The sequence below is a fragment of the Halocynthiibacter namhaensis genome (assembly GCF_000812685.1).
Lineage (GTDB): Bacteria > Pseudomonadota > Alphaproteobacteria > Rhodobacterales > Rhodobacteraceae > Halocynthiibacter > Halocynthiibacter namhaensis.
In genome coordinates, this window is record NZ_JWIF01000058.1 from 1 (window position 1) to 57,671 (window position 57,671).

A 57,671-nucleotide genomic window follows, 5' to 3' on the forward strand; every position below is an offset into this window, starting at 1 on the left:
CCGGTGCACTGCTTGATCGGTTGACACACCACGTCTCCATCCTGGAAATGAATGGCGAAAGCTATCGCCTCGGACAGAGCCGAAAAACTACCCAAAAACACTGACCAGAAATTGCCCCAATAGGGGCAATACGCCCGGGAACACGCTTGCTTTATGACGAGCCGCTGGTTCCCGGGCGCACGCCTCAAACCAACCGTCACTCAACGCCTCAACTGGCCTACTTTTACGCCGCCTCACTGGCCCATTTTTGCTCCGCCCTTGACAGGAGCACGAGTTTTGGTGCAAAACTCATAAGTGCGCCCTACCTATACCTTTACCTTTCTGGATGCTATCGTAGGTGCAGTGTTTAGGCATCAATCAGGACCCCAAAACCATGGCCATTTTCAGCGTCAGACATTCCTCCGTAGGACGCACCACACATGCCCCCGGAACAGCAGGAGCACACGTCAGCTACATCACCCGTTCCGGTGCCTGTAGCGCCGTTATGGCCGAACACATGCCAAAGCCCAAACCCGGTTCAAAAGGCGGTCCCGCCCGGCGCTGGCTTGATGAGCAAGAACAAGCAGACCGCAAGAACGCCCGTGTCATTGATAAAATCATGATCGCCCTTCCCCTGGAGTTGGACCAAACTAGGCAACTTGAACTGATCAATAGCTTCATGCAGACCCTCTCAGGCTCTGCACAGGGCAGAGACGCGCCAGAACACCGCGACAGAGATCCTCAATGGCCAGCGCGACCTCATGACGGGTCAAAGGATCAAACAAACGAAACACTCATTCCGCCTGTCGCAAATAACTGAACCGAAACTCACCGATGAAGACGTAGCGCATCAGGAATACCTGGCTGTCTGGTGCGATGCCGACGGTGACGAACGCGATCCCTCCCCCAAACCACAACGATTGGATTACAATCGGGAGGTCTCAGGCTACCATGAGTTCCAACGACACGTTGCCGATTGGGAACCCTCAACCAAATTCAGGTGTCGTGCGACCACATTGGCAGAGACCAGGCGCGCTGCTGCCCAAATCTTCAGACCGGCGTGCAACAACGGCATCACCATGAACCAGTGTTCGAGCTTGGGACCACACAGGGCCCGCAGGACACTGGCTAAGCCATGGGTGTTGCACGATACAATCGTTGCGAAAGGCTGGTTTGCCACATGAGCAGGATCAATGCCTGCCATAGGGTAATAGTAAAGACTGGTGCCAAGCAAGACCATGAGGGCGGGCGTGTTCATCGGGAAGAGAGGCAAGCAATCAAAAGAAACTGCGCAGCCCCATAATTGAGCGATTGCTTGGTATCTACAATGGCAGCTTGCCTGAGTTGGTTACTTATTAAGACGGACTATCTACAAATTTACATCGCAAGGGGTAAGTTGCCCCCTGTGATGTAAGGCTTACTATTGGCCAGCGTAAATGGGATTATTGTATCTTGCGCCTTCTTTATAGTCATCCCGAAGTGCAATACGGCCGGACTGATAGAGCTTCCGGCAATCGCTTGCATCGTGGTAGGCGTCTTCAGCTAACAATATGCTGTGCGCCATTTCTCCATCAAACCTGGGATCATCACAATCTCCATCATTTGCCCATTTACTTGTGTCGTTACCCCACGCGAAGCCAACAGGAAGTTGAGAAACTGTTGCGCACCCCATGAGTAAACAGAGGCAAGTGCTACCAATGATTTTTGTTGATTTTGACATATGAGTACCTTCTTTCGTCTGTAGGAATTAATTTAACATGATCTGGTTGTATTTATCACCGCTCACCATAAAGACTTCCGTTTATCCCAGCTGCCGGGATGATCTTGCGCGTTCTCAAGCAATAGAACACTCGGCGGTCTCCCATCAACGAAACATTTCTTAGCCAAGCGGGCTCAGACAGCCTTGATGTTGTGCCTTTTGATAGCAGTAAATCAGAGTTGCATATTTTTGGATATGGACGCTTGGCAACACTGCACCCTTCTCCGGTCGAGGTGAAGCTTGAGGGGGATGAGTACATTACCCCTACGATGTACTTCTGGAAAGACGCCCAAGGCAATTGGCATCCGAGGGATTAAGCCTATGAAGCCCATCGCCCGCAAAACTGACCTGCACTCAGGGGCCGCGCAATCGGAGCCCCCCTAAACGTGGCCCGACGGAACATGATCCTCAATCGCGAAGTCCTAAAACAGAGAGTTCTGCGCTTCTTGCCTTGGTCCCAACATCGCCGAAATCTCCTATATCAATAGGGAAATTGAATCAGTTAGACGTTCCGAAATCAACAAGCGTTTTTCAACAGAATAGGTCCAAAGCGGTCCTTTCGGTTCGGGTTTTGCACCCTGCTCTTAATACCGCGTGCCATAGTTTCAGGCCTTACTTTTCCGAAAATCTCGGGCTGTAATACCGGTCGCGCGTTTAAACACTCGACTGAAATGTGACGATTCTTGAAACCCGTATCGCTGCGCAATCACAGTCAGCGTTGATTTATCAAGCTGATTGGCCAGATCCCGCTTCACGCTTTCAATACGCTGGTGCTGAACATACCCGGAAAAGGTCAGCGCCTGATCTGAAAACAGGGAATGCAAGTAGCGTTGTGAAATGCCCTGCGCCCTTGCCACAGTCTCAACAGACAACGAATAATCTTCAAGATTGTTGTGAATGTAGTTTTGAACACGTTGCAAGAGAAGCTTTCTGGGTGCTTCAACGCGATAATCCGCCTGACTTGCGCAGAATACCGTTTTAACCAAGGAGGTGATAACATCTTGCGCGACATGATTTTCTGAAGGTGACATCAACCCACTGTTGAGAAACGACGAACGAACGACTTGAAACAAGACCGCAGCCACACCCTTATTAATATTCGCTTTGCGTTGGGAAGGCTCAACCCCACCTCTTTGACCAGAAAAGACGAATTTGGGAATGCGTATTGAATAGCTATCAATCTGATTGATTGTCTGAAACGAGAATTCGTCTTCACTATCCCAAAGATAAGCATCGCCTGGCGACAGAACGTCTCGATGTTCATTGCTAGAAACATTTTCGTGCCCATCGATCATAAACTGAACAGAGTAATACGCATCTTCAGAACGCTGGATTTCGCGTTTACTGCGATATCCTTCGCAAGAGGAAAACTGACTATTTGTCATCCCAATCGAACCAATCGCAGCAGAACTAAAATCCATGGAAAAGCTGTCGGACGACGGACGATCCAGTTGCCACGGAACAGCAGATTCCGTCATTTGAGAATGCCAAGCGTCATAGGCTTGGCCTGTTGGTTGATCCACAGTACTCCAGCGATACATTTTCACCCCTTCATAGATCACTATTGTGAAGAAATAGGAAAGACAGGACAACCTAGCGTTTTGTATAGGCAGAAGAAATCTGCTCTGTATGCCTTAGTTTTGACAACTTCAGAAAAAGAGAGCAGAGAAAAACGTGACGTGCCACGCATGTCATCCCGATCACCGGGCAGACATCACGGAAACTGCACTATTCAAGACATACGCAGAGTTGTGGTGAACGGCTTTTTCTGCCCATCAATGACCTCGATAGTGTTAAAAGCATGGATGCATCCGTTGCCGTGACTGCGCGCGGGATCATTCAGGTAGAGCAGTCTATGAATTCAAACCTGTCAAAATCAGCCGAATTCGCCCGAGCGAAAACTTAGTAACGATTAACATCCCTGACGCCACCCCAGAGCTTATTCGCGCATACAAGGGGACGAGATCAAAGTTGTGGAAGAGCGCCATTATAGACTTGTTCCAGCCAAAGATCTGGACCGAGGTGCGATGCAAAACTATCGCGATTGGATTATTAGGTTTGAACGTTTGCAATTGTGATCTAGTGTTTTGTCATGTGACTACAAATGCATTCACGCGCCTCACGGGCGCATGTTATCGGTGCCACCTCCTAAGCAATCACGTTGATACCACCAACCGCAGCAGGCTTTGCACAAAATCCGTTGGTTGAAAAATGGAGGCTCATATAGAGCCCCCAACAGATTCAATCAGCCAAACACTTGATCAAGCGCCGCTTCGAGACGCCCAACGGAAGCATCCACATCATACAGCTTATCAAGGCCAAACAGGCCAAGGCGGAAGCTTTTGTAATCCGGGCCTTCTTCGACCATCAGGGGCACACCGGCCGCGATTTGTATGCCCAAAGCGGCAAAGGCTTTGCCCATCTGCACATCGGCATCATCCGTGTAGCTGACAACAACGCCAGGCGCACCAAACCCATCCGCTGCAACAGATTTGATGCCGCGATTGGCAAGGGCCTCGCGCACACGCGTGCCTTGTTCCCACTGCGCCGCCTCCAGCTTTTCAAATCCGTATTCGCGGGTTTCAAGCATCGTGTCGCGAAAGTCTTTCAACGCATCGGTCGGCATGGTCGCGTGATAGGCATGGCCGCCGGCCTCATAGGCTTCCATGATCGTCAGCCATTTGCCCAGATCCACGGCAAAGCTTGTGGATTGCGTGGCTTTCACCACGTCACGTGCGCGGTCGTTCATCATCACAAGACCCGCGGATGGGGACGCGGACCAACCCTTTTGCGGGGCGGAAATCAGCACATCCACGCCGCAGTCTTTCATATCAACCCAGGCACAGCCCGATGCGATACAATCCAACACAAACAAACCGCCGTGTTCATGCATCGCGCCCGCCACGGCCTTTAGGTAATCTTTTGGCAGGATCATGCCCGACGCGGTTTCCACATGGGGGGCGAACAGCACGTCTGGCTTTTCTTCGCGAATTTTCGCGACGACTTCATCCACCGGGCATGGGGCGAATGGGGCGTCTACCGCATTGCCGGACCGGCGCGCCATCATCACGGTTTCTGAAGACGGGATCGCGCCCATCTCAAAGATTTGGCTCCAGCGGAAACTAAAAAACCCGTTACGAATAACCATCGTGGATTTTCCAGTCGCCAGCTGCCGCGCCACGGCTTCCATCGCGTAGGTCCCACCACCAGGCACCAAAGCCACGTGATCGGCCTTATACACATCCTTAAGAATGGATGAGATATCGCGCATAACCCCCTGAAAGCTTGCGGACATATGGTTAAGCGAGCGATCCGTGAAAACCACAGAATATTCCAGAAGACCATCAGGGTCGATATCGTTGAGAAGTGCGGGCATCAGGGCCTCCTGTCATGTGTTTTGCAATTGATGACCTGAAAACTGCCCCTTGGGAAGCCTGTTGTTGGACAAAGAGTTTTCGCAAAATCAGGAAACTGTTTCAGTCTGCTGCAACGGTCCGGGCAGCTGTTCTTCTGACAAAAGCACATTGGCCTCGATATTGCCCACCCCAGGCAGGTTCATCATGCGGCGGCGCAAAACGCGTTCAAAATCCGCTATGTCACGCGCAACAACCCGCACGCGGTAATCATAAAGGCCCAGCACATGTTGCACGGATTGCACCTCAGGAATCGCTGTGATGGCGCGTTCAAAATCGTCCAGGCTGACCCGCCCTTTGGTGGCCAGCTTGATGCCCAGAAACACGGTCACACCAAAGCCAAGCGCCTCTGCATTCAAGGCCACCCGCCGCCCTGAGATGATCCCTTCTTTCTCTAGGCGCCGTATGCGCCGCCAGGTCGCGGGTTGGGACAGATCAAGCCGCCGCCCCAACGCCCCCGCACTTAAGGTCGCATCCTTGGACAAAGCCCGCAGGATCGCGAAATCAATGTCATCAGGTTCAAAGCTCATAATGGCAGCCCCCGGCTTGATTTGATCTCGGCCACCTGCATCAGGGCTTCGATATCGGCGATATGCGGCAGGGTCAGGATTTTACTGCGATACAGCTGTTGGTAATGTTTCATATCCTGCGCGAGCACCGACAGGCGTACATCGACCTGCCCCAAAAATGTCTGCAGCTCCACGACCTCGGGGATCTGACGCGCCGCATCCATAAATTCGTCAAAAGCACGTGGCACGGTCTTGTCCAAAGTCACCCGCAAAGACACCTCAGCCTCATAGCCAAGGGCCGCCCAGTTGATGACAGCACGTTGACCCTGATAGATCCCAGCTTCGCGCATCCGTTCCAAGCGGCGCGCACAGGTGGCCGTGTTGGTCCCCGCTCGTTCCGCAAGCTCTGCATTGTTCAGACTCGGTTCTGCTTGCAGTTGCCGCAGGATACGTCGGTCGCCATCAGTAATTTGCATGAAATTTACTCTATTTTTGATTTTCGCGCATAAATTTCTCAATACCAGATAAAAAATATCCAGTCCAACAATTCATATCCCGCATAAAACCCTGTATCTAATCCCCAGAAACCAACAGAAGGACCGCCGATATGCGCGTTTACTATGATCGCGATTGCGATGTTAACCTGATCAAAGAAGCCAAAGTTGCAATCCTCGGCTATGGCTCCCAGGGCCACGCCCACGCGCTGAACCTGCGTGATTCCGGTGCGAAAAACCTTGTTGTTGCGCTGCGCGAAGGTTCTGCCTCTGCTGCGAAAGCCGAAGCTGAAGGCCTGAAAGTTATGGGCATCGCAGAAGCTGCAGCTTGGTGTGACGTGATCATGTTCACAATGCCCGACGAGCTTCAGGCAGAAACATATAAGAAATACGTGCACGACAACATCAAACCAGGTGCAGCCATCGCATTCGCACACGGCCTGAACGTACACTTCGGCCTGATCGAGCCTAAAGAAGGCGTTGACGTGATCATGATGGCGCCAAAAGGCCCAGGTCACACAGTGCGCGGCGAATACACCAAAGGCGGCGGCGTACCTTGCCTCGTGGCAGTAAACAACAACGCATCCGGCAAAGCGCTGGAAGTTGGCCTGTCATATTGTTCCGCAATCGGTGGCGGTCGTTCCGGCATCATCGAGACCAACTTCCGCGAAGAATGCGAAACTGACCTGTTTGGTGAGCAAGCTGTTCTCTGTGGTGGCATCGTTGAGCTGATCCGCATGGGCTTTGAAACCCTTGTAGAAGCTGGCTATGCCCCTGAAATGGCTTACTTTGAGTGTCTGCACGAGACCAAGCTGATCGTAGACCTGATCTATGAAGGCGGCATCGCGAACATGGATTATTCCATCTCGAACACTGCGGAATATGGCCAATACGTCACCGGCCCACGTATCCTGCCTTATGAGGCAACCAAGAAAGCCATGAAAGAATCCCTGCAGGACATCCAGTCCGGTAAATTCGTGCGTGACTTCATGCTGGAAAACGCTGTTGGTCAACCAACCATCAAAGCATCCCGTCGTTCAAATGACGAACACCAGATCGAAGTTGTTGGCAAGAAATTGCGCGACATGATGCCTTGGATCTCTGCTGGCAAAATGGTCGACAAAGCGAAGAACTAAGATTCTTTAACTAATAATTTGAAGCCCCCGCAGTGTCGGGGGCTTTTTTGTGCCTAATCTTGCGCTCATCCCTACAGATCTTGCGCAACTCCCCCGCCCCCTGTTCTCAGATCGCATCTGCGCCCATACTTTCCGTGCCAGCGAAACAGCCAGCACGGAGCAAACAATGCAACATCAGATCCTTCCCCGCGAAGCTTATACAAGCCAGACGTGGTTCCAGCACGAACAGGAAACCCTGTTTAACGGGCATTGGCAGCTTGCCGGATTTGACAGCGATTTCACGGAAGCTGGTGACTACATCACCCTGCGTGCGGGTCTTACGCCGCTCTGTGTGGTGCAAGGGGCGGATGACGAAGTGCGGGCGTTCAAGAACATCTGCCGCCACCGCGGCACCGAACTTCTGGAAGGGCGCGGCAATGCCGGAAAAACCCTTGTGTGCCCCTACCACCGCTGGACATTCGGCCTTGATGGCCAGTTGCGCGGCATCCCGAATCGCGCCGCTTGTTTCCCCGATCTTGATCGCAAAGCCAACAATCTGCATGGGGCCGCCATTGGGCGATGGAAGGGCATGATCTTTGTGAATTCTGACGCAAATGCTAATTTCGACGCGTGGATTTCCCCCTTAAACAGCGCCGCATTCCCACATGATATCACCGACCCTGGCCTGCAGCGCAGCGAGACCTTCACCTATCTCATGCAATGCAATTGGAAGGTCTTCTATGAGAACGCGATCGACGGTTACCACCTTGCCTATCTGCACGAAAAAACCCTTGGCGGCCCGAAACCTGGGCTGAATGAATGGGCGCAGCATGGGGATCATCTTGTTTGGTATTCCACCGAACGTGACGGCATTCGCAATCGCATCCCCATGTTCATCGAGAACCAAGCGCGCGGCAGTGGCATGCCTTATATCAAAGGCGCAAAAGACCCAGGCTATGGCGGTGTATACATGTTATATCCCCTGACGATGATCGTCCCATCCCCCTGGTCATTGACCGTTTCAACCTTGGAACCCGTGGATGCGACAACCACTATAATGCGGTCACAAACCTGGTCGCCAAAATCTTGGTGGAGCTACAAAGAACCGCTTGATGGCACCCCGGGCTATGACGCGGCAACCGGATTGGTCGAAAGCAAAAACTGGACGAAACACCCGCTTGAAACAGGCGACTTCCAAACCGAAGATGTTTGGGTCTGCGAGAAAATGCAACGCGCCATGGCCTCGCCCCATTGGTCCGTGGCGGCTTTGGCTAAGGGCATCGGTTGTGAAGACCCGCTGCGTTGGTTCCAAACGCAGGTCAAACGAGACTGCCCAAGCAATACTGGTTGACGTTGACAAGAATGCGGGGTTCTCTTCACAGCCTGAGAGGATCCCACATGCCCAAATTCACCAGAACCACCGTCACCCGCGAAACGGAAAACCCAGATCACATCTGCGGCCCTTGCGAGGCCCTGTTGTTTAGTGATAGCGGTGGCCTAACGCAATTCGGTGCATTTGAGGAAATCCTGCCCCCTGGCTCGGCCTCATCCATCAAACACTGGCACGCCACTGAGGATGAGATGATCTATATGATCGAGGGCGAAGCCACCGTCCACGAGGGCGACGATATCTATTCGCTGAAAGCTGGTGAAAGCGCCACGTTCAAAGCCGGCACCCCCGCCGGGCATTGCCTGATCAACACCAGTGACGCGGCGGTGCGTTATCTGGTCATCGGCACACGTTCCAACGCTGACACGGTCACCTATCCCGATCATGATCGCGTGCTGAAATTCACCCGCGACCCAGGCGCGCCCACCCTGCGCAGCCGAGACTTTACCACTCTTGCGGGTACGCCCGCAGATTCCCCATATAAGAAGCCCTAACCCATGCCACACCAACCCCAAATCACCCTATCCTCTTGGATCATGATCGCGCTTTTGGGTGTGACTTGGGGGGGGACATTCATGGTGATGGAAATCGCCCTACGTGGCATCACGCCTTTCTGGCTCGCCACTGGCCGCATTGGCTTTGCCGCGCTTCTGCTCAGCGCAATCTGGGGTCTGCGTGGATTCAAACTGTTTGTCACACCGCCGGATCGTGCCGCCACCATATCCCTGATCGTGGTCGGGCTGTTTTCAACGGCGGTGCCTTTCATGTTGCTATCATGGGGACAACAATATGTGACCTCGGGATTCACCGGGGTTTCCATGGCGGCCATTGCCTTGATGATCCTGCCCATGGCACATTTCTGGGTTCCGGGCGAACGCATGACCTGGCGCCGCGGGCTTGGCATGTGCATAGGCTTTGTTGGCGTCTACCTGCTTGTCGGCGGCACGGCCATGAACAGTTCCGGCAACAGCCTGGAATGGGCCGGGCGCATCGCCGTCCTTCTGGCGACACTTTGCTATGCGGGCAGTTCCATCATCGTGCGCCGCCTGCCCCCGATTGATTCTGTGGGACTTGCAGCAATGCTTTTGCTGATCGGTTGTGTGCTGGTCGTCCCCGCCGCCTTGATCATCGAAGGTCTGCCCCCTGCGATCTCAGCCGAAACCTTGTTCTGGGTCGCCCTGTTGGGGCTGATCCCAACGGCCGCGGCCAACCTGCTGCGGGTTGTCGTGATCCGCACCGCAGGACCTGTTTTCATGTCATTGGTGAACTACCAAGTCCCGATTTGGTCCGTCATGTTCGGGGCGTGGATCCTATCCGAGGACCTTCCCCCCAGCCTATTCACCGCCCTTGCGTTGATCCTTGCAGGTGTCGGCCTGTCGCAATACGGCGCATTACGGCGGTTGTTTTTACCCAAAACGACCTCAAACTGATCAACGAAGCTGAACGCCTTCGCAAGGTGGCATTTTAGGCGAAGCCCTAAAGATTGTCCTCAATCAAGGCGCAAAGCCCTTCGACCACGCGCTTCAACTGAACCGCATCCGTGCATTCCGCCATGACCCGGATCAGGGGTTCTGTGCCGGACTTTCGGATCAACAAGCGACCGTTTTCAGCTAACTCAGCCTCAGCCTCAGCAATCGCAGCCTGCACAACATCAACCGCCAATGGATCTTGCCCCGCCTGATATCGCACATTTTGCAACAGTTGCGGTACGGTCTCAAAACTGCGCGCCAAAGCACTCGCGGGTTTGCCAGTACGCACCATCTCCGCCACGAATTGCAACCCTGCCGCCAAGCCATCACCCGTGGTGCCATAATCCGTCATCACGATATGACCCGATTGCTCGCCGCCAAGGTTAAACCCTTCCGCACGCATCGCGGCCACGACATGACGATCCCCAACGGCAGAACGATGCAGGGCGATCCCCTTGTCCTTCAGGAAATGTTCCAACCCAAGGTTCGACATTACGGTTGCCACCAACGTGTTTTTGTTCAAACGCCCTTCCGCAGCCCAACGCGTCGCCAAAAGCGCCATCAATTGATCCCCGTCTGCAACCTGACCCTTTTCATCAATCACGATGATACGGTCGGCGTCACCATCCAAACACAATCCCACATCCGCCCCATGGGCGACCACCGCCTCAGCCGCAGTCTGGGGATGCGTTGATCCGCAATTATCATTTATATTGAAGCCATTAGGGGAAACGCCCAAGGGAATTACCTCTGCGCCCAACTCCCATAGCACCAGAGGTGCCGCACGCCAGGCCGCGCCATTTGCACAATCCAAAACGATTTTAACACCGGACAGCGACAGATCAGATGGGAATGTCATTTTCACATTTTCAACGTAGCGACCCGTTTCGTCATCCACGCGCTTTGCACGCCCAATATTCGCGGGCTGTGCCGGTTGAATATCCTCGTGCAGCAAGGCTTCAATCGCGGCTTCATCCTCATCCGACAGCTTAAACCCATCGGGGCCAAAGAACTTGATACCATTGTCATGATGGGGGTTATGCGATGCGGAAATCATAATGCCCAAATCAGCGCGCATGGATTGCGTCAGATAGCCCACAGCCGGTGTTGGCGTCGGGCCAAGCAACAGCACATTCATGCCCGTGCTGGTTAGGCCCGCAGTCAAAGCGTTCTCAAACATATAGCCAGAAAGGCGTGTATCCTTGCCAATCACAACCCGGTGGCCGTTGGTGCCATCTGTTCGAAAATGACGCCCCGCCGCTGCACCCAATTTCAACGCCATCTCAGCTGTCATTGGCCAAGTATTCGCCAGTCCACGTACGCCGTCGGTTCCAAAAAGCTTGCCCATAATCAACCCTCACCCGTCTTTTATTATTATATTAGTACGTCGCTGCAAAAAGCGTCATCGCTTGCCGCGTCGGTGCAACATCATGTGCTCGTATTATCTGAATTCCTTGCGAAATGGCAGATAAGGCCACGGCAATCGATCCAGGTGCGCGGTTCTCTGCTTCTGGCGCATGACCAAGAGTGCCAATGAACTTCTTGCGTGACGCCCCCAAAAGCACAGGCACACCCAAGCCATGGAACAGGCTAAGCCCCTGTAGAAGCGTAAGATTATGTTCAAGCGACTTCCCAAACCCAATACCCGGATCCGAGATAATTTGATCCCGTGAAATGCCCAATGCAACTGACGCCTCAATGCGTTCTTCAAGGAAATCATACACATCCAACAGCACGTTTTCATACTGTGGATTATCCTGCATGGTGGTTGGATCCCCCTGCGCATGCATCAAACACACGGGTGCGCCCGCCTTGGCAGTCACCTCGGCCAATTCCGGCTCGAATGTGAACGCCGCCACATCATTGATCAAATCCGCGCCCGCTTTCAGCGCCGCCGCCCCCACTTGGGCTTTGCGCGTGTCAATTGAGATCGGCACGTTTGACCCCGCCCGCACCGCTTCGATCACCGGCACCGTGCGCGCACATTCCTCTGCAACAGGTACATAAGTCGCACCAGGGCGTGTGGATTCACCACCGATATCAATGATATCAGCCCCCTCAGCCGCCAAATCCAATGTGCGATCCAGCGCAGCCTGAGGGGCGTTATATTGCCCCCCGTCAGAAAAACTATCCGGGGTAACGTTCAAAATGCCCATGATCTTGGGGGCCGCAAAATTCAATCCAGCAACATCAGCACGCGGCGCGCTTAACCGGTCACGCCAGGCTTGGGGCAGCTCAGAAACATGAACAAAGCCTTGCCTGCCCTCCCGCGTCACATGTTCTGCATGTGTGAACCAGCTCCAGCCGCCAGCAAGCGCCACAGCATCCCCTGGACGCGCAGAACCAACCTGTGCCAAAGGGCGAAAATAGTCTTTTTTCAATGTCATATTCAGCCCCTAAACACTGCGGACGTCGGATGCGCCCAATTCTTCTGCCAACCATTGCGCCTGCTGTTGGGCACTGCCCGAAATCGGTGCATCCGGGGTATCAAACAGCATCCGCGACGGGGCCCAGACAGGAATTCGACCGTTTTTCAGCGCCCAATCCAATTCAGTACGCGTGGCAATCACATCCATCTGATCATGGCCAGCTGCGATGCGCCAGGCGTTTTTCTCGGCCTCAAGCAAAGTGATACGTGCATCTGTCACCGCATCCCCCCCCGTTTGAGGGGCGGCCTCTGGCACTAGAACCACAGGCCCTTCGGGCAACACGTCCACAGACTGCCCCGCAGGCACCAAGATGATCTGCGGCACGGGGCCTGTCGCGGCTTCGACCTCAACAAGGCCGACCTCACGCACGATCTCAAGACCCAACACAAACGGCCCACGATCCGGCTTTTCAATGCGCAAAAATACGCGTTTGGCTTGGGGTTCCAACAGAATGCGCGCGGCAATACGTTCGGCCAAAGTTTCCAACAGGTTCAACCGTTCAGCTGCCAGTTCATAATCGATGGCTTCGGTGATTTTATCATAGGATAGGATCGCATCCACATCATCACCAGCCGCCTCACCCGGCGACTTGATCTCAACCGCCACGTTAAATCGCAAGCGCTGTAAAACATCGCGTTCCAGCTGAAACGCCCCAACTTCAACCGCGACCTCATAGTCACGCAAAGACAGGCGATCCGCGACGCCATCCAGGGCCAAAGCCTCTGCACGCATCAACGGATGTTCAAACACCGTATTCATCTCAGTCGACATATTGATCCTTTCGCGCAGATGGGCGCTGTTCGCCTCTGTCCTTCATAGCCAAAGGACGGCCAAGGATGAAGCGAAGAAGCGCCCCCGCGCAAAACAAAAACGCCGCCCTGAGGCAGCGTTTTCTAAATCAGTTATATTGTGACAAGCGGCGAGGCGGCTTGTAGAACAGGTGCACACCAATTGCAGCTGTGCGGTTGAACTGTCGCGCCCAACGTGGGTTCACGGCGCGGGTGTGGTAATAGGTTGCCCCACCGGTCAAGCTGCGGTTTGCACCGTTCAGCATGGTCGCTGCGACCTTTTGCACACGATCATAAGCGCGTGGTTCATTCACAACTTCGGCGCGGCCATCACATGTATAAGTGAACTGGCACTGATACTTACGCCCGGTGCCTTGGTTAATCACACCACAAACACTGTTCGGAAAACGCACACTGTCAACGCGGTTCAAAATCACTTCGGCAACTGCGAATTGGCCTTCAACGCTTTCGCCGCGGGCCTCAAAATACAGTGCCTCAGACAGGCAGGTCAGACTGGCGCTTGCTGCTGGTGTTGGCTGTGCCGCAAGCCACTCACGCGTGTAAGTTACAGCTGCACCTGATGAGGCTGCGACGCGTGCTTCAACAGGTGGTGATGTCAGTTGGCGCATGTGGCTTGTCCGCACCTCGCCCAATACCGCACGCTCAGCGCCGATCATCATAGTCAGCTGTTGTGTGAAATCTGCGGATGCAGTTCCATTTTCCCCAGAAGTCTCTGCAAACCCCGCAAGGCTGCTAAGTGCAAGGATCGCCCCTGCGACTGCTGTCATTCGCCTAAAACTCATCTCATCCATCCATCATTATAGATAGCCAAATTCTCTGACCCCCAACTTTGGGGCCGCAGTTCTCAGGCAAGTATCAACTCGTCCATGGCCGGGATGTAGGAGAGAAAGGTTAATTTTTCAACCCAAGTGACCCTCGCTGGGGCGCACCAGGCAAGTTTTCGTGGCTGCAACGGGGAAAATTGCGACAAAAACACCACAATTGCCCCCAGCCAGACGGCAACCGCCCCATTCACCCGTCATATTTTCGCCGTAAATCTATCGTTTGGCGGGGCGATTCTCAGTGGCAAAATTGATCAAGAATCCTTCAATGCGAGATGGGCACCGGCAAGCCATGCCACAGGCACCCGGAACGGAGAGCACGAGACATAGTCAAATCCAGCTTTCCGACAAAACGCGATTGATTCCGGATTGCCCCCATGTTCACCACAAATCGACAGGGTCACATCCGCATGGCTGTTGCGCGCGCGTTCTGCCCCAATGTTCAAAAGCTCGCCCACCCCATCCGTATCAAGCGTGTGGAACGGGTCCTCTTCATAGACCCCCTGACGCACATATTCAGACATAAATCGCCCCGCGTCATCACGTGAGAGACCATAGGTCATCTGGGTCAGATCGTTGGTCCCAAAGCTGAGAAACGCAACATGAGGCGCAATTTCATTGGCCCGCAAAGCCGCGCGAGGTGTTTCAACCATGACCCCAAGGCGGAAATCAAATTCGACACCAGAGGCCGCGCGCACCTGACTGGCGACCACATCGATGCTTTCTTTCACGATCTCGACTTCGCGCACGGCAGACACCAAGGGGATCATCACTTCAGGCACCACAGGGTTGCCGTCTGCGGCGACCTCTGCGGCGGCTTCAAAGATTGCACGCGCTTGCATGGCGTAGATTTCCGGCACGGTGATGCCCAAACGCACGCCGCGCATGCCCAACATTGGGTTGAATTCCGACAGGGCCTTCACCCGGCGTTCTACGTCCGACAAGGGCAAATCAAGCGCGCCTGCCAATTCCCGCATGCCTTCGCGCGTATGGGGCAGAAATTCATGTAGGGGCGGATCAAACAGGCGAATACAAACACTTTCGCCCTTCATTATCTCGAAAAGTTTTTTGAAATCAGCACGCTGCATGGGCAGCAAGCGATCCAAAGATGCGGCACGATCCTCGGGGCTGTCAGCGAAAATCATCTCGCGCATCAAGGTCAAACGGTCATGTTCAAAGAACATATGTTCCGTGCGACACAGCCCAATCCCACGCGCGCGAAAACGACGCGCGATCTCGGCGTCCATTGGCGTATCTGCGTTGGCGCGCACCTTGATGTCACTGATTTCTTCGGCCCATGTCAGAAGCGTGCGAAACCCATCTTCAAGGGTTGGCTCAAGCAACGCAGCCGCCCCCAAAAGCACTTCACCAGAAGATCCATCAACAGTGATCAAATCGCCCTCTTCCAGCGTGTCACCATTGGGCAGGGTGAGGATTTTATCCTTACGTTTCAGCTTTAAATCTGACGCACCCACGATACAGGGCAGGCCCAAGCCGCGTGCAATCACCGCCGCGTGGCTGGACATACCACCACGTTCCGTCAACACAGCCGAAGCCGCATGCATGCCGCGAATATCTTCCGGCGCGGTTTCGCGGCGCACAAGAATGCAGGCCTCGTCTCGGGCATAGCTGGCCTGGGCCGCAGTCGCGGAAAACACGATCTTACCAGTGGCAGCACCAGGGCTTGCGGCGATGCCCGTCAACAGCACGTTGCGGGGGGCTTCCGGGTTCACCTGACGGTGCAAAAGTTCGGTCAAAGCACGTGGCTCGATGCGCAACAGCGCTTCTTCGCGCGGTATGATTTTATCATTCGCCATATCCACCGCCACGCGAACCGCCGCGCGTGATGTGCGTTGCACCCGGATGGCGTCCAAGATGCGCAGCTTGCCGTTATCCACGACAAATTCAACTTCCATTTCCTCGCGCAGCTTCTCGCGCAAGGACGTGCCATAACTGGTTAACGTGTCATAACAATCCGGGCAGAGTTCCTCCATTGAGGTGCCGCGCGCGTCTTTTTGCAGGAAAACTGCCCCACCATCCAGGGCATCGCGCCCTTGGCTTTGGCGTTTGTAGCGGCCTTCAATTTGACGATGTCCGGTATGGGGGGTGATAAAACGGATCACACCTGACCCACATTCACCGCTGCCGACGCCAAACACCATTTCCTGCACCACAAGCCCAAGGCCCGCATCCGCTGGGGCACCTTTGGATTGGCGCAACAAACGCGCTGACGTGCCTTCCCAGGCCCGCGCCATAGATCGCAAGACTTCTTGCAACTGATGCGCCGGGTCTTGGGGGAATTCTTCTTCGCATTCAAACTCATAGGCCTCAAGAACCTTTGTCAGGGTCTCACTCGTGCCATCTTCATCCTGTTCAAATTCGTCCGGATCCAAACGCGCCACATGTACGGCGTAGGATTGCACAAAACGCGTATAAAGCCGGTTCGCGGCCTCTTCGCCCAATTCCGCGACCAAAGCCTTGTGACGGGCGGCATTCATGCCAATATTCAGGATCGCCCCCGGCCCGCCCCAGTCAGGATCTTCCGAACTTGGCCGCACAGAAACCACGGGCATATCGCCAAAACTTGCCAGCATTTTCTTGGTGTCAGGCAGACGCCCCTGGGCAATCCCGTGTACGCCGTCAAAGGACACGGCGGCGGTGCAAGGCACCGGCATATCAAGGCGCAGCAAACGTTGCAGGCATTTCGCCCGCCCCCCATGAGTATCCACCGCAATGGGTGCATTTGGGGTGATGACGGTATAGGCGGTATCGGGCTGGTCAGTTGTGTTCTGCATCATATTCTGCGCTGCGGCACCTTTCTGCTTCAATGCAGCATAGCGCGTTTATGACATCTGACAAGCAATGCATCATCGGTGGCGGTTTTTCTGACGAAAAACCGGAGGGGGCCAGCCCCCATCCATCACAGATGGATCCCCCCGGAGTATTTAGGGCAAGATGAAAGGGTTACCCTTCCACCTTTGTCAGGTCGGCAACGGACAAGCAGATCACACGGATGCGCGACAGGAGGTTCAGACGGTTGCGGCGGATGATTTCGCTTTCCGCGTTGATTTGAACCGCGTCAAAGAATGCATCAATCGGTGCACGCAGGGTCGCCATTTCAGCCATGGCCGCTGCGAAATCTTCTGATTTCATGGCTGGGGCGATTTTGGCTTCTGCTGCATCAAGGGCTGCAAACAATGCTTTTTCGCTGTCGTCTTCCGCGAATTTCACATCCGCCCCGTAGGAATATTCGACGCCGTCTTTTTCTTCCGCCTGGGTCAGGATGTTGTTCGCGCGCTTAAAGCCTTGGAGCAGATTTTCGCCGTCGTCCGTGGCCAGCAATGCGGAAAGCGCCTTGGCCCGATTGACCAGCAGGACAAGGTCATCGTTGCCGCCCATCGCGAGGCAAGCGTCGATCACGTCATGGCGCACACCTTGATCTTTGAGGAAGACTTTCAGGCGGTCATGGAAGAAGGACATGAGATGAGAGATTGCGACTGTTGCATTTACAATTGCAGCATCTGCGAGATTGTTCACAAAATCCTTTCCGTCAACCTTAGACTTAGTATCCAGAACAGCTTGGGAGGCGACACTTGACGCTTCACTTGGCAGGTCATCCACGGCAGATTGGAGTATTTCCATCCTCCGAGAAACTTCATTACCAGAAATAAACCCAGTCAGACGCGCATTGTGTTTAAACACAACATCCGCCATCTCCAGCCGCACCCCATTCTCCAAAACCAACCTAATCACTCCCAATGCCGCGCGGCGCAGGGCGAAGGGGTCTTTGGAGCCTGTGGGTTTTTCGTCAATCGCCCAGAAACCTGTCAGAAGGTCGAGCTTATCGGCCAGCGCCACGGTGACGGACACGGGCGATGTTGGCACGTCATCTGAGGGGCCAAGGGGGGAATAATGCGCTTCAGCTGCTTCGGCCACATCCGCAGGCAGGCCCGCGGCATTGGCGTAATAACGGCCCATAAGCCCTTGAAGTTCCGGGAACTCATAGACCATCTCAGATGACAGATCCGCTTTGGCCACATGCGCTGCCTGTTCGGCCAGATCCGCATCGGCACCCACAACTGGGGCCAGTTCACGGGCCAAAGCCGCAATGCGATCAATGCGTTCTTTTTGTGAGCCAAGTTTATTGTGGAAGGTCACGTTGGAGAGGCTGTCCAGCCATGGATCCATCCCAGTTTTCGCGACGCGCAGATCGTTTTCCCAGAAGAATTTCGCATCACTTAGACGTGCGAACAGAACCTTTTGGTTGCCCGCCAAAATGGTCGCGCCATTGTCAGCCGTTTCGCGGTTGGCAACGGTGATGAATTTCACGATTTTGCCCGATTGTGGATCGCGCACAGAGAAGAACTTTTGGTGTTCTTTCATCGAGGTTTGCAGAACCTCTGGCGGCAGTTCCATGAAATCGTCCGCAATGTCGCCCATCAAGACAACGGGCCATTCGACAAGACCCGCGACCTCAGCCAGAAGGCCGGGGTCATCAACCACTTCAAGCCCCTGTGCAAAGGCCTGGTTGGTGGCGTCTTGCCAGATGATTTCCTGACGCTCGGCCGCCTCTAGGATCACATGCGCGGCTTTAAGCTTGGTTGAATAGTCGTCAAAACCGGTCACCGAAAACGCGCCAGGGGCCATGAAACGGTGGCCATGGGTGCTGTCACCGGACGTGATGCCTTCGATGTCCATCGGCACGACGGTTGCGCCGGCCTCGTCAGACAAAAGCGCAATGATGGAATGTAGCGGGCGCACCCATTTCAGTGACCCATTTCCAGGTTGGCCAACCCCACCCCAACGCATGGATTTTGACCATGGAAAATTGCGGATCGCCGCTTCCAGAACCTCTGCGATGATATCAGCAGCAGGGCGGCCCGGCTTAACGATTGTGGCAAAGTAGAACGCGCCTTTTTTCTCTTCGCGTTCGACCAGGTCTTCGCGTGCAACCCCTGCCCCACGCAGAAACCCTTCCAATGCTTTTTCCGGCGCGCCGACCTTCGGGCCGCGGCGTTCTTCACGCACTTCTGGGCTTTCAGCGAGCAGGCCATCAATCGTCAGAACCAAACGACGCGGTGTGGAAAATACACCAGCAGAGCCATAGGTCAGCCCCGCATCAACCAAACCATTGGTCACAAGCTTTTTCAGATCATCCGCAGCCTTGCCTTGCATACGCGCGGGGATTTCCTCGGAGAAAAGTTCAATCAGAAGATCAGGCATATCAGTTGCTTTCGGTGTTTGTATTGGTGTCGCGTGGCGGGCAATGTTCGGGCATGGGTTTGCCATTGTGGAAGACTTCTTCGCCGCAGATGTTCATCTGATGCCAAACGAAACCGCGCCCGTCATCCATCACGGCAACGATACGGTCAAAGCCCCAGACGACGTTTTCCTCGCCCATAAAGGCGATGGCTTCATTGGCTTCGATCGCAGCGCCCAGAGCTTTCGCATCAAAACAATCAAACCACTCAGGGGCGACGTGTGGTGCCGCATTCTCATAGGTGACATAGGTTTCGGTCATCATGGCTTGGCTTTGGGGCGTGGTGAAACAGGCGCGATATCCCAAGGGCGACGTTTCAGAGGCAATGCCCTGGAAATCATCGACGATGATCGGCTCAGGTGTTTCGGAAACCAATGTGGTCACAGAGACCTCGTCCCCCACCGGCGCCGTAATTTCCTGATAATAAACATGCACCTGCAGATAATACAGCAGAGTTCCGGCGATCAATGCGCTCACGATAATCAACCCCGCAAGAAATTTGCCCATGTTTGACGTCTCCGATAGTGCCAGTGTCCCATCGCGCGACCCTTAGCGTTCACAGGCATATACCCTTTCACAGCGCGGAGAAACAAGGGGGTTGAAACCCATCTGGTCAGTTTACGGCTACGCCCGATCTGCGGCCCATACCTCGGTCCGCCCAAGATCACGTATCAATCGTTTAATCCGCCGTCCAAAAATCTGCTGCGCAAGGCGTCATCCGGCATCATGCACTGATCATGACGCCCCCAAATACGATAGCGATTGCGCGCGATGCGGCTGTAAAGCGGGTTCTTCAACCAGTGCGGCACATGAAGGATCAGCGCAAAAATGCGCCACGGCCCTCCCAATTCGCGCATGACCGCGGCGAAGGCATCGGCTTTCTGAAACACCTGGCCCCGCACAATCACAAGGTTGGTTTCATAGTCATCCGTGGGCAGGTTCAGCGATTGATACAGCCCCTCGCCCAAGTCAGATTGCGCAATAATAAAGCGAAACTGTTGAGACTTGTCGTGCTTTAAAACAAAGTGAAAAAACCGCGAACACAACACACATTCACCGTCAAAAACGATGATTGGGTTGTCGGGGAGGTTGAAGGTGTGAGGGAGATCCATGAGGCCGAGTTAGTAGATTATGTGTTGGCGTGCAACCAAGAATTACAGTCCCCTAGAGGGATGCCGAACTATACGATACCGAGCATTACTTAATCCGTACCCTCCACATATTTGTTCAAAACTGAGTACCCCCCATGAGTTATTGCTTCCGCTTCATCGATCCCTGCGGCTTCTAGTAACATTGACCATAACCTCTTTTCATCCATATCGCAGCGCATGACAAAATCCTTATTTACGGCTTCCTCCCAAGTGAAGCGAAGGGCACCAAAAACATCCGGCTCCTCGTCATGCTTCTCGACACGGCTCACGATTTCCGGCTTACCATGTGCCAAGGTGTTTCTTAGCTTCTTGAGTTTCAGAATAGTTTGCAACGGCCGATCACCGCGACATAAGCCAATCCCCAAATGTACGTTCAAGAGTTCTATTTTTTCTTCCAAGTTTGCTTTTTCAGGCCAACCTTCTCCGAATACTTTTTGGCCAATAAAATTAACGCGTGCTTCGACGGTAAATGCCACAAACACAAGGCACGCCATCATCGTATGATATACACCTGTGGTTTCCGCACTCTCAAACTGATCATTCATCCGGTTTTGCAAAGTGAACGAGCAGCCGGATAGCACATTGTGAATATACCTCTCAGCTTCAAGGTGGACCTCAACCTTTTTCGTCATAATTCGGTTCCTCAAATAAAAAACGCCCCCTTGCGGAGGCGTTCTCAAAATTACTGATCTAGGAAGCTGCGAAGCTTGCGGCTTCGGCTGGGGTGTTTCAGCTTCCGCAGCGCCTTCGCCTCGATCTGGCGAATACGTTCCCGTGTCACGCTGAACTGTTGCCCCACCTCTTCCAAGGTGTGGTCGGTGTTCATGCCGATACCAAAGCGCATCCGCAAGACACGTTCTTCACGTGGGGTCAGCGATGATAGAACCCGCGTTGTGGTTTCTTTGAGGTTTTCTTGAATGGCGCTGTCCAAAGGCAGTGTCGCATTCTTATCCTCAATGAAATCACCAAGTTGGCTGTCTTCCTCGTCACCAATTGGGGTCTCAAGGGAAATAGGCTCTTTGGCGATTTTCATCACTTTGCGCACTTTTTCCAAAGGCATTTGCAGTTTTTCTGCCAATTCCTCAGGTGTTGGTTCGCGGCCAATTTCATGCAGCATCTGACGACCAGTGCGCACAAGTTTGTTGATCGTTTCGATCATATGCACAGGGATACGGATGGTGCGGGCCTGATCCGCGATGGAACGGGTGATTGCCTGACGGATCCACCACGTCGCATAGGTCGAGAATTTATAACCGCGACGGTATTCAAATTTATCCACCGCCTTCATCAGGCCGATGTTGCCTTCCTGAATAAGATCAAGGAATTGCAGACCGCGGTTTGTATATTTCTTCGCGATGGAAATAACCAAACGCAGATTGGCTTCGACCATTTCTTTCTTGGCCTGACGGGCTTCTTTTTCGCCCTTCTGAACCTGCTGCACAATGCGGCGATATTCAGGAATATCCAGACCAACATATTGGCCCACCTGCGCCATGTCGCCGCGCAATTCTTCAATTTTACCTTTGGAACGTTCCATCAGCGCCTGCCAACCACGACCCGGCTTTTCAGACATCTCGTCCAGCCAGGTCGGATCAAGTTCGCGGCCACGATACGCTTCGATGAACTCACGACGGTTGATGCGCGCCTGATCTGCCAATTTCACAAGATTGCTGTCGATGGACATGATGCGACGGTTGATGCCGTACAACTGGTCAATCAGCGCTTCGATACGACCATTGTGAAGGTGCAATTCGTTCACCAGCTCAACGATTTCAGACCGCAGTTTCTGGTATTTCGCCTCATCCTTGTCAGAAAAACTTTCGTCCTCGTTCAAGGTCGCAGAAATCCGCAAATCTTGCATATCTGACAGCAAGGCAAAGTCACGCGCGATCAGGTCGAGAGTTTCCAGAACCTTCGGCTTCAGCGCGGCTTCCATCGCGGCCAAAGACATATTTGCCTGTTCATCTTCATCGTCATCATCGTCGTTGTTGATGATCGGGTTGCCGTCAGCGTCAACTTCTGGCTGGGCTTCTTTCTTTTCAGGGGTAACGCCACCCACGACAACGGGCGCAACAACGGGTTCCACCTCATCTTCGCCCATATGGTCGCCAAATGTGGTTTCCAAATCGATAACGTCACGCAGAAGAATGTCTTCTGACAAAAGCTCGTCACGCCAAATTGTGATCGCTTGGAACGTCAGCGGGCTTTCACAAAGCCCCAAGATCATCGTCTTGCGGCCGGCCTCGATGCGTTTCGCAATCGCGATCTCGCCTTCGCGTGACAACAACTCAACAGAGCCCATTTCGCGCAGATACATGCGGACAGGATCGTCGGTGCGATCCAGTTTCTCGGTGCCGGTTTCCGCCAGTGCAACTTCACGATTGCCCGCAGCGGCCACCAAATCAGTGGTGCCTTTGTCTTCTTCTTCCTCTTCGTCCTCGATGATGTTGATGCCCATTTCGGACAACATCGACATCACGTCTTCGATTTGTTCGGAAGAGACCTGCTCAGGTGGCAAAACCTGGTTCAGCTGGTCGTAAGTGATATAGCCCTTTTCGCGCGCCTCAGCGATCATCTTTTTGACGGCAGCCTGGCTCATATCAAGTGTATGTGCGTTTTCTTTGTCTGCTGACTTTTGGTCGTTGGTGTCTTTAGCGGCCATGGGGGCTCCTGAAAGTGCTGTGAACGCAAAAACGGCCCAGTGGGAAGGCCGTCGGCGCGATCAAACGATTCGCTTGTTCCGAATCAAACCTGTGACGCGGTGATTCGCAAGGTGTTTACTGTGATTCTTTTACGTCTTCGTAACCACAGCGTGCTTTAGTTGCGTTTTTGCGGGCCTTCAAAGCGGATATTGGCAAAAAGAGCGTCGCGTTCTTTCAGCTCATCCTTCGAAAGTTCCAAGCCATTGTCGGCCCGATAGTATTCTGTGCTGTCTTCCGTATCTCCGCGCGCGGCCCTGTTCACTTCCTCAGTTGCCTGACCAAGGCGCCATGTCAGCCCCTCCCCGATGGTATCCACAAGGACATCCTCACGGGCCTCTGCAAGTTCCAATTCATGACCCTGTTGTGCCAATAGTTTTGCCAATTCCTGTTCAAAAGCGGCGGCCAGATCATGAGATTCATTTTTCTCAACCAATCGGATCGCCATTAGAACTTGGGGATAGGCCGTCTGAGGTTCAAGGGGCTCGGGGTTCACAGCGTTGCTAATTTCATTTGAAAACGCCTCTGGGTCATCGATGAAATCTGCCGCATAGCGCAAAATCGCATCCTTAAGATGCCTGTGGAACACGTCGTTGCAATCGCGCCGTTCCAATTGCGCCATGTGTTTCACGACCAAATCTGGGCGTTTCAAAGCAACCGAAAAAACAAAGGCTTCGCGGATCAAAATTGCAAAGGCCGGGGCGTTTTTCGTCGCGAGTTTGCTGTCTTTTGTGCCGGTCGACGCAGATACGTTCTTTGCAGCACCCATTCGAAAAATGTTATTTTCAAATGCCTTACGGACAGGGCGAAACAGATCCCAACGGCGATCACGCAGCTCTTTACTGTAATGATAGCGAATGTTTTCATCCGCGATTTTGGCCACCGCATCGGCGAAAGACTTATCCAAAGCGGCCTTGCGTTCGGGGCTGTCAAAAACCTTGCCTTCGACCTCGCGCTGCCACAGCAAACTGACCATGGGCTTGGCCGTATCGATGAGATGCTGCATCGCGCCTGGCCCCTGCGCCTTCAACAGATCATCAGGGTCCTGGCCTTCGGGCATAACCGAAAACCGCAGACTTTTGCCCGCCTCCAGCACCGGCAAAGCCAGATCGACAAGGCGCATGGCCGCACGTTGACCAGCGGTATCCCCATCCATCGTGATCACGGGTTCAGGCGAAATGCGCCAAAGCATTTGCAACTGGTTCTCAGTGATCGCGGTGCCAAGCGGGGCAACACAGGCCCCAAATCCGGCCTCAGACAGGGCGATCACGTCCATGTAACCTTCGGCAACGATCAAAGGTTGCCCCTTGCCCGCCGCTTCGCGTGCCGCCTTGACGTTGAACAGGCTGCGGCCCTTATCGAACAGGATCGTTTCCGGTGAATTCAAATACTTAGCGCGTGCATTTGGGTCCATTGCACGGCCACCAAAGGCAATCGCAAAACCGCGATGGTCGCGGATGGGAAAGATAATCCGCCCACGAAAACGGTCATAAGGCGCACCACCATCATCCGGGCGCGCACATAGGCCAGCATCGATAATCAGCTGATCATCGATCCCCTTATCACGCAGATGTTGCAACATGGATTGGCGTGCATCCGGGGCATATCCGATCTCCCAACGGTCCTGCGCGTCTTGGCTAAGGCCTCGTTTTTCGAGGTATTCACGCGCGGCAGCCCCTTGATTTGTGCGCAACTGCAAGCGAAAGAACTGAACAGCTTGTTCCATCACAGTCATCAAAACCGTGCGCCGGTCCGCTTTTTCTTGGGCGCGGGGATCACGTTCAGGCATGGTCATGCCGGCTTCACGCGCGAGGATCTCGACCGCTTCCATGAAGCTTACATTTTCGGTTTCACGCACAAAAGAAATCGCATCGCCCTTGGCGTGGCAGCCAAAGCAGTAATAAAACCCCTTGCGGTCATCCACATGAAAAGACGCACTTTTTTCCTGATGGAAAGGGCATGGCGCCCACATATCACCCTTGCCCTGATTGGATTTGCGCGCATCCCACATGACTTTACGCCCAACCACTTGGCTAAGCGAACTTCGTGTGCGCAGTTCTTCGAGAAATCCGGGGGGGAGGCTCATGGCAGATCAAAATCCGAGGCAGTTACAGCCCCGGATTATGTTATGTTTCAGCAAGCGACGCAACCACGCTTCAAGCGCGCGCGGCAATTGCTTTCATCGTTTCGGTCAGATCATGCACGGCGGTCTTGGCAAAACTGCGCATGACCATGATTTGAAAACCATCGTCCATCCGCGTGACCGACACCATCATATGCTGCATTTCCGTACGGACCGTATCACCCGGTTTAAAGGCTGCATCACGCAGATCCACCGGGCAAAGACGCGCAAGCACGTCAACTGCCGCGTCTCCGCGCAAAGACATCACAGCCCAAGCATCGGATTGATCCGTCAATGCCCCCTCAGCCGAAAGGCCGTCTGGCAGTTCCACTCCAAGGATGAAACACTGTCCCCGTCCCGTCCAGATGGCCTGCACATCACCTGACGCGCTGGTCTCATTCGGGCCAGGAAAAGCCACGCCACAGGCAGCTTTCAACGCCTTGGATGCCGTTTTTTCGCGCCCTTTCCAGGGCATGAAAGATGTCATCCGGTCGACGGCGGTTTCCGTAAGTGTCAGGCTTCCGATGGTCTGTGGCAACAAGCCGTCACAGGGTGTTTTTGCAATGTAATCAGCCACGTGCGCGCCCTCCTTCTGGATCAAACACGACGGGTTCAACGACCTCAACCGTGGTAATGATGTCGCGTAAACGGTCAATGAATTGGATCTGTTCGCCAATGCGCGCCCGACCATTGACCAAGAACCCCATGCCAAGGAAGCATTCAAGCGAGGTCGAATAGCCCACGGATGTGACATAACCTTGGCTGTTGTCCGCCGTGAGCGCGTCGCCCTTGGTGAAGAGATGCGCCCCGGAACTGAGTTGTTGCGCGCCATCAAGCGGTTTCAAACCCACCAGTTGTTCCCGTTCATCAAGGTTTAAACCAGGCCGTTGCGACGCCGTTTTACCGATGCAATCTTTCTTGGCAGACACCATACGACCCATACCAATGTCGAAAGCAGTGACACGCCCGTGGATCTCGGCGTGGGTGATAAAGCCCTTCTCGATCCGTAGAACGTTCAAGGCCTCCATCCCGTAGACACCACCGCCAAGCGTTTCCGCACGGCTGACCAAATCGCGGAACAAAGCGTCGCCATAACGCGATGGCACGGCGATTTCATAAGCATGCTCACCCGAGAAACTGATGCGGAACAAACGCCCGTTGACGCCAGACAAACTGACTTCACCGCAAGCCATGAAGGGCCAGCTTTCGTTGTCAATTTTTTCGTCCAAGATGCTGTTCAGCAGTTCACGCGACTTCGGCCCTGCAACGGCGAATTGCGCCCATTGTTCGGTGGTCGAAATCATGCGCACATCCATGTCGGTGCAATGCACCTGATGCACGAATTCCAGGTGTTTCATCACCTGCCCCGCCGCCGCCGTTGTGGTGGTCATCACATAGTGATTTTCCCCCATACGTGCGGTGGTGCCGTCATCCATCACGTGACCATCTTCACGCAGCATCAACCCGTAACGCACACGCCCAACCTTCAGGGTAGAGAACATGTTGATATAGACGAAATCAAGGAATTTACCGGCATCCGGGCCTTGAATATCGATCTTACCCAGGGTCGACACATCGGTCACGCCAACCGCGTTGCGCACCATGTTGACTTCGCGATCACAGCTGTCACGCCAGGTTTTCTCACCGGGACGTGGGTAATAACTGGGGCGATACCAAAGGCCCGCCTCAATCATCGGGGCGTTGCGGTCAACTGTTGCCTGATGGGATGTCACAAAACGTTCAGGCGCAAAGCCCTTGCCGCGCGCCCCTGCCCCCAATGCCGCCAAAGACACAGGCACATAGGGTGGACGGAAGGTGGTCGTACCGGTTGTCGGGATATCACGACCTGTGGCGTCGGCCAAAATCGCCAGCGCATTCACGTTGGAATTTTTGCCCTGATCCGGTGCCATACCCTGCGTGGTGTAACGCTTCATATGCTCAACGGATGCAAAGTTTTCCTTCGCCGCCTGACGCACATCCTTGGTGGACACATCGTTCTGAAAATCAAGCCAAGCGCGTTTGTAACCCTTGCTGATATGTGGCACTTCCCACAGACCTTCGATGTTATGCGCACCATCTTCGGCAGTGGGGATCACGGTGTCAGCCGATGTCAGACCAAGATCCAACAGGGCGGAAATCGCCTCTGCATGGGCATCTTCAAGCACAGCTTGCGTGCTGAATTTACCAGCAGCAGATCCAACAGCCTTCAGCCCTGGGACCATGTTATCAACAGGCAGGAAGCTTTGCGTGGCCTCATCCCAGGCGGGACGCCCGTTCATGTGACACATCATATGCACGGACGGGTTCCAACCCCCAGAAACGCCCAGACAGTCGACTTCAAACTTCTGATCACCCGATGCAGATTGCACAGTGATTTCCCGCAGACCACTGCGCCCACGGGTGTCAGAAACCATGCCGCCAGTGATGATTGGGAAGTCGCCTTCACCAGTTGCATCTTTGCGACTATCGATCATCGCGACGACATCAACGCCGGCGGATTTCAAGTCACGCGCGGTGCGCCAAGCGTTGTCATTATTGCCAAAGACCGCAACTTTCTGGCCTGCGGCAACGCCCCAACGGTTCAGATAACCGCGCACAGCGCCCGCCATCATAATGCCCGGACGGTCGTTGTTTGCAAAGGCAACGGAACGTTCCAAAGCGCCAGCAGCCAAGATCGCGCGTTTGGCAACAATGCGCCAGAAACATTCACGTGGCGTGTCATTTGATGGCGCGGCAACATGCTGCGCCACGCGTTCAAGCGCACCATAAGTGCCCTGATCAAACGCGCCGGTCACGGTCGTGCGGGTCATGACGCGCACATTGTCCATGCCCATCAGTTCCGCCGTCACATCCGCAGCCCAGACATGGCCCGGTTTGCCTTCGATTTCCTCGTCTTCCAGCAAAAGACGCCCGCCAAGACGTGCATCTTCATCGGCCAAAATCACATCCGCACCCGCGCGCGCAGCGGTCAAAGCCGCCATCAAGCCCGCAGGCCCGGCACCGATCACCAGCAAATCACAGAAAGCATAGGCCTTTTCATTGCGCGATGTGTCATGTTCGCCAGACAACGCACCAAGACCTGCGGCGCGACGGATCATCGGCTCCCACAGTTTTTCCCAAAGCGCACCAGGCCACATGAAGGTTTTATAGTAAAAACCAGCGCCAAAGAACGGCGCAAGCAAGTCATTCACCCCCATCAAATCACGATCAACAGAGGGCCAAGCGTTTTGCCCGCGCACTTGCAGGCCCTCAAAGATCTCCTGCGTCGTTGCACGCATATTTGGGTCTTGCGCTGCACCTGAATGCAAGGTCACCAGCGCGTTTGGCTCTTCGGACCCGGTGGTCATCACACCACGTGGACGGTGATATTTGAAGCTGCGCCCAAAGATCTTGCGACCCTCAGCCAATGCCGCAGATGCCACGGTATCTCCCTGAAAACCCTGAACCTTCTTGCCATCAAAGCTGAAAGAGATCGGGGTGGAACGGTCAATCAGACCCTTGCCATTAATCCGCATTTTTTGATCCTCGCTTCACATCTTCCGCAAGCTCAACGCCGTAGATCTCATGGGTCACGGTGTTGCGTTCAACCACAAGCCAGGCGCTACAGCCAGCTTCGTGGTGCCACAGGTCTTTGGTGCGACCTGCTGGGTTTTCGCGGTTGTGAATATAGTCATTCCAAGCCTCATCACCTGCATCAGGTGCTGGGCGGTTTAGGGCGATTGCGGCCCCTTGGTAATAAAATTCGCGCCGGTCGCGCTCCCCGCAGAGGGGACATTTGATACGCATTTTCTGCCCTCCTTAGTGCAGGTTGTGTTGGCTGCCAGAGCCTTCTTCATCCAAGATATTTTGCCCCGTGCGGAACCGATCAAGACGGAATTTCGCAGCCACGGGATGGGGTTCATCCTTTGCCATGAGATGGGCAAAACAATCGCCAGAGGCGGGCACAGCTTTGAAACCCCCATAATTCCAGCCGCAATTCAAATACAGACCTTCCACATGGGTTTTATCGATCACAGGCGATCCATCCGGCGACATATCCATGATACCGCCCCAAGATCGCAGCATTTTCGCCTTACCGATCATCGGCATAAGCGTCATCGCGGCTTCCACCACATGTTCAGTGGTCGGCAAGTTGCCGCGTTGGGCGTAACTTGCGTACATGTCGATGTCGCCACCGAACACAAGGCCACCCTTATCGGATTGACTGATATAGAAATGGCCCATGCCGAAGGTCACGACATTGTCCAAAACCGGCTTCAAACCCTCAGTCACGAAGGCTTGCAGCACGGTGCTTTCAATCGGCACCTGCATGCCCGCCATAGCCGCAACTTGACTGGAACGCCCGGCCACAACCATGCCAACTTTCTTGGCTTTGATCGGGCCTTTTGAGGTTTGCACGCCTTTGACAACGCCGTTTTCGATGTCGATTCCCGTAACTTCACAGTTCTGAATGATATCAACGCCGCGCTGATCCGCACCACGGGCATAGCCCCAAGCCACCGCATCATGGCGCGCTGTGCCGCCGCGTTTGTGATAAAGCGCACCATAAACAGGGAAGCGGATGTTGTCGTAGTCAAGATAGGGAACGATCTCGCGCACGCCTTGGCGATCCAGCAAGATCGCATCATCACCCTGGTTGATCATCATATTGCCACGCCGTGCAGCCGCATCACGCTGACCATCGGAATGGAACAGGTTAAGAATGCCACGCTGGGAATGCATCGCGTTATAGTTCAGGTCTTTTTCCATGCGTTCCCAAAGCTTTAGGGAATGGCTGTAAAATTCCGAATTGCCTTTCAGAAAGTAGTTCGCGCGCACAATCGTCGTGTTGCGCCCCACATTTCCGCCACCGATATAGCCTTTTTCAAGCACCGCGATGCGTTTGCCGCCGTATTTCGCAGCAAGGTGATAGGCCGTGGACAGGCCATGCCCGCCGCCGCCAATAATGATAATGTCATATTCGGCTTTTGGTTCCGGGCTACGCCAATGGGGTGTCCAACCTTTATTTCCGGTCAAACCCTCTTTCAAAACCTGCCATGCAGAAAAACGCATGAATCTTCTCCTTGATTTCGAAAGCAGGTAATCAGGCGACGCAGGGGGATGCAATGGGCAGGTACGACGTGTTATGTCGTTTTTCAACGCGAGAGTGCCGTCGCGTGACGAAACAGCCGGGTTTAGACCTTCGGTGTCACGGCCTTGCGTTCGTCCAACGTCAAGATTTTAGGGGCGACAATCGTCTCGCCAGCCTCGGTCCAGAACGGCGAATAACGGGTTTTGGCACGCATCTTTGCCTTCAGCTGACGCCAAAGAATACGCGAAATCACCGGAAGAAATCCAAAATCATCCGGCGGAGTGCTGCCTTTGCGCGCTGCTTTGGCAAACATCGACGCCCGCATAGGCCCCATCTTATCGATGGCGTTTTCATGAAAACCACAGGTTGGCATGCCGATTAAAGACATGGATTTTGACCCCATCATATTGGCGATGGGCGAATGGCAACAGCTGGCGTACCACCGGATCATACCTTTGGGCGAAAGTCGGATGGCTTGCAAATATTCGTCTTTGCCTTGGGTGAAATCCAGACGCCAAGCAAGGGTTTGGAACAACTCAGACCCACCACTTTCATCAAGAACATCTGCGCCGCCTTGCCCTGTCAACCAGATGGCAAAAGCCTGACAATCCAAACAATGGCACCGGGCAAGATTGCCTGTGCTGGGGGTTACATCATGGATTGTGGCGCGAAGCTTGCCGCAATGGCAACTGTATTCCGGGGCAAATAACATGCCCCGGAACTAAGGTCATATAAAAGCGAATTACAAGCCTTTTGCGCGGTAACTTGCGGCGACTTTACCGATAGAGACCAGATAGGCGGCCATGCGCAAATCAGTCACCTCTTCGCGGGAATGCCACATCTCGCGCATGGACTGATAAGCCGCACGCATCGTGTCATCCAACCCAGAACGCACAAGTTCCAATTCGCCCGCACCACGCAGATATTTCTGCTTAAAGTCCGGCGTCATAGACCAACGTTCCCCCATGGCATCATCAAGACGCTCTAGTTCGTCGATCACCAATTGGTGCCGCGTTTCTTCCTGACGACGCTGCATGCGACCGAAACGGATGTGAGACAGGTTTTTCACCCACTCGAAGTAAGACACGGTCACACCGCCCGCGTTTGCGTACATGTCAGGTATAATGACTGTGCCCTTATTGCGCAAAATTTCATCCGCACCAGCCGTGACAGGGCCATTCGCAGCCTCAATGATCAAAGGCGCTTGCACACGTTCAGCATTGCCAAGATGGATCACCCCTTCAAGGGCTGCTGGGATCAGAATGTCACATTCTTTTTCCAGAAGTTCCGCACCATCTTCAACATAAGTGGCACCTGTGAAGCCCTTAACGCCGCCGTTTTCGCCGATCCAAGCATAGACCGCTTCAACATCGAGACCGTCATCATTGAAGATCCCACCGTCACGTTCGATGATAGCTGTGATCTTCGAGCCATCTTCTTCAGACAGGAATTTGGCCGCGTGGTAACCCACATTGCCAAGACCTTGAACGATCACACGTTTACCATCAAGCGTACCAGACAGACCCGCGATTTTCATGTCTTCCGGGTGGCGGAAAAATTCTTGCAAGCCATATTGAACCCCACGACCGGTTGCCTCAACACGGCCAGCAATACCGCCTGCATTCAATGGCTTACCTGTCACACAAGCGCGGGCGTTGATGTCGGTTGTGTTCATACGTGCGTATTGATCGGCGATCCAAGCCATCTCACGTTCGCCAGTGCCCATGTCAGGCGCGGGAACGTTTTGGGATGGGTGAATAAGGTCGCGTTTCGCCAGCTCGTAAGCAAAACGACGGGTGATCAATTCAAGCTCATGTTCTTCATAATCACGTGGATTGATGCAGAGACCACCTTTCGAGCCGCCAAAAGGCGCCTCAACCAGCGAACATTTATACGTCATCAAAGCGGCAAGCGCTTCCACTTCGTCCTGGTTCACGGAACTCGCGTAGCGAATGCCACCTTTCACAGGTTCCATGTGTTCAGAATGCACGGAACGATACCCCGTAAAGGTTTGAATCTGCCCGCGCAGACGCACACCGAAACGAACAGTATAGGTCGCGTTACACACACGGATCTTCTGCTCGAGCCCCGGTGGAAGATCCATTATCGCAACCGCGCGGTTAAACATTAAATCAACCGATTCGCGAAAGCTCGGTTCTTGAGCATGTCCAGTGTTTGCGTTCATTCTAAACCTCCGGCGGCTACATTTGCCGCATTTACAGACTGTTGTGGCAACTGTTAGAATCAGTGCCTGTTTTTTGTGCAATCAGACTATGACGGATTGATTAATTCGTCGCGTATAAAACGCGTTTTCGCGGGAAATTCCGTCGCATTCGGCGCATAACTGCTTAGATCGCCGCGATTTCACGGATCAAAGCGCCCCATTTGCAAAATTACGCCCCAACGCCCAACTTTGGCCACATCTATGTCGTTCAATTATCGCGCTATAGCGACGTGCGACTTAGAACTGGCTTGCCCCTGTTCTAAAAGGGGAATTTCGATGCAAAACAAATTACACACCACCAAAACCTATTCCGCTCCGACCACAACTCGCGCGTTACGGCGTTTTAAACGCCTGAACACACGCAATGATTGGTCACTCAAGAATTTCTGGCGCGATGAAAGCGGATCGCTGATTATTTTTTCCCTATTTGCATTTGTTCTAATGGTCGTCCTGTCTGGCATCGCCATTGATGTTATGCGCCATGAAATCACGCGGATCAGACTGCAAAACACGCTGGATCGCGCTATTCTTGCTGCGGCGGATTTGGACCAACCGCTTGATCCCGAAACCGTTGTGCGTGACTATTTTGCCAAGGCCAATATGTCTGACTACCTGGGCACAGTGACGGTCGATGGCGACGAAAAAAACAGTTACCGAACTGTTACTGCGGATGCCACTGCCGTGATGCCAACAATGTTCCTCAGCTGGGAGGGCATCAACATAGATGAGCTCAGCGCGTCTGCCCGAGGTCGCGCAGAAGAACGCATCACCAATGTCGAAATTTCGCTGGTTGTTGATATCTCGGGATCGATGCGGGGCACAAAGATCGCGACATTGCGCACCGCTGGGCAATCTTTCGTGGATTCCGTACTGCGCCCTGCATCCGTTGATCGCGTGTCCATGTCGCTGATACCTTACACCGCGCAGGTGAACGCGGGCCCACATATCTTGGGGCAGATGAACCTCACTCCGACGCCACGCCACAACTTTTCACATTGCGTAGAATTCACCGAAGCCGATTTTGCCATTCCGGGCTTGGTTGCAACCCCCGCCAGTGCAGGTGGCCGTGATTATTACCAAGGTCAGCACGGGTATTCTTACCGCGCCCTTCATTCACGCGGCGCGAACGATGCCCCCCAAACCCATGGCCTGGCAAACCCCAGTTGCCCCCGCCAACCCTACGAGCGGATCATCCCAATTTCCCAGAACAGAGAGCTGTTGAAAGACGCTCTAAGCAAATTGGTCAACCGACATAACACAGCCATCCACACGGGCATGAAATGGGGCACAATTCTACTGTCACCAGACACCCAACCCATGATAGAACGCCTGTCCGAAGACAGCTCAGCAACGCATGACTTAGATGGCACCAGCCTGCCCTTCATCGACACCGTGTTTGGCAATCGACCTGCATCATGGACAACATCGGGAAGCCCCCCCCCAGAGGGCGGATATTGGACAGATAAATACATCGTCCTGATGACCGATGGTCAGAATGTTGGAAATGATCGCTTAAGGCGTCAGTTCTATAATTCACCCAGTGAATATGCTTTCTGGGATCGGGTCGGCGGCCAAACTTGGGTCTATGATTATTCAACCAACCGCCGTTACAGCGATTATCATATCAACGCCTATACAGCGACGGATGCGAACAACCGGCTGCAAAAAATCTGTGATGTCGCGAAAGCCAATGGCATTACGGTCTTTAGCATTGGCGTTGAGGTCACCGAAAGCCAAGCTGGGCCAATGCGCAATTGCGCAACCCCTGGTGGCGGGCATTTCTTTAAGGTCAACAATCAGGATCTGGCAGCCGCCTTTGACACGATTGCCAACCAAATCAACAAGCTGAGACTGACACAGTGATACGGAATTTTCAAAATCTAATACACCGCTTCCGAACTGACGAAACTGGGTCTTCCACCATTGAATTTGTGCTGTGGTTTCCCCTGTTCATGTCGATCATGTTGTCCTCAGTCGAGGTCGGCGTTCTGATGATCCGGCAAGTTATGTTGGATCGCGCCGTGGAAATCACCGTACGCGATTTACGGCTGGGCACGGTTCCCAACATGGATGCGGCCAATTTGGGCGATCTCCACAACACGTTAAAAGAACTGATCTGCGAACGCGGGACCGTATTGGGGGCGAAATGCGAAAGCACGATCTTGTTGGAACTTCGCGTTGTGGATCAAGTCACCTGGAACCCGTTATCGGTCGCGCCAACATGTTATGATGTTGAAGCGGATCAGACAGAAAGCAGCCTTGATGTGGGCAATGAAAATGAATTGATGATCATTCGCGCCTGCGTCAGATTTGATCCCTTCTTCCCCGGAACAGGTCTTGTCATGGATCTGCCCCGTCACCCCACCACCGGCGATTATGCGTTGATTGCAACATCCGCTTTTGTAAACGAGCCCGAAAATGCAGATTCTTGAAACCTTGAAATTCCACTGCACCCAATTCGGGGCCGATTGCCGCGACCAAATTCGCAAATTCGCGCATGACACCTCAGGGACCATCACGGTTGAGGCCGTTCTTATCCTGCCGATCTTGATCTGGGCCTATGCCGGGATGTTTTCGTTTTTCAACGCCTATCGCGCGCAAAATGTGAACCTACGCGCTGCATATACGCTGTCCGATCTCGTGACGCGCAAAGTTGACCCAATGAATGTGAGTTATCTAAACGGGTTGAACACGATTTATGATTTCTTGATCAGCGCGCCTCACCCTACATGGATCCGTGTCACCGAAATCTCCTGGAGCGCAGATGAAGACCGTTTCAACGTCATCTGGTCGCAGGCTACAAAGGGCCGCACGGGCTGGACAACGGCCTCATTGAACGACGAACGTGGCGACGAGTTGCCAATCTTGGCGGATAAAACCCATGCGATCATCGTCGAGGCGTCAACCTATTACACGCCTTTCTTCAGCTCATCGCGGTTCAATATGTTGATGGATCCCGTGAACTTTGACAATTTCATCGTCACCAGCCTGCGCACTGTTCCCGCGGTGTGTTGGATCGACGATGTAAACTGCCATGATTTCTAGGGTTCAAACAGGCCCCAGATCCTTCAGCTAACATCTGAAATTCCCCACAGCTGTTGCGCCTGTCATTTGCAAGCGCTCAGCTGTTTGCAGAATTTATCCGGGGATCTATTCCTCTGTCGTGAGCGCGACGATCACCTCGACCATAGATTTTGCATCGCGCGCATTGGTGATGCCACCAATCCCGATCCGTTTGCCCACACGCCACACCAAACCCGGGGCCCAAAACCTGCCCCCAGCGCTGCGTGTGTTGATCATAAAGCCGTTTGAAGGTTTGAACGCAAAGACCCCGCGTTCAATCGACACCACATCTTCCATGCGCACCAGACAGCTGCCATCGGCGTTCCACAGTGCCTCCTGTGTCAGCGTCAGTCCACCCACCGTGTTGCGGCGCATTTTCTCGGCCAAGGCCAGGACACTCAAGCCCAGTGCCACAAGAAACAATTGCAACAATATCGGCGCGCCGGTGATCAACAAAGCATTCCACAACAAAAGCATGCCCAGGATGATCAAGACGCAAAGCGCAAAGACCCGACGCACGTCAGACACGCGCAGCTCCATTAATACATCTGCGCTGCCCGCTTCCGTTTCGATCTGCTTTTCTGTCATCACCGTCCCCAATTCAGGCTCAATTTTTACACGGTGATACCCTGTCCCGCCCCCCTAGTCGAGCCAGTCATCCCCCCGCAGCCCAGCGCGTTCCAAATGCACCGGAAGAACCCGTCCATACAGCTGCTTGGTACGCTCAGGACTGCCGCACATGCCTTCGCGTTCGACCCAAGACATGATCGCCACATGCCGCGCACGCGCCCCACGCAGCGGGGCCACCCGATGCAGTGAATTGCGGCCACGAAACAGTTGCAGATCCCCAGGATTTAGCGTCAGGCTGACGATTTCATCCGACGTGCCTTGCAACACCTCTGACACGGCGGCAAAGTTTTCGCCGCCATCAGCGGCACCCACATGTCGGATCATCGGTGCATATTGAAACTCCCCGCCCTCTTCAGCGTTCTGCAGCGCCAGCGTCACCGTGAAATTATTCGTGTCAAAATGCCAAGGGAACCCGTTCCCTTCCCCGGCCGTGTTGACGATCATATCCGCAAGCGGATCATCATATCGAAAGAACGCATCTTTCGGCTCATCCAAACAATCGCGGATGAAGTCATCAAAGCCTGGAAAATCATGTACCTGGCGCAACGGGCCATCATGGCTAAAATTATCCGCAGGGATGAAAGCGTTTGAGCGATCATAAAACTGACGCGCCGGATGAGATTGCGGTAAACTGTCGTCGTCCTGACTGAAATAGACGTTGGTGCGCGAAAAGCTGCGATGCCCAAGATGCGCCACGCGATCGGCTTCCGCCACAGCTTGGGCGACACCCTGTTTCGTCAAAAAGCCACGGACCACCGCACATCCATCTCGCTGCAAATCTGCGCGCACGTCATTTAACATGTCGCGATATGCGGCGGTTTTCGGTCGATTGATTGGATGGCGGGCAAGATCAATCATGTCTTGCCCGCCCAATACGTTGGTCATTCAGCAGCCTGCTGGGTACGATCAGCGTGTGGGTCAACTTCATAGCCGGGCTCTTCCGGTTCATCATCCAGCATTTCAGATGGGAAACCCGGTGCAAGGATCGACAGATTGGTCGCGTCTTCCAAACGTCGGATGATATTTGGCGATAATTCACGTTCGCCGTATTTCTTGATCCCATCATCAAAGATCTCAACCATCATTGGCGAAATCTCAAGCGGCACATTGTTGCGCTCTGCAATCTCTTGGAACAGGCCAACATCCTTTTTCACAAGATCCATGGTGAAGGAAATATCGCGGGATCCGTTTAAGATCACCTGGCTTTCCGTGATGTGCGAGAACGAATTTCCCGAACTGATTTTGATCGCCTCATAGGTCGTGTTCAAATCCATTCCCGCAGCTTTGGCCGTCACCAACGCCTCGGCATTTGCCACCAAATGCACGGTCGCAAGATAGTTGGTCAACACCTTCAGAACAGAGGCAGACCCCAAATCACCTGTGTGCAAAATGCGCCGCCCCATCGTGGTCAAAAGCGGCAAGATGCGTTCAAACGTTGCACGATCACAGCCCGCGAAAATTGCGATGTTGCCGGTGTCCGCACGGTGGCAGCCCCCGGATACAGGGCAATCCACCGCCGCACCCCCAGCGTTAATCACCATCGCGCCCAGGCGTTTGGCCTCGGCTTCATCCGTGGTGGACATTTCCATCCAGATTTTGCCCTCTTTCACCTCAGGCAACATTTCTTGCATCACCGCATCCGAAGCCGCCGGGCTTGGCAAGCAGGTGATCACCGCATCGCAGTCGCGCATCAATTGCGCCGCGGACGTGCCCGCAGTGCAGCCTTTGCCAACGGCGATCTCCATGAGGTCTGCATTTAGATCAAACACTGTCAGGTCTACGCCATTGCGCGCCAAACTGCCCGACAATTTCCCACCCACATTGCCCAAGCCAATAAAGCCCACTTTATAATCTACAGCCATTTCTACGTCCTATTCTCGTGTCGCCGAACTCGCGGCATGTTTGCAATTGCTCATAGGGTGGCTTGACCCAATGCAAAATTAAAACGAATAATAAGATCATCTGACCCCGGAATTATTTGTATCAATGTCTGACATCCCAGCCCTCCCGCCAAATGCACTGCGTGATCTTCCCAACCTGACATGGTTGCGCGCGTTTGAAGCTTCGGCGCGTTTGCAAAGCTTCACCGCCGCCGCAGACGAATTATCCCTGACCCAAGCCGCCGTTAGCCATCAGGTTCGCAGCCTTGAGAAAAGCTTTGGCGTCACCCTGTTTTCCCGAGGCCCGCGTCGCCTTGCCTTGACCGAACTGGGGCATGCTTGGTACCCAACCGTCGCCCAAGCCTTGCAAGATATTGCCTTATCCACCCGTGGCTTACTTGGCCCTCAACGCACCCGCGCGCCCCTGCGCACCATTACATTGCGTGCCCCGATTTCCACTGCTGTCCTCTGCATCGCGCCGCATTTAGGTGCCTTCCACGCGCAAAACCCTGACATTTCTGTGCGCTTGATTTCCGCGATTTGGGCCGACAGCACCCAAGACAACGATGTGGATGTGGATGTGCGTCTCGGGCCCGATGGGTCGCTGTCACGTCGCGCCCATTTGCTGTCACGCGAAACCATCCGCCCCGTCGCCAGCCCAAGTCTTGCCCGGCAATTGCCCGATCTGAAATCCGTGTTAACCCAAAACCTGATCCACATTCACGGCTATCAAGACCATTGGCTGCGCCTCACACGCCAAGAAGGGTTGAACCTGCCCGACCAACATGCCCCCCTCTTCGTGGATACATCCCTTGCCGCGATTGAACTTGCGGTCGCAGGCGCAGGTGTCACAATGATCATGAAACGTTACGCCGAACCTCATTTATCCTCTGCGCGATTGGTCCCTCTCCCCGGCCCAGAACTGCCAATGGAACAGGGGCACTATTTGATGCCACCAGAGGGCCCAGCGCTTCAATCCGCCGAAGTGAACCTGCTGCGCGATTGGGTGGTACAGCTGTTTGCCCGTCAAACCGATTAAGATTTAAATTGCAAATTCGCACATGCACCACGCATTGCGACACATATGTTCTTATTTGCACAGTCACCAAGACGCCCTACATTGACCTCAACAGATAGGAGTCCCCAATGTCGATCCGTCCCGTAACCGCCCAGACCCAAGCAACCCCCACCGTCGAAGGTGCGGGCGTCAATCTCCACCGTGCGTTCGGGTTTCATAACCCCAAGAAATTTGACCCATTCCTGCTGTTCGACGACTTCCGTCAAGACGATGTGACAGGTGATATTGCCGGCTTCCCTTGGCATCCCCACCGCGGCATTGAAACCATCAGCTATGTTCTGAATGGTACGGTGGAACACGCTGACAGCCTTGGAAACAAGGGCGTGATTGGCACAGGTGACATCCAATGGATGACCGCTGGGTCCGGCATCATGCACCATGAAATGCCCTTTGCCAATACGGCAGGCCAGATGCATGGTTTCCAACTTTGGTCTAACCTGCCCGCCAGCGAAAAAATGTGTGCGCCGCGCTATCAAGATATCCCATCGGACGAAATCGCCGAACGCCTCGATGACGACGGCACCCGCATTCGTGTGATCGCTGGGGATTGGCGCGGCATTCTGGGGCCCGTCAAAGGCATCGCCACAGACCCCGTTTATCTCGATATCTCGCTGGCGCCCAACACCACAAAGATCCTGCCCATGGACACCTATCGCAATACATTTGCTTATGTTTTCGCTGGCAACGGCCGTTTCGCAGACAGCTCGGCCCCCCGTGGTGTCTTGCTTGAAAAAGAGGTCATGGGTCAGGATCTGAACATCCGTGATCTGTCAGGCAACCGCACCTTGGTTGAATTTGGCACCGGTGATGAAATCAAGGTCACCTCCGGCCCCGAGGGCATCCGCTTCCTGCTGATCGCAGGCGCTCCCCTTCAGGAACCCATCGCCTGGCATGGCCCCATTGTGATGAACACCCCAGAAGAGCTGCGCCAAGCCATGTCTGATCTGCGCAACGACCGGTTCATCCGCCCCGCGCATTGATCCCACATACAATCAATCTCATTGTGATTCAAAAACATACCGGGGTGCGCGGGGGATTGCCCCCTCGCCCGCCTCGCAAGTCTTCAGCCAAGAAGCGATTTGCGTACCATATCCCAATAGATTTCTTCCACCCGTTCCAATGACAGGCGACCACCTTCACGGTACCATGTGTTCACCCCCGTCAGCATAGCAATCACCGCCATGGCAGACAGATGCGCATCTTCGACTGCGAAATCACCAGCAGCCAAACCATCTGAAACGATCCCCTCAAACACCTGCTCGTAAGCTTTGCGCCGCTCGGTGATTGCAGCGTAATTATCAGGGGTCAGATTGCGCAACTCCATATAGGCAATGAAAACCGCATCTTGGCGTTCCATATGAAAACGGATGTGAAACCGCACGAGCGCTTCAAGCCGCTGCATCGGTGCACCCGCCGGATCAATATCCTGCCACGCCTCAAGCAGAGCGACCATATGCGCGTCCATCATGTCAAACAGCAACGCTTGCTTGTCTTTGGTGTAAAGATACAAAGCCCCCGCCTGCACCCCAACCTCAGCCGCAATCCGGCGCATCGACACAGACGCATATCCGTGACGGGCAAAAAGTTGCTCAGCCGCGGACCGCACCCGGGGGCCAGTGATTTCGGAATGGGAACCTGTTTTACGTGCCATAGCAGGTAGATTATCTGAACACCCGTTCATTTCAAGAGGCAAAACCACCACCTGCCGCAGGCTCGCCCTCAAATATGAAGCGACGCGCTGTAAAGCAATGAGCGAACCGCAGATTTCGACCTAGACCTTGTTGACTTCAACGAGAGGCGCGTTGCAGGTTTCACAAATCAAAAACATCAAAGCCGAGGGCGCGTTGAACAAATTTGGGCATCTTGAAACACTACCGACCGGGCCCTTTCGCTTCATTGCGTTGGATGTCGAAACTGCGGGTAAATCAGCTGGGGGAATATGCCAGATTGGCCTGTGTTTCGCCGATGCTGCGGGTCATTTGCAGACCTATTCGGTCTTGGTCGACCCCGAGGAACCTTTTGCCCCCTTCAACACCGAACTGCACGGGATTTCCAGTGAAACCGTGGCGGGGGCTGGGAATTTCCCGACGGTCTATATGGCGCTGTATGATATCCTGAACACTCATTCGCTTATCCAACACAGCACCTTTGATGAAAAGGCCTTAACGGCCGCTTGCGTGCGCTATGATCTGCCCATGATCACGTCACATTGGACCAACAGCGTTACAGTTGCGCGTCAGGCGTGGCCTGAGCTGAAGGGCGCTGGTGGTCATGGCCTCGCAAACCTCAAAAAGCACCTCGGCCTCGCGTTTCACCATCATGACGCAGGCGAAGACGCCCGCGCATCTGCTTCGGTCATTTTGAAAGCCGAAAAGGTTTTGGGCAAACCATTGTCCCATCTCAGATTAGACCGACAGTTAACGTTTCAGTTTCAAAAACCCCCACAAAAGTGACCTAAAATCGAAACACACCGCTCTTGGTTCGGTGCTTGAACATGCATTCAAGGCTGCAATGGCGGTTTTGGTCGTCCATTTTCCCGTGGCAACCGTATTTTATGGCGGGCTGCCGCCGTTCACCACAGCCGCGAAATTCCCGCTCTGTTCATCCCCGGCCACACAGCCTAAAATCGCAGCATCAATTGCGGAGCATCACGTGCGATTCTATGTCCTGTCCACCCTTGTTGGGTTCACACTTTTGGCCTGTGCGCCGCCTGCGCATATTCGTGCGATTGAAACCTCAAGCCTATCGCGTGAGGCATGGCCTGAAATTCTGCCTTTGCAAGATCTTCTGGCTGACCACAGATCGGCACAGCCCGGCCGCCTCAACGCCCAAGAACAAGGTGCTCAGCTCAGCAAACGCGTGGCAGGCTTGAAATCACGCGCCCAACGCTTGCAACGCCCCGTGATTGATCAGACCCGTCGCGCCCGCCTCTTGGCAGCAATTTCCCGTCAAAACGGCTGATTTCAGCACCGATCCGTCGCTTGTCCGCATTGCACCTGCCGCCGTTTCGCGCTAACCAGCGGGCAACAATGACTGACTTTCTGACAAAACGGAGCCCCCAATGACCGCACCTCTTCGACTTGGCATCGCAGGACTTGGCACCGTTGGTGTCGGGGTTGTGAAAATCATTCGCCAGAAAGCCAATCTTCTAAGCCTGCGCACGGGCCGCCCTGTGGTGATCACTGCGGTTTCGGCGCGTTCCAAATCCAAAGATCGCGGCGTGAACCTGTCGGATTACGCTTGGGAAGATGATCCGGTTGCATTGGCCAAACGCGATGATGTTGACGTGTTCGTGGAACTGATGGGCGGCGCTGACGGCCCGGCCAAAGCCGCGACCGAAGCGGCAATCGCTGCAGGCAAAGACGTTGTCACTGCGAATAAGGCAATGCTTGCTGAACATGGCCAAGCCCTGGCAGAAGCCGCTGAAAACGTAGGCAAAGTCATCCGATTTGAAGCCGCCGTCGCTGGTGGCATCCCCGTTGTGAAAGCCCTAACCGAGGGCCTAGCCGGCAACGACATGACCCGCGTCATGGGCGTGATGAACGGCACCTGCAACTATATCCTGACCCGTATGGAAAATGCTGGTCTGCCCTATGATGAAGTCTTTGAGGAAGCCAACCAGCTTGGCTATCTCGAGGCTGATCCAAACCTTGATGTGGGTGGCATTGATGCCGGGCACAAACTGTCTTTGCTCGCCTCTATCGCGTTTGGCACCAAGGTTGCCTTCAGCGCGGTTGAACTCGAAGGCATCGGCCGCATCACGATTGAGGACATCAACCAAGCCGCCGACATGGGCTATCGCATCAAGCTTTTGGGTGTTGCCCAGATGACCGGACGTGGCCTGGAACAACGTATGACCCCTTGCCTTGTGCCTGCCGACAGCCCCCTGGGTCAGCTTGAAGGCGGCACCAATATGGTGGTCCTTGAGGGCGACAATGTCGGTCAAATCGTTCTGCGCGGCGCTGGTGCGGGCGAAGGCCCAACCGCAAGTGCCGTGATGTCTGACGTGATTGAAATCGCGCGCGGCACCCGTCTGACCACATTCGGCCAGCCTGCGGCCACGCTCGAAGACGCGCGCCCCGCACAATCATCAACCCCCGCGCCTTATTACCTGCGCATGGAATTGACCGACAAACCAGGCGCCCTGGCAAAAGTCGCATCCGTCCTGGGCGAAGCGGGCGTTTCTATCGATCGCATGCGCCAATACAGCCATGAGGCCGAAACAGCACCTGTGTTGATCGTGACCCATAAATGCACCCGCCAATCCCTGGACGAAGCCCTGCTTGGCCTTGGCTCCACAGGCGTGGTCGCAACCGACCCGGTCGCGATCCGCATCGAAACTGTGTAATTCTTTGTAACAACGGCCAAAAGCGGGGACACCCTTGCTTTTGGCACACTTAACCTCCTTAGCCGTGGTCAGCCTCGCATCGCGAATGATCCGCAAGTGACGCCAAAACATAGCAATTATCCACATGCCCCTGCCCCGAGCAGCCATCTGTGATCCGGGTCAATTCGCGTTCCAAACGTTGCAGGCTATTGATACGTGCGCGCACATCCCCCAACTGGTTTTCTGCAATCTCATTGGCTTCGGCACAGGAATAATCCGGGTGGTTTTGCAGGGTGATCAAGGCAGAAATCGCCTCTATCGGAAACCCCAGATCGCGGGCGTGTTTGATAAACCCAAGCCGTTCCAATTCCCGCGCACCATAGCGGCGCTGATTGCCCGCAGATCGCTCGGCCTCCTCAAGCAGGCCCACCTGTTCATAATAGCGGATCGTCGGAACTTTCACGCCCGTGCGCTTGGACAGCATACCGATGGAATACATTTTTGAGAAACCTCTTGAACCTCTAGTCACTAGAGAGACTATATCACCTGTCATGAGATCAAAAAGGAGATTCGCATGGCAGGTTGCTGCGGACATGACGCCAAATTTGATGGCGTCTCACAAGACTATAAACGACGGCTTTGGCTGGTGATTGCGATTAATGCGGTGATGTTCTTCGTCGAGATCACCGCCGGGCATATGGCAAAATCCCAAGCTTTACAGGCAGATGCACTTGATTTTCTCGGAGATGCATTGACCTATGGGATATCGCTTGCGGTGATCGGGGCCTCGCTTCGACTGCGCGCCACAGCGGCGATGGCAAAGGGCATCAGCCTTCTGGCCATGGGGATTTGGGTGTTCGGATCCACCCTATATCGCGTGTTCTATATCGGGGTTCCCGCCGCTGAAATCATGGGGCTGATCGGATTTTTGGCCCTTACGGCCAACCTTGCCAGTGTGCTGATTCTTGTGCGCTATAAGGATGGTGACGCCATGTGCGTTCCGTGTGGCTGTGTTCGCGCAACGATGCCATCGGTAATGTTGCGGTGATGTTTGCCGCCTTTGGCGTCTGGGGCACGGCCAGCGGTTGGCCTGATTTGATCGTCGCGGGGATTATGGCAAGCCTCTTCCTGTCGTCAGCCTTCCAGATCATCTCGCAAGCGATACAAGAACACCGCGAAATGTCATCGCATGTACATGCGGTAGACTGAACCATAAACAAAGCGGGGCGCGTTCAAGCAAGCCCCGCTTTTATCCGTGTCCACAAGCAGCATCATGTTCAATCACACGAATACATGCCTAAAATAGATGTTCTTAGTGTACTGAAACCGGCGCGTAATCATGTTCGCGGGCCAGGACAAATGCCAAGCGGCGTTCATTCACAAGCGCAAGCTGTTCGCCTTCTTCTGTGCAAACAGCGTAGAGATGATCCGCGCCAGAAGCGGCGTCTTGCATATCATCAGGAAGATCTTCAATATTGATCGCGCGCACGTAAACCGTACGGTTGTCGCCTTCGAATTCCTGCCCAGGGAAATTAAATTCTGAATTCATGTCTGTCCCCGATTCTTATTAATTTTGATCGTTTGTACTATCTTATCTGGAACAGAACGAGTCAGATCCACATGCAGAAGTCCGTTTTCCATGCTTGCTGCACCAACTTCAACCCCTTCCGCGAGAACAAAACTCTTTTGAAACTGTCTTGCCGCGATTCCCCTGTGTAAAAACACACGTTCGTCGTCTACATCCTGCTGGTTTCCGCGCACATTCAGCTGACGATCTTCCACTGTGATCGATAAATCGCCCTCAGCAAAGCCGGCAACGGCCAAGGTGATTCTAAAAGAATGGTCACTGGATTGCTCGATATTGAAGGGGGGATAGCCCTCGTTGCCAGATTTCGCGGTCCGCTCAACCAAGCGTTCAAGTTGATCAAAACCCAACAGATAAGGGTAGGATCCAAGCGTCAATTTCGTCATAGTCTTCGTCCTGTGTTCAGCGACAATCCACCAAACTCTAGGAATAAGCAGCTCGGCTCATAGAAATATGGCGACGCCAAGAACCGCTTGCAAGGCATTTGCTATATTTGTCCTCTTTTTAAATTTTACGGTCCGGGTTAGGTTGCAACCACACAATAAGAGGTCATGCCGATGGATACGCCGGAAGAAATGTCCCATGATGAGATGACGCGCGTCAGACTTCAGGTTTTGCGCGACGAGCACCGCGATCTGGATGATGCAATCGATGCGCTTGCGGAACGTGCAACAGCCGATCAATTGTCATTGAAGCGGCTGAAAAAGCAAAAGCTTGCTCTGAAAGACCGCATTCAGAAGATCGAAAGTGATCTCATGCCCGATATTATCGCCTAATTCCTGCCCAAAAATGACGCAAGCGCGTTTTGGCCGATTGTCTGCGGCCCTGGATTGGCTATAGTGCCGCTTCCTTTACAGCCATTTTTGGGGGACGCCACCATGGCAGATGTCGGCATTATTATGGGCAGCCAGTCAGACTGGCCAACAATGAAGCTTGCTGCGGATATTCTCGATGAACTCGGGATCACCTATGAGGCGAAAATTGTTTCCGCCCATCGCACCCCAGATCGCCTGTGGGCCTATGGAAAATCTGCTGCGGGTCGTGTGAAAGTGATCATCGCAGGGGCCGGTGGTGCGGCGCATTTGCCAGGTATGATGGCCTCAAAAACCCGTGTGCCGGTGATCGGCGTGCCGGTACAGACCAAGGCACTCTCTGGTGTCGATAGCCTGTATTCCATCGTGCAAATGCCTAAGGGTTTCCCCGTCGCGACCATGGCCATTGGTGCTGCAGGTGCTGCGAACGCAGGCCTGATGGCCGCGGGCATTTTGGCGGTGTCCGATGACGCACTTGCCGTGAAACTTGATGCTTGGCGCGACGCCCTCGCCGCCTCTATCCCGGATGAACCAACCGATGACTGATACAAACGCCCCCCTGCCCGCAAACGCGACCATTGGTATTCTTGGCGGCGGCCAATTGGGCCGCATGCTGTCTGTTGCGGCCTCTCGTCTTGGCTATAAAACCCATATTTTCGAGCCCGGCGCAAACCCACCAGCGGGCCAGGTCGCGGATCAAGTCACCACTGCCGGATACGACGATGAAGCAGCCTTGCGTGCCTTCGCCCAGGCTGTGGATGTCATCACCTATGAGTTTGAAAACATTCCGACATCCGCCTTGGACATTCTAGAAGCCACGCGTCCCATCCGTCCGGGCCGCGAAGCTTTGCGCACCTCGCAAGATCGCCTGACCGAAAAGAACTTCTTGCAAGGCTTGGGCTTGAAAACCGCGCCATTCGCCAATGTCGAAACACGCGATGATCTGACCGCTGCGTTGGACACAATCGGTGCCCCCGGCATCTTGAAAACCCGTCGCATGGGCTATGATGGCAAGGGCCAAGCCCGGATCATGACACCGCAAGAGGCGGATGCCAGATTTGACGCCATGGCTGGTGCCCCGGCTGTCCTAGAAGGTTTCATCGAATTCAGCCATGAGGTTTCCGTCATCGGCGCACGTGGTGTGACTGGCGAAGTCTCTTGCTATGACCCCGGCGAAAACGTGCACAAGGACGGTATCCTTGACACCACCACCGTGCCCGCGCGTCTGACCGCAAGCCAACGCATGGATGCGGTTCTGTTAACGGCCAACATCCTGAATGCACTGGATTATGTTGGTGTCATGGGGGTCGAACTTTTCGTGACACCCCAAGGCCTCATCGTCAATGAAATCGCCCCGCGCGTGCATAATTCGGGCCATTGGACACAAAACGGTTGTGCGGTGGATCAGTTTGAACAACATATTCGCGCGGTCGCCGGCCTGCCCTTGGGTGACGGTCAACGTCACGCGGATGTGGTCATGGAAAACCTGATTGGTGATGACATGGACCGCCTGCCAGAACTGTTGGCCGACCCCAAGGCATCGGTGCATCTGTATGGCAAAGCTGATGTGAAACCTGGCCGTAAAATGGCCCATGTAAACCGCATTCAGTCGGCGAAATAACAACCTGCTTGGGTCAATCGTTTAGGATTGGCCCAGCAATCAATTTCGCAGCCGCGCGATGTGTCATGCTTGGTTGAAAATACCCGGTCTCAAGAAATGTCACGACCTGCCCGATCACCAGCGCATTGTTCATCATAAACGTATGGGTGACCGGCAAGGAAATATGGTCTCGCATTCCAGCCAAGCGGGTCGAAGCAACCGCAACTTTGCCATCATCCACCCCGGGAATAATCGCTGAATACACAGGGTTAAGCGACCGGCTTCCGGCAATGACTCCAAGCTCAAACATAGGGGCTGGCAGGCTGCGCGGGGCCTGATCAGACCCTGTCCCAAGCGCCATCCCCGCAGGCCCATTCACCCATTCAAATGGCTCTAGTCGATGGAACGCATCCACCAATTCAGACCCTTGATTGGGCGGCGCAAGCATCACCACACGCCCCATTTCTTTCGGACGATGCATCGCCATATTTGCGCGCAACAAAATCCCACCCATCGAATGGGTCACGAAATGGATCTTCTCCTGGGGGTCGATCTGGGCTTGGCAGTCCGCAATTGCACCTGACACCGATGTTTGCGCCAATGTAGAAATATCTTCCGAGGTCGAGTCATACCCTTTGTTCACAACGGAATAGCCGCGCGTTTCCAAGGTTTCCTCAATCACCATCAAAGATGATTTCGTACGTGCAAGGCCATGCAGCAACACAACACAATCCGCCTGCGCCGGAAGGCCCAGTGAGATCAACAAGAAAGGCAAAAGAAATTTCATGTGGGGTATATAGGGCTGATCACAGCAGATTTCGAGAGGTCAATTTCCTAATTGACGTGTGGGAAGCAAAGACAGCGCGATCCCGCCCAACACCAGGGCCGATGCAACCCAAAACCGCGGACCAATCCCTTCGCTTAGGAAGAATGCCCCGCCCGATGCCGCAATGATCGGAACACTTAACTGCGCCACGGCCGCAATGGTCGTGCGCAGCTGCGGCAACAATTGGTACCACAAAGCATAGCCAAGCCCCGATGTGATCGCCCCAGATACAACAGCCAGCAAAAAGGCAGAATTCACGGGCGGCAACACAGTGCGTTCAAACACCAACACCGCAATCAAAACGGGCACCAAAGCCCCCAGAAAATTGGCAGCCGTGGCCGCAAGCGGGTCTTTCACTCCGCGCCCAATCAACGAATAGCCGCCCCAGCCAAGGGCCGCAGCAGTCATCAACAGTGAACCAAGCACCGGTGGTGCGCTCGCACCCGTGGGCCATGTGAGATAGGCCAAGCCGCCCAGCGCACAACCCGCCCCGATCCAACGGGTTAAAGGTATGTTTTCACGCGTAAAAACTGCCCCCGCGAACATCGTAATTTGAGCGCCGCCAAACAAGATCAGCGCCCCAATGCCAGAATCTACATTGCGATACGCCAGTGAAAATCCGATCAAATATAGGGCAAGAGAGGCACTGCCCATGAAGCTGCCCACCCGCAAGCGCGCAATTCCATTGCCACGCAACAACACCAAACACAGCAAGATCATTGCACCAGACAGCGCCCGGATTGCCGAGAACTGCAAGGCGGTCATGTCTCCGCTGGTCAGGGCCGCCCGGTTCAAAACGGAATTGGCCGCAAAAGCGATCATGGTGAGGGCCGTGAGAACGAATAAGCGCATGGGGATTGATGGCCCAAACTGCGAAAGGTTTAAAGGGCGCAATGACCGAAAACCTGATTTCAAAGCCACATGCCCTGGTTCTAGGTCTCTATCAATGCGGCCTGCACCGCGTCATCCCAGCCAAGGTGAAACGCATCACCATCCTGGATCACCGGACGGGTCATAAGTTTGGGCTTGGCCGCAAGCTGGGCATCCGCATCAGAATTCTTCAACCATTCATTCAGCGCACGCCAATCTGACGATTTTCGGTCAACCAAACGGTCCCCAAATTCCAGCAAAAGCGCCGCCCATTCGTCATCAGACATTGGATCAGCACGCACATCACGAAACGCGACCTCACGCCCCGCGTCTTCGAGGGTTTTGATCGCACGCTTGGTCAGCGCGCATGTCGAAATGCCGTACACAATCATGATGGTCTTCCTTACGTCGCAATATTGGTCGGATTAGATTACGTGCAAACGCGCCCGTTGATCAGGCGACGAACACAAAATATTCCCTGCACCCGATCAAAAATGACACCCCGTCCAAGGCGTCATCCCATCCGCATTTACTTTGCGTTCTTAGAGGCTTTTTCTTCCTTGGTCAGCTTCACGCCCCAGGCGTTGTTGCTGATCCCAAGTTCAGACGGCATGGGTTTGGTTTTGCCCTGTTTCACTTCGCCGCCTTTTTTCAGGAACTCCTGGATCAAAGCATCGTCGGTGGTGGGTTTTGGAACTTGTTTCATCGCTGCGGTCTTCCGTGGTTACGAGTGGCGCTAGGGCGTGGTCTTAAGCATAACTTAACAGGGATCCTCAGGAAAGAAAGAGAGGATTAAGCCCCCAACACCAAGGCTTACCGATGCGCCGATATTCGCAAGGCGACTGTCTACGGTTTTTTAATAAAAACATGTCATTCCGATAGGGCCACAGGCCTTAGACATAGGAACCAGAATGGAACCGCAAGAAAGAATCGGCGTTGCACGCCTTACAAAACTAGCGTTCAACGGGGCAGATCTTGGCCCGCTGCGCGCCCAACTTCTTAGCCGCTGCATATTGGAAGGCAACGCCGAAGGCGCTTTCATGGATCTGTCGGTGATTGAACAATTGCTGGGAAATTCTCACGCGGGTCTTGAATGGCAAGCGCAGGCCTTGAAAACCCGTCGCGTTTATAGCTCCAACAGCGAAGCCCCCAACAGTCAGATCGACAGTCAGATCGACAGCGATATCAATGGCCAAATCGACGCCCAATTCAGCGAACAGCAAAAACTATTGGTTTTCGCTGCGACCGGCCCCATGGGCTGGAACACTCCGGTTGAATTTCTTCTGCAAGGTTCGAATTATCAGATCATCACCTATTTCCCGGATTTCGATGCCCCCCACCCTGCCGCACTTCCAGATCATGATATCGCCATTTGCGCCGCGCCCACGGATTCTGCCGCCTCTCAACACTTCATCGAAAATCTGCGTCAGCTGACCCAGAAAACCGGTGCCAAAACGCTGAATTTGCCGACGGCCACAGTCAATCTAGACCGTGACGCTCTCAGCCAGGCCGTCCCCAAAACACCTAGCCTGCGGTTCCCGAACACCACGCGCCATTCCCGCAAACAACTGAAATCATTATTGGATTCTGAACAAGAATCGCAGATTTTAAATCCCCTCGGGCAATACCCCTATATCATCCGCCCCTGTGGATCTCATGCGGGCATTGGGCTTGCGAAATTTGGGGATCGTGACGCATTGATCGCCTATCTCGACACCCATCAGGATCAAGAATTTTTCATTTCAGAATTCATCAATTACGCGTCCCAGTCGGATGGCGCGTTCCGAAAATACCGAATTGTCTTTGTCGACGGCAAGGCGTTCCCCTGCCACATGGCGATCTCGGATCAATGGGATCTGTGGTATATGAACGCAAAAATGGAAGGCTCGGCACATAAAAAGGCGCAGGAAGCTCGTTTCATGGACCGCTTTGAGCGCGACTTTGATCTGCGCCATCAGCAGGCTTTTTCAACGCTCACCCAGGAAATCACCCTTGATTATTTTGGCATTGATTGCGCAGAAGATCGCGATGGAAATCTGGTCGTATTCGAAGCTGACAACGCTTTGATCGTTCACGACATGGATTCCAACGCAGTTTTTCCGTATAAAAACAGACATATGCACCGCATATTCGCAGCATTCAGGGCAATGTTAGACAGGCATGCCACCCCCTTAGCAAAGCCGCTAAACCCCGGATCAGACAAACCCGCGCCAAGCCAGAACCCCAAGCAAACCAGCACCGACAAGGATCACGACAAGACCAATGCGCCAAGCGCTTTCCCAGACCAAATCCCGCGCCCGCGCCCCAGGATCGACATCCGCGAGCCAGCGTAGCGCATAGCGATGTGTGCGATCAATCCGCGGCAAATCCACAAGACGCGCCAATCGGGGATTGCGGGCAAGTTCAACCGCCTCAGACATATAGGCCAGATCCCGGCGCAATCCGCGCGGCAGCATTCGCCCAGCCTTGTTCACCCGCGCGCCAAGGGTCCTCCCCCGCAGGCGCAAACCACGCCCCAGCGCATCAAAAACATCTTCGGCTTTCTGTTCAATCTCAGACGGGTTCATCCGGGGCCTCCTGCTGATCAGAGATAGGGCACCACAAAAGGCATTTCAACATCTGGAAACCCTGACCACGCCGCGTTACAAACACTTCATGTTACATACTGTAGAATTTGGTGCGGAACACGGCGGTACACCGCTGCTTATCGCACATGGTCTTTTCGGCTCTGCCCGCAATTGGGGTGTGATCGCCAAACGTCTGGCCGATACGCGCCGGGTCATCACCGTTGATATGCGCAACCACGGCAGCAGCCCGTTTGATCCCGCCCACAGCTATCCCGATCTGGCCGATGATCTGGCCGAAGTCATCCGCGCCACCGGCGGGTGCGCCGATGTTCTGGGCCATTCCATGGGGGGTAAGGCCGCGATGATGCTGGCGCTTGCCCATCCTGAATTGCTGCGAAAGCTGATCGTCGCGGACATCGCGCCGGTCGGATATGGTCACACGCAAACGCCGCTGATTGACGCGATGGAAACGCTTGACCTGTCTATGATCACCTCGCGCCAAGACGCCGACGCCGCCCTTACCGCATCCGTGCCGGAAGCTGGCGTGCGGGCGTTTTTGCTGCAATCGCTTGATCTGCGCACAGGTCCAAAGGCCTGGCGGCTGAACCACACAGCGCTTCGCACCCATATGGACGCCATCATCGGTTTTCCTGAGACCGCCGATCAAAGCTTCCCAGGCCCCACGTTTTTCTTATCGGGGGCCGCATCAGATTACCTGCGCCCGGAACACCGCCCGCTGATCAAATCGCTTTTTCCAGCGGCACGTTTCGCCAAGATCCCCGGTGCGGGTCATTGGCTTCACGCCGACAAACCCCGAGAGTTCGAAGCCGCCGTGCGTGTCTTCCTAGACGTTTAACCGGACGCTTAGGTTTATTTCAGCTCAAGGATCGCGCGTGTCACAAGCCAAGTCACGGGCAAGGCCACAACAGCCCCAACCAAGGCGGCATATATGATCGGCATCATGGTGCCATAGCCCATGGTCAAAACCGCCACGACACAGGCCCCGGCAAGGGTTGTGCCAACAATAGAATATAAAGCAGATGCGAGGCGTAACATGGGGTAACCTTTCCTGTGCAGCCCTGAAGTTGCACAAAACCTACCCCGAGTCGCGCCACGCATCTTTGATCTGTGTCAGGTCTTTTGGGCATCATCTCCATATCGCTGACGATATGCAGTTATCCAACTAGGTGCTCCAGCATGCCAATGAGGCGCCGGGCCCCAAATGGTTTGTTTCACCGTATCCACCGGCCGAGGGTCCCCGTGAAACGCAACGATGCGCGCGCTATCAGGCGGCACAGAAGGTGCTACGAATAAGCCTTTACCATACCGATGGCACAGATGACGCTTGAAACTTAGAACAAGGCCTTCCGGCCAGTAAGATGGTGCATCAGCATGCGCACCCACAAAGTCCTGTTCATTCTGCCAGGTTTTCATATGGCCTTCCATGTCTTTCGCGAATGCTTCCAATACATGGGCGTTCTTGCGGATGTCATAGGAATAAACTCCGGTTCCGACCTCCTTTTCAAGTCTTTCTCGGCCCGGATACCAACTCTTCCCCACGTTCAAAAACCTGCTGCCCTCAACCTGATCAAAGAATGGCTGCAAATCTCCAATCACCATCATATCAAGATCAATAAACAACACACGGCCAAGATCACCAATCTCATCAGAAAAAAGACTTAGCTTTCGCCAGACACCCGGCAGCTTCCATGCAGCGGGGGCCAGACCAATATCAGGAATGTCGCGCGCCTCGATCCCATCCAAAAGCCCCACACGATTGTCGGTTAGGCACACGAACCGCAAATCGCCCTGCACATTGTCGCGGCAAGCCCGGTACAGCAAGTTTACCTCACTTGCGTCAAAGACAGTGCCCCACTTAATACATAGAATCGTGGCCTGCATATTACTTCCCGCTCATAATTAAAAGTTTACCGGTTTCGTTGTTCAGCGGTCGGTCACGATCACTAGTCAACGCTTCAGTACATTCCACATACTATCCTTCGAAATACAATGCTACATGTGGCCATTTACTTCCTCAACAATGAAAACCAACTCGAATTGTGTTGTTCTGCTTGACCAACGCCTCATTCCCTTCCATATCCCAATCCCATGACTGAGCTTTCAAAAATCCGCAATTTCTCCATCGTGGCCCATATCGACCACGGGAAATCCACCCTCGCTGACCGCCTCATCCAGGAGACGGGCACAGTGGCTGATCGTGACATGCAAGAGCAGATGCTCGACAGTATGGATATCGAACGCGAGCGCGGCATCACCATCAAAGCCAACACGGTGCGCATCGACTATACTGCGGATGATGGCGAGGACTATGTTCTCAACCTTATCGACACCCCTGGTCACGTTGATTTCGCCTATGAAGTCTCCCGTTCCATGCGTGCGGTTGAAGGGTCATTGCTGGTTGTGGACAGTTCACAAGGGGTCGAAGCTCAGACCTTGGCGAACGTCTATCACGCCATGGAAGCCGACCATGAAATCGTGCCGATCCTCAATAAAATCGACCTGCCCGCATCCGACTGTGACCGTGTGGCCGAACAAATCGAAGACGTCATCGGCATCGAAGCCACCGGCGCGATCCAGGTCTCTGCGAAAACCGGTCAGGGCATCCATGAAACATTGGAATCCATCGTCAAAGATCTGCCCGCCCCCAAAGGCGACCCGGACGCGCCGCTCAAGGCCATGCTGGTTGATTCATGGTATGATTCATATCTTGGCGTTATCGTTTTGGTGCGCATCATCGACGGCAAGCTGAAAAAAGGTGATCGCATCCGTATGATGTCCACCGATGCCGTCTACCCTGTTGATCGCATTGGTGTTTTCCGCCCACAGATGGAAATGATCGACATACTTGGCCCGGGTGAAATCGGCTTTCTGACCGCCTCGATCAAACAGGTGCGCGACACTCGTGTGGGCGATACTATTACGCATGAGAAAAAGGGCACAACCGATATTCTGCCCGGCTTTAAACCTGCGCAACCCGTTGTTTTCTGCGGCCTCTTCCCCGTCGACACCGCCGAATTTGAAGACCTGCGCGACAGCATCGAAAAACTGGCGCTGAATGACGCATCTTTCAGCTATGAGATGGAAACATCCGCTGCCCTTGGCTTTGGTTTCCGCTGTGGCTTCTTGGGCCTTCTGCACCTGGAAGTCATCCGCGACCGCATTGAGCGCGAATATGACATCGACCTCATCACCACCGCGCCTTCGGTGATCTATCACATCCACATGCGCGACGGCACGATGCAGGATTTGCACAACCCCGCCGACATGCCCGATCTGACTTTGGTCGACCACCTGCAAGAACCGCGCATCAAGGCGACCATCCTTGTGCCTGACGAATATCTTGGTGATGTGTTAAAGCTTTGCCAGGATCGTCGCGGCATCCAACAAGATCTGACCTATGCCGGCACCCGTGCCATGGTCGTCTATGATCTGCCCCTCAATGAGGTGGTGTTCGACTTCTACGATCGCCTGAAGTCCGTGACCAAGGGCTATGCCTCATTCGACTATGTCATGACCGAATATCGCGAAGATAACTTGGTTAAGATGTCAGTTCTCGTGAATGATGAACCGGTTGATGCGCTCTCCACCATGGTTCACCGCGACCGTGCCGAGACACGGGGCCGCGCCATGGTTGAAAAGCTCAAAGACCTGATCCCGCGTCACATGTTCAAGATCCCGATCCAAGCGGCGATTGGCGGCAAGGTGATTGCACGCGAAACGCTTTCGGCCATGCGCAAAGACGTGACCGCGAAATGTTACGGTGGCGATGCGTCCCGGAAACGTAAGCTGTTGGATAAGCAGAAAAAAGGTAAGAAGAAGATGCGCCAATTCGGCCGCGTCGACATCCCCCAAGAGGCCTTCATCAGCGCCCTCAAAATGGACGATTGATCCGGACTTCCAGCCAGACACACGATTCAAACCCCGGCCTCGCGTCGGGGTTTTTCTTTGTCAGTCCTGTCGTTCCCGGTCTCTTCGTCGGGCCTCTGGCCCGACAGCGCCTGACCGCCCCCTCGGGCGGGCGCTTCGCACCCACCCGGCGGTCAAACGCTGGGGTTTGTGGTTATGTCATTGACCTGCATTACTGCGTGTGGTTGTTTCATCGAATTGATAAGCATTTATATTATGGGGCATTCATGAACACAGATAATGCTGCAGAAGACAGCCGTATAGCCGAACTTTCCGACTACCTACGTTCTATAGGTTTAGACAAGTTGGCTTTTGAAATTTCAGAAGAAAGGCTCGCGCGCAGAATCAATGAAGCTCAGCAAATTCAACAGCAATATGAATTTCAAGAACATATAGAGCATCAGTTGCAAGATACACTTGAACAACGAATAGTTGCTATCAATAACACCCTGTTTGATAAGGCTGCGGCTTACAATAACATTGTCATTTCTTTTGGGTATGCTGGTTTCTTTGCTATTTGGAACTTTGTCAGTGAAGGGATGCACCCTTGGGACACCGCATTGATCGCAATATTGTTAGGCTCGTCACTACAGCTTTTTATATATTGGACACTTAAAGTTTCCCTCCACAACGTATACACCGTAAAATTGGCCGCTGAGGCAATGGCGGAAAGTTATCAATCCTCCGGGGAAAAAGTAGATGCAATACTCTTAGCCGAGCAAAACGCAGGTGAAAAATCCATTATTCTTCAAGGGCAATGGTTCCCAGTTTTTCTCGTCACTGTCGTAACCGGCTTCGGCTCTGGAATATTGCTGTTAACATTAATGTTCTTTCGTGTTCTGAAAATCGACTTTAGTTATCATGATTTTCTCTTAGCCGCCTGGGAACGCCTCCTCAACTAATCGCCCGTGCCACGCACGGGCAGCGCCTGACCCTCCCCACGGGAGGGCGCTTCACGCCCACCCAGGGTCACCCGCCACCCTTTACAAACCTCACACCACCATCGCGACTGTCCGTCAGGGCTTACGCCGTTCCACAGGAACGACGGTCCCCTCCTCATCCCCAAGGCAGGGCGCAATCAAACCCACCCAGGCTCATGCACTGCCCCAGAAAATCTCACACCGACAATGCACCGCCTCAAGGCGGCTTACGCCGCACCACAGGCAGCGCCGTCCCTTTCACACCCGGGCAGGCATCTCACTCTCACAACGCCAATGACTGAAAACACGGCTTAGAAACGCCTAATGCTTGCCCTACTGCCCCATCCCACCGTATAGGGACACATGACCAGCAATCCGCCAGATCTCCGCCCCGACCTCGCCCCGCAAATCCGCCTTGGTGACAACGCCGCCCGCAGTGGGCAGCCGCGCATTGGCATGGTTTCACTGGGCTGCCCAAAAGCCTTGGTCGACAGCGAGCGCATCCTGACGCGCCTGCGTGCGGAAGGCTATGCGATCAGCCCGGATTACACCGGCGCGGATGCGGTGATTGTGAACACTTGCGGGTTTCTGGATTCAGCCAAAGCCGAAAGCCTGGATGCGATTGGCGAGGCCTTAAACGAGAACGGCAAAGTCATCGTGACCGGCTGTCTTGGTGCGGAAGAAGATTACATCCGTGGCACCCACCCCAATGTTTTGGCAGTCACCGGGCCGCATCAATACGAACAGGTGCTGGATGCTGTGCATGGTGCTGTGCCGCCGTCCCCCGATCCCTTCGTTGATCTGCTGCCTGCATCTGGTGTCTCCCTGACACCGCGCCATTTCAGCTATCTCAAGATTTCCGAGGGCTGTAA

General features: G+C 54.1%; 57 protein-coding genes and 1 pseudogene (1 of these 58 running past the window's edge). 23 read left to right on the top strand and 35 right to left on the bottom strand.

The window, feature by feature from the left end:
- Positions 1–104, top strand: a 104-nt coding sequence (locus RJ38_RS18530) for an ATP-binding protein (RefSeq protein WP_238321615.1), incomplete at its 5' end; no start/stop codon positions are given.
- Between the two features lie 269 nt (positions 105–373).
- Positions 374–799: a hypothetical protein gene (locus RJ38_RS11255; RefSeq protein ID WP_156121841.1), complete on the top strand. Its 426-nt coding sequence runs from the start codon at positions 374–376 to the stop codon at positions 797–799.
- Positions 800–1,399: 600 nt separating this feature from the next.
- On the opposite strand, the gene RJ38_RS18890 is transcribed toward RJ38_RS11255, so the two are convergent.
- The 5 genes from RJ38_RS18890 to RJ38_RS11280 form a co-directional block, all read right to left on the bottom strand.
- A complete protein-coding gene (locus tag RJ38_RS18890; RefSeq protein WP_156121842.1) occupies positions 1,400–1,699 on the bottom strand; it encodes a hypothetical protein in 300 nt (99 codons plus the stop codon).
- 644 nt (positions 1,700–2,343) lie between these two features.
- A complete protein-coding gene (locus RJ38_RS11265) occupies positions 2,344–3,261 on the bottom strand; it encodes a helix-turn-helix domain-containing protein (RefSeq protein ID WP_162183568.1) in 918 nt (305 codons plus the stop codon).
- Between the two features lie 722 nt (positions 3,262–3,983).
- Entirely contained in the window at positions 3,984–5,114 is a 1,131-nt protein-coding gene (locus RJ38_RS11270) for a pyridoxal-phosphate-dependent aminotransferase family protein (protein ID WP_039018986.1), read from the bottom strand.
- An 87-nt stretch (positions 5,115–5,201) separates the two neighbouring features.
- On the bottom strand, positions 5,202–5,681 hold the full coding sequence (locus tag RJ38_RS11275; RefSeq protein WP_039018987.1) for an Lrp/AsnC family transcriptional regulator: 480 nt from the start codon (positions 5,679–5,681) through the stop codon (positions 5,202–5,204).
- Positions 5,678–6,136 (bottom strand): Lrp/AsnC family transcriptional regulator, encoded by a 459-nt coding sequence (locus RJ38_RS11280; protein ID WP_039018988.1) that lies wholly within the window; start codon positions 6,134–6,136, stop codon positions 5,678–5,680. Before RJ38_RS11280 ends, RJ38_RS11275 begins: the two co-directional genes overlap by 4 nt.
- A 131-nt stretch (positions 6,137–6,267) precedes the next feature.
- On the opposite strand from RJ38_RS11280, the gene ilvC reads away from it, so the two are divergent.
- From ilvC to RJ38_RS11300, 4 genes are all read left to right on the top strand, one after another.
- On the top strand, positions 6,268–7,290 hold the full coding sequence (gene ilvC / locus RJ38_RS11285; protein WP_039018989.1) for a ketol-acid reductoisomerase: 1,023 nt from the start codon (positions 6,268–6,270) through the stop codon (positions 7,288–7,290).
- Between the two features lie 166 nt (positions 7,291–7,456).
- Positions 7,457–8,620 (top strand): aromatic ring-hydroxylating oxygenase subunit alpha, encoded by a 1,164-nt coding sequence (locus RJ38_RS11290; RefSeq protein WP_052245352.1) that lies wholly within the window; start codon positions 7,457–7,459, stop codon positions 8,618–8,620.
- Between the two features lie 47 nt (positions 8,621–8,667).
- The gene (locus RJ38_RS11295; protein ID WP_039018990.1) at positions 8,668–9,153 is read left to right on the top strand and encodes a cupin domain-containing protein; all 486 of its coding nucleotides are present in this window, start codon (positions 8,668–8,670) and stop codon (positions 9,151–9,153) included.
- A 3-nt stretch (positions 9,154–9,156) separates the two neighbouring features.
- Complete coding sequence (locus RJ38_RS11300) at positions 9,157–10,089, top strand: DMT family transporter (RefSeq protein WP_039018991.1); 933 nt, start codon at positions 9,157–9,159, stop codon at positions 10,087–10,089.
- A gap of 46 nt (positions 10,090–10,135) precedes the next feature.
- On the opposite strand, the gene glmM is transcribed toward RJ38_RS11300, so the two are convergent.
- The 17 genes from glmM to RJ38_RS11385 all read right to left on the bottom strand — a co-directional run bounded on the left by glmM (position 10,136) and on the right by RJ38_RS11385 (position 32,675).
- The gene (glmM, locus tag RJ38_RS11305; protein WP_039018992.1) at positions 10,136–11,476 is read right to left on the bottom strand and encodes a phosphoglucosamine mutase; all 1,341 of its coding nucleotides are present in this window, start codon (positions 11,474–11,476) and stop codon (positions 10,136–10,138) included.
- 31 nt (positions 11,477–11,507) lie between these two features.
- Positions 11,508–12,515, bottom strand: a complete 1,008-nt coding sequence (gene folP, locus RJ38_RS11310) for a dihydropteroate synthase (protein WP_039018993.1) — start codon at positions 12,513–12,515, stop codon at positions 11,508–11,510.
- 9 nt (positions 12,516–12,524) lie between these two features.
- On the bottom strand, positions 12,525–13,328 hold the full coding sequence (locus RJ38_RS11315; protein ID WP_052245344.1) for a dihydroneopterin aldolase: 804 nt from the start codon (positions 13,326–13,328) through the stop codon (positions 12,525–12,527).
- Positions 13,329–13,455: 127 nt separating this feature from the next.
- Positions 13,456–14,133: a cell wall hydrolase gene (locus tag RJ38_RS11320; RefSeq protein WP_156121844.1), complete on the bottom strand. Its 678-nt coding sequence runs from the start codon at positions 14,131–14,133 to the stop codon at positions 13,456–13,458.
- Between the two features lie 308 nt (positions 14,134–14,441).
- Positions 14,442–16,982 (bottom strand): putative PEP-binding protein, encoded by a 2,541-nt coding sequence (locus RJ38_RS11325; protein WP_039019075.1) that lies wholly within the window; start codon positions 16,980–16,982, stop codon positions 14,442–14,444.
- Between the two features lie 169 nt (positions 16,983–17,151).
- Entirely contained in the window at positions 17,152–19,410 is a 2,259-nt protein-coding gene (gene glyS, locus RJ38_RS11330) for a glycine--tRNA ligase subunit beta (protein ID WP_039018994.1), read from the bottom strand.
- Between the two features lies 1 nt (position 19,411).
- On the bottom strand, positions 19,412–19,954 hold the full coding sequence (locus RJ38_RS11335; RefSeq protein ID WP_039018995.1) for a DUF6446 family protein: 543 nt from the start codon (positions 19,952–19,954) through the stop codon (positions 19,412–19,414).
- A 164-nt stretch (positions 19,955–20,118) separates the two neighbouring features.
- On the bottom strand, positions 20,119–20,559 hold the full coding sequence (locus RJ38_RS11340) for a thiol-disulfide oxidoreductase DCC family protein (RefSeq protein WP_039018996.1): 441 nt from the start codon (positions 20,557–20,559) through the stop codon (positions 20,119–20,121).
- An 89-nt stretch (positions 20,560–20,648) separates the two neighbouring features.
- Positions 20,649–21,230 carry a hypothetical protein gene (locus RJ38_RS11345; RefSeq protein WP_039018997.1) on the bottom strand — a complete coding sequence of 194 codons (582 nt, stop codon included), beginning with the start codon at positions 21,228–21,230 and terminating at the stop codon, positions 20,649–20,651.
- A 50-nt stretch (positions 21,231–21,280) separates the two neighbouring features.
- Positions 21,281–23,260, bottom strand: coding sequence for an RNA polymerase sigma factor RpoD (gene rpoD, locus RJ38_RS11350; RefSeq protein WP_039018998.1), 1,980 nt, complete (start codon positions 23,258–23,260; stop codon positions 21,281–21,283).
- Positions 23,261–23,415: 155 nt separating this feature from the next.
- Positions 23,416–25,383, bottom strand: a complete 1,968-nt coding sequence (gene dnaG, locus RJ38_RS11355) for a DNA primase (protein WP_039018999.1) — start codon at positions 25,381–25,383, stop codon at positions 23,416–23,418.
- Between the two features lie 70 nt (positions 25,384–25,453).
- Positions 25,454–25,996, bottom strand: a complete 543-nt coding sequence (locus RJ38_RS11360; protein ID WP_039019000.1) for a sarcosine oxidase subunit gamma — start codon at positions 25,994–25,996, stop codon at positions 25,454–25,456.
- Complete coding sequence (locus tag RJ38_RS11365) at positions 25,989–28,934, bottom strand: sarcosine oxidase subunit alpha family protein (RefSeq protein WP_039019001.1); 2,946 nt, start codon at positions 28,932–28,934, stop codon at positions 25,989–25,991. The genes RJ38_RS11360 and RJ38_RS11365 overlap by 8 nt, the downstream gene beginning before the upstream one ends.
- A complete protein-coding gene (locus RJ38_RS11370; protein WP_039019002.1) occupies positions 28,924–29,205 on the bottom strand; it encodes a sarcosine oxidase subunit delta in 282 nt (93 codons plus the stop codon). The genes RJ38_RS11365 and RJ38_RS11370 overlap by 11 nt, the downstream gene beginning before the upstream one ends.
- A 12-nt stretch (positions 29,206–29,217) precedes the next feature.
- The gene (locus RJ38_RS11375; protein WP_039019003.1) at positions 29,218–30,471 is read right to left on the bottom strand and encodes a sarcosine oxidase subunit beta family protein; all 1,254 of its coding nucleotides are present in this window, start codon (positions 30,469–30,471) and stop codon (positions 29,218–29,220) included.
- Positions 30,472–30,593: 122 nt separating this feature from the next.
- Positions 30,594–31,202 carry a DUF6151 family protein gene (locus tag RJ38_RS11380; RefSeq protein WP_052245345.1) on the bottom strand — a complete coding sequence of 203 codons (609 nt, stop codon included), beginning with the start codon at positions 31,200–31,202 and terminating at the stop codon, positions 30,594–30,596.
- A gap of 30 nt (positions 31,203–31,232) precedes the next feature.
- On the bottom strand, positions 31,233–32,675 hold the full coding sequence (locus tag RJ38_RS11385) for a Glu/Leu/Phe/Val family dehydrogenase (RefSeq protein ID WP_039019004.1): 1,443 nt from the start codon (positions 32,673–32,675) through the stop codon (positions 31,233–31,235).
- Between the two features lie 315 nt (positions 32,676–32,990).
- On the opposite strand from RJ38_RS11385, the gene RJ38_RS11390 reads away from it, so the two are divergent.
- The 3 genes from RJ38_RS11390 to RJ38_RS11400 are packed head-to-tail and all read left to right on the top strand — an operon-like array spanning position 32,991 to position 35,759.
- A complete protein-coding gene (locus tag RJ38_RS11390; RefSeq protein ID WP_039019005.1) occupies positions 32,991–34,577 on the top strand; it encodes a TadE/TadG family type IV pilus assembly protein in 1,587 nt (528 codons plus the stop codon).
- Positions 34,574–35,146: a TadE/TadG family type IV pilus assembly protein gene (locus RJ38_RS11395; protein ID WP_052245346.1), complete on the top strand. Its 573-nt coding sequence runs from the start codon at positions 34,574–34,576 to the stop codon at positions 35,144–35,146. Before RJ38_RS11390 ends, RJ38_RS11395 begins: the two co-directional genes overlap by 4 nt.
- Positions 35,133–35,759 carry a TadE/TadG family type IV pilus assembly protein gene (locus RJ38_RS11400; protein ID WP_039019006.1) on the top strand — a complete coding sequence of 209 codons (627 nt, stop codon included), beginning with the start codon at positions 35,133–35,135 and terminating at the stop codon, positions 35,757–35,759. Before RJ38_RS11395 ends, RJ38_RS11400 begins: the two co-directional genes overlap by 14 nt.
- Before the next feature lie 105 nt (positions 35,760–35,864).
- On the opposite strand, the gene RJ38_RS11405 is transcribed toward RJ38_RS11400, so the two are convergent.
- From RJ38_RS11405 to RJ38_RS11415, 3 genes are read right to left on the bottom strand one after another with little or no spacing between them, the layout of a single operon-like run.
- On the bottom strand, positions 35,865–36,365 hold the full coding sequence (locus RJ38_RS11405) for a hypothetical protein (RefSeq protein ID WP_052245347.1): 501 nt from the start codon (positions 36,363–36,365) through the stop codon (positions 35,865–35,867).
- Between the two features lie 54 nt (positions 36,366–36,419).
- Positions 36,420–37,292 carry a HalD/BesD family halogenase gene (locus RJ38_RS11410; RefSeq protein ID WP_039019007.1) on the bottom strand — a complete coding sequence of 291 codons (873 nt, stop codon included), beginning with the start codon at positions 37,290–37,292 and terminating at the stop codon, positions 36,420–36,422.
- Positions 37,289–38,269, bottom strand: a complete 981-nt coding sequence (locus tag RJ38_RS11415) for an NAD(P)-dependent oxidoreductase (protein ID WP_039019008.1) — start codon at positions 38,267–38,269, stop codon at positions 37,289–37,291. The genes RJ38_RS11410 and RJ38_RS11415 overlap by 4 nt, the downstream gene beginning before the upstream one ends.
- A gap of 124 nt (positions 38,270–38,393) precedes the next feature.
- Between RJ38_RS11415 and RJ38_RS11420 the strand changes: the two genes are divergently transcribed.
- Positions 38,394–39,326, top strand: coding sequence for a LysR family transcriptional regulator (locus tag RJ38_RS11420; RefSeq protein WP_238321688.1), 933 nt, complete (start codon positions 38,394–38,396; stop codon positions 39,324–39,326).
- Between the two features lie 107 nt (positions 39,327–39,433).
- Complete coding sequence (locus tag RJ38_RS11425; RefSeq protein WP_039019009.1) at positions 39,434–40,345, top strand: pirin family protein; 912 nt, start codon at positions 39,434–39,436, stop codon at positions 40,343–40,345.
- Between the two features lie 83 nt (positions 40,346–40,428).
- On the opposite strand, the gene RJ38_RS11430 is transcribed toward RJ38_RS11425, so the two are convergent.
- Positions 40,429–41,016, bottom strand: a complete 588-nt coding sequence (locus RJ38_RS11430; protein WP_039019010.1) for a TetR/AcrR family transcriptional regulator — start codon at positions 41,014–41,016, stop codon at positions 40,429–40,431.
- Between the two features lie 193 nt (positions 41,017–41,209).
- Here RJ38_RS11430 and RJ38_RS11435 point away from each other — a divergent pair, with 193 nt between their 5' ends.
- From RJ38_RS11435 to RJ38_RS11445, 3 genes are all read left to right on the top strand, one after another.
- Entirely contained in the window at positions 41,210–41,818 is a 609-nt protein-coding gene (locus tag RJ38_RS11435) for an exonuclease domain-containing protein (protein WP_039019080.1), read from the top strand.
- A 199-nt stretch (positions 41,819–42,017) separates the two neighbouring features.
- Positions 42,018–42,326, top strand: coding sequence for a hypothetical protein (locus RJ38_RS11440; protein ID WP_156121845.1), 309 nt, complete (start codon positions 42,018–42,020; stop codon positions 42,324–42,326).
- 100 nt (positions 42,327–42,426) lie between these two features.
- Positions 42,427–43,713, top strand: a complete 1,287-nt coding sequence (locus tag RJ38_RS11445) for a homoserine dehydrogenase (protein ID WP_039019012.1) — start codon at positions 42,427–42,429, stop codon at positions 43,711–43,713.
- 58 nt (positions 43,714–43,771) lie between these two features.
- On the opposite strand, the gene RJ38_RS11450 is transcribed toward RJ38_RS11445, so the two are convergent.
- Positions 43,772–44,191: a MerR family transcriptional regulator gene (locus tag RJ38_RS11450; protein ID WP_039019013.1), complete on the bottom strand. Its 420-nt coding sequence runs from the start codon at positions 44,189–44,191 to the stop codon at positions 43,772–43,774.
- 75 nt (positions 44,192–44,266) lie between these two features.
- On the opposite strand from RJ38_RS11450, the pseudogene RJ38_RS11455 reads away from it, so the two are divergent.
- Positions 44,267–44,901, top strand: a pseudogene (locus RJ38_RS11455) (cation efflux transmembrane domain-containing protein).
- 103 nt (positions 44,902–45,004) lie between these two features.
- Here the strand turns inward: RJ38_RS11455 and RJ38_RS11460 are convergent.
- Together RJ38_RS11460 and RJ38_RS11465 are read right to left on the bottom strand one after the other, a co-directional pair.
- The gene (locus RJ38_RS11460) at positions 45,005–45,241 is read right to left on the bottom strand and encodes a DUF1150 family protein (RefSeq protein ID WP_039019014.1); all 237 of its coding nucleotides are present in this window, start codon (positions 45,239–45,241) and stop codon (positions 45,005–45,007) included.
- Positions 45,238–45,663 (bottom strand): Hsp20 family protein, encoded by a 426-nt coding sequence (locus RJ38_RS11465; protein WP_039019015.1) that lies wholly within the window; start codon positions 45,661–45,663, stop codon positions 45,238–45,240. The genes RJ38_RS11460 and RJ38_RS11465 overlap by 4 nt, the downstream gene beginning before the upstream one ends.
- Before the next feature lie 171 nt (positions 45,664–45,834).
- Here RJ38_RS11465 and RJ38_RS11470 point away from each other — a divergent pair, with 171 nt between their 5' ends.
- From RJ38_RS11470 to RJ38_RS11480, 3 genes are all read left to right on the top strand, one after another.
- Entirely contained in the window at positions 45,835–46,053 is a 219-nt protein-coding gene (locus RJ38_RS11470; RefSeq protein ID WP_039019016.1) for a YdcH family protein, read from the top strand.
- Between the two features lie 102 nt (positions 46,054–46,155).
- Positions 46,156–46,635 (top strand): 5-(carboxyamino)imidazole ribonucleotide mutase, encoded by a 480-nt coding sequence (gene purE / locus RJ38_RS11475; protein ID WP_039019017.1) that lies wholly within the window; start codon positions 46,156–46,158, stop codon positions 46,633–46,635.
- Positions 46,628–47,710, top strand: coding sequence for a 5-(carboxyamino)imidazole ribonucleotide synthase (locus tag RJ38_RS11480; protein WP_039019018.1), 1,083 nt, complete (start codon positions 46,628–46,630; stop codon positions 47,708–47,710). Before purE ends, RJ38_RS11480 begins: the two co-directional genes overlap by 8 nt.
- 13 nt (positions 47,711–47,723) lie before the next feature.
- Here RJ38_RS11480 and RJ38_RS11485 read toward each other — a convergent pair whose 3' ends face one another.
- From RJ38_RS11485 to RJ38_RS19110, 4 genes are all read right to left on the bottom strand, one after another.
- Complete coding sequence (locus RJ38_RS11485) at positions 47,724–48,476, bottom strand: esterase/lipase family protein (RefSeq protein WP_039019019.1); 753 nt, start codon at positions 48,474–48,476, stop codon at positions 47,724–47,726.
- A gap of 39 nt (positions 48,477–48,515) precedes the next feature.
- Positions 48,516–49,367, bottom strand: a complete 852-nt coding sequence (locus tag RJ38_RS11490) for a DMT family transporter (protein WP_039019081.1) — start codon at positions 49,365–49,367, stop codon at positions 48,516–48,518.
- A gap of 80 nt (positions 49,368–49,447) precedes the next feature.
- Complete coding sequence (locus tag RJ38_RS11495; RefSeq protein ID WP_039019020.1) at positions 49,448–49,777, bottom strand: arsenate reductase family protein; 330 nt, start codon at positions 49,775–49,777, stop codon at positions 49,448–49,450.
- A 137-nt stretch (positions 49,778–49,914) separates the two neighbouring features.
- Entirely contained in the window at positions 49,915–50,091 is a 177-nt protein-coding gene (locus tag RJ38_RS19110) for a hypothetical protein (RefSeq protein ID WP_039019021.1), read from the bottom strand.
- A 205-nt stretch (positions 50,092–50,296) separates the two neighbouring features.
- Here RJ38_RS19110 and RJ38_RS11505 point away from each other — a divergent pair, with 205 nt between their 5' ends.
- Complete coding sequence (locus RJ38_RS11505) at positions 50,297–51,718, top strand: ATP-grasp domain-containing protein (protein WP_052245348.1); 1,422 nt, start codon at positions 50,297–50,299, stop codon at positions 51,716–51,718.
- Between the two features lie 322 nt (positions 51,719–52,040).
- Positions 52,041–52,808: an alpha/beta fold hydrolase gene (locus RJ38_RS11510; RefSeq protein WP_039019022.1), complete on the top strand. Its 768-nt coding sequence runs from the start codon at positions 52,041–52,043 to the stop codon at positions 52,806–52,808.
- Positions 52,809–52,822: 14 nt separating this feature from the next.
- Here the strand turns inward: RJ38_RS11510 and RJ38_RS11515 are convergent, their stop codons facing one another.
- Together RJ38_RS11515 and RJ38_RS11520 are read right to left on the bottom strand one after the other, a co-directional pair.
- Positions 52,823–53,008, bottom strand: a complete 186-nt coding sequence (locus RJ38_RS11515) for a hypothetical protein (RefSeq protein ID WP_039019023.1) — start codon at positions 53,006–53,008, stop codon at positions 52,823–52,825.
- A gap of 75 nt (positions 53,009–53,083) precedes the next feature.
- Positions 53,084–53,854: a hypothetical protein gene (locus RJ38_RS11520; protein WP_039019024.1), complete on the bottom strand. Its 771-nt coding sequence runs from the start codon at positions 53,852–53,854 to the stop codon at positions 53,084–53,086.
- Positions 53,855–54,061: 207 nt separating this feature from the next.
- On the opposite strand from RJ38_RS11520, the gene lepA reads away from it, so the two are divergent.
- The 3 genes from lepA to rimO form a co-directional block, all read left to right on the top strand.
- Positions 54,062–55,861 (top strand): translation elongation factor 4, encoded by a 1,800-nt coding sequence (gene lepA, locus RJ38_RS11525; protein ID WP_039019025.1) that lies wholly within the window; start codon positions 54,062–54,064, stop codon positions 55,859–55,861.
- A gap of 245 nt (positions 55,862–56,106) precedes the next feature.
- Positions 56,107–56,781, top strand: a complete 675-nt coding sequence (locus RJ38_RS11530) for a hypothetical protein (RefSeq protein WP_039019026.1) — start codon at positions 56,107–56,109, stop codon at positions 56,779–56,781.
- A 381-nt stretch (positions 56,782–57,162) separates the two neighbouring features.
- Positions 57,163–57,671 carry the 5' portion of a 30S ribosomal protein S12 methylthiotransferase RimO gene (gene rimO, locus RJ38_RS11535; protein WP_039019027.1) on the top strand. The gene runs 886 nt beyond the window's last position, so 509 of the gene's 1,395 nt are visible here — the first part of the coding sequence; its start codon is at positions 57,163–57,165; its stop codon lies beyond the right edge, outside the window.

Excerpts from the sequence above, each read along its gene's own strand:
- RJ38_RS11255 (WP_156121841.1), top strand. The coding sequence starts at position 374 with ATGGCCATTTTCAGCGTCAGACATTCCTCCGTAGGACGCACCACACAT.
- RJ38_RS18890 (WP_156121842.1), bottom strand. The coding sequence starts at position 1,699 with ATGTCAAAATCAACAAAAATCATTGGTAGCACTTGCCTCTGTTTACTC.
- RJ38_RS11270 (WP_039018986.1), bottom strand. The coding sequence starts at position 5,114 with ATGCCCGCACTTCTCAACGATATCGACCCTGATGGTCTTCTGGAATAT.
- RJ38_RS11275 (WP_039018987.1), bottom strand. The coding sequence starts at position 5,681 with ATGAGCTTTGAACCTGATGACATTGATTTCGCGATCCTGCGGGCTTTG.
- RJ38_RS11280 (WP_039018988.1), bottom strand. The coding sequence starts at position 6,136 with ATGCAAATTACTGATGGCGACCGACGTATCCTGCGGCAACTGCAAGCA.
- ilvC (WP_039018989.1), top strand. The coding sequence starts at position 6,268 with ATGCGCGTTTACTATGATCGCGATTGCGATGTTAACCTGATCAAAGAA.
- RJ38_RS11290 (WP_052245352.1), top strand. The coding sequence starts at position 7,457 with ATGCAACATCAGATCCTTCCCCGCGAAGCTTATACAAGCCAGACGTGG.
- RJ38_RS11295 (WP_039018990.1), top strand. The coding sequence starts at position 8,668 with ATGCCCAAATTCACCAGAACCACCGTCACCCGCGAAACGGAAAACCCA.
- RJ38_RS11300 (WP_039018991.1), top strand. The coding sequence starts at position 9,157 with ATGCCACACCAACCCCAAATCACCCTATCCTCTTGGATCATGATCGCG.
- glmM (WP_039018992.1), bottom strand. The coding sequence starts at position 11,476 with ATGGGCAAGCTTTTTGGAACCGACGGCGTACGTGGACTGGCGAATACT.
- folP (WP_039018993.1), bottom strand. The coding sequence starts at position 12,515 with ATGACATTGAAAAAAGACTATTTTCGCCCTTTGGCACAGGTTGGTTCT.
- RJ38_RS11315 (WP_052245344.1), bottom strand. The coding sequence starts at position 13,328 with ATGTCGACTGAGATGAATACGGTGTTTGAACATCCGTTGATGCGTGCA.
- RJ38_RS11320 (WP_156121844.1), bottom strand. The coding sequence starts at position 14,133 with ATGACAGCAGTCGCAGGGGCGATCCTTGCACTTAGCAGCCTTGCGGGG.
- RJ38_RS11325 (WP_039019075.1), bottom strand. The coding sequence starts at position 16,982 with ATGCAGAACACAACTGACCAGCCCGATACCGCCTATACCGTCATCACC.
- glyS (WP_039018994.1), bottom strand. The coding sequence starts at position 19,410 with ATGCCTGATCTTCTGATTGAACTTTTCTCCGAGGAAATCCCCGCGCGT.
- RJ38_RS11335 (WP_039018995.1), bottom strand. The coding sequence starts at position 19,954 with ATGGGCAAATTTCTTGCGGGGTTGATTATCGTGAGCGCATTGATCGCC.
- RJ38_RS11340 (WP_039018996.1), bottom strand. The coding sequence starts at position 20,559 with ATGGATCTCCCTCACACCTTCAACCTCCCCGACAACCCAATCATCGTT.
- RJ38_RS11345 (WP_039018997.1), bottom strand. The coding sequence starts at position 21,230 with ATGACGAAAAAGGTTGAGGTCCACCTTGAAGCTGAGAGGTATATTCAC.
- rpoD (WP_039018998.1), bottom strand. The coding sequence starts at position 23,260 with ATGGCCGCTAAAGACACCAACGACCAAAAGTCAGCAGACAAAGAAAAC.
- dnaG (WP_039018999.1), bottom strand. The coding sequence starts at position 25,383 with ATGAGCCTCCCCCCCGGATTTCTCGAAGAACTGCGCACACGAAGTTCG.
- RJ38_RS11365 (WP_039019001.1), bottom strand. The coding sequence starts at position 28,934 with ATGCGGATTAATGGCAAGGGTCTGATTGACCGTTCCACCCCGATCTCT.
- RJ38_RS11370 (WP_039019002.1), bottom strand. The coding sequence starts at position 29,205 with ATGCGTATCAAATGTCCCCTCTGCGGGGAGCGCGACCGGCGCGAATTT.
- RJ38_RS11375 (WP_039019003.1), bottom strand. The coding sequence starts at position 30,471 with ATGCGTTTTTCTGCATGGCAGGTTTTGAAAGAGGGTTTGACCGGAAAT.
- RJ38_RS11380 (WP_052245345.1), bottom strand. The coding sequence starts at position 31,202 with ATGTTATTTGCCCCGGAATACAGTTGCCATTGCGGCAAGCTTCGCGCC.
- RJ38_RS11385 (WP_039019004.1), bottom strand. The coding sequence starts at position 32,675 with ATGAACGCAAACACTGGACATGCTCAAGAACCGAGCTTTCGCGAATCG.
- RJ38_RS11390 (WP_039019005.1), top strand. The coding sequence starts at position 32,991 with ATGCAAAACAAATTACACACCACCAAAACCTATTCCGCTCCGACCACA.
- RJ38_RS11400 (WP_039019006.1), top strand. The coding sequence starts at position 35,133 with ATGCAGATTCTTGAAACCTTGAAATTCCACTGCACCCAATTCGGGGCC.
- RJ38_RS11405 (WP_052245347.1), bottom strand. The coding sequence starts at position 36,365 with ATGACAGAAAAGCAGATCGAAACGGAAGCGGGCAGCGCAGATGTATTA.
- RJ38_RS11410 (WP_039019007.1), bottom strand. The coding sequence starts at position 37,292 with ATGACCAACGTATTGGGCGGGCAAGACATGATTGATCTTGCCCGCCAT.
- RJ38_RS11415 (WP_039019008.1), bottom strand. The coding sequence starts at position 38,269 with ATGGCTGTAGATTATAAAGTGGGCTTTATTGGCTTGGGCAATGTGGGT.
- RJ38_RS11420 (WP_238321688.1), top strand. The coding sequence starts at position 38,394 with ATGTCTGACATCCCAGCCCTCCCGCCAAATGCACTGCGTGATCTTCCC.
- RJ38_RS11425 (WP_039019009.1), top strand. The coding sequence starts at position 39,434 with ATGTCGATCCGTCCCGTAACCGCCCAGACCCAAGCAACCCCCACCGTC.
- RJ38_RS11430 (WP_039019010.1), bottom strand. The coding sequence starts at position 41,016 with ATGGCACGTAAAACAGGTTCCCATTCCGAAATCACTGGCCCCCGGGTG.
- RJ38_RS11445 (WP_039019012.1), top strand. The coding sequence starts at position 42,427 with ATGACCGCACCTCTTCGACTTGGCATCGCAGGACTTGGCACCGTTGGT.
- RJ38_RS11450 (WP_039019013.1), bottom strand. The coding sequence starts at position 44,191 with ATGTATTCCATCGGTATGCTGTCCAAGCGCACGGGCGTGAAAGTTCCG.
- RJ38_RS11460 (WP_039019014.1), bottom strand. The coding sequence starts at position 45,241 with ATGAATTCAGAATTTAATTTCCCTGGGCAGGAATTCGAAGGCGACAAC.
- RJ38_RS11465 (WP_039019015.1), bottom strand. The coding sequence starts at position 45,663 with ATGACGAAATTGACGCTTGGATCCTACCCTTATCTGTTGGGTTTTGAT.
- RJ38_RS11470 (WP_039019016.1), top strand. The coding sequence starts at position 45,835 with ATGGATACGCCGGAAGAAATGTCCCATGATGAGATGACGCGCGTCAGA.
- purE (WP_039019017.1), top strand. The coding sequence starts at position 46,156 with ATGGCAGATGTCGGCATTATTATGGGCAGCCAGTCAGACTGGCCAACA.
- RJ38_RS11480 (WP_039019018.1), top strand. The coding sequence starts at position 46,628 with ATGACTGATACAAACGCCCCCCTGCCCGCAAACGCGACCATTGGTATT.
- RJ38_RS11485 (WP_039019019.1), bottom strand. The coding sequence starts at position 48,476 with ATGAAATTTCTTTTGCCTTTCTTGTTGATCTCACTGGGCCTTCCGGCG.
- RJ38_RS11490 (WP_039019081.1), bottom strand. The coding sequence starts at position 49,367 with ATGCGCTTATTCGTTCTCACGGCCCTCACCATGATCGCTTTTGCGGCC.
- RJ38_RS11495 (WP_039019020.1), bottom strand. The coding sequence starts at position 49,777 with ATGATTGTGTACGGCATTTCGACATGCGCGCTGACCAAGCGTGCGATC.
- RJ38_RS19110 (WP_039019021.1), bottom strand. The coding sequence starts at position 50,091 with ATGAAACAAGTTCCAAAACCCACCACCGACGATGCTTTGATCCAGGAG.
- RJ38_RS11505 (WP_052245348.1), top strand. The coding sequence starts at position 50,297 with ATGGAACCGCAAGAAAGAATCGGCGTTGCACGCCTTACAAAACTAGCG.
- RJ38_RS11510 (WP_039019022.1), top strand. The coding sequence starts at position 52,041 with ATGTTACATACTGTAGAATTTGGTGCGGAACACGGCGGTACACCGCTG.
- RJ38_RS11515 (WP_039019023.1), bottom strand. The coding sequence starts at position 53,008 with ATGTTACGCCTCGCATCTGCTTTATATTCTATTGTTGGCACAACCCTT.
- RJ38_RS11520 (WP_039019024.1), bottom strand. The coding sequence starts at position 53,854 with ATGCAGGCCACGATTCTATGTATTAAGTGGGGCACTGTCTTTGACGCA.
- lepA (WP_039019025.1), top strand. The coding sequence starts at position 54,062 with ATGACTGAGCTTTCAAAAATCCGCAATTTCTCCATCGTGGCCCATATC.
- RJ38_RS11530 (WP_039019026.1), top strand. The coding sequence starts at position 56,107 with ATGAACACAGATAATGCTGCAGAAGACAGCCGTATAGCCGAACTTTCC.